The 54,140-nt window shown below is 35.7% G+C and carries 43 protein-coding genes, 1 pseudogene and 2 riboswitches; of the genes and pseudogenes, 6 read left to right on the forward strand and 38 right to left on the reverse strand.

Annotated features, from left to right (window positions below):
- The first annotated feature begins 247 nt into the window (after positions 1 to 247).
- The 3 genes and pseudogenes from A3SG_RS23045 (at position 248) to A3SG_RS0103445 (ending at position 4,259) form a co-directional block, all read left to right on the forward strand.
- Positions 248 to 1,776 (forward strand): annotated as a pseudogene (locus tag A3SG_RS23045) (helicase HerA-like domain-containing protein).
- Positions 1,777 to 2,120: 344 nt separating this feature from the next.
- A complete protein-coding gene (locus A3SG_RS0103440; protein WP_016988609.1) occupies positions 2,121 to 3,542 on the forward strand; it encodes a carbon starvation protein A in 1,422 nt (473 codons plus the stop codon).
- Positions 3,543 to 3,899: 357 nt separating this feature from the next.
- Positions 3,900 to 4,259: a cupin domain-containing protein gene (locus A3SG_RS0103445; RefSeq protein WP_016988610.1), complete on the forward strand. Its 360-nt coding sequence runs from the start codon at positions 3,900 to 3,902 to the stop codon at positions 4,257 to 4,259.
- Positions 4,260 to 4,286: 27 nt separating this feature from the next.
- Here A3SG_RS0103445 and A3SG_RS0103450 read toward each other — a convergent pair whose 3' ends face one another.
- The 3 genes from A3SG_RS0103450 to A3SG_RS0103460 form a co-directional block, all read right to left on the reverse strand.
- Complete coding sequence (locus A3SG_RS0103450; RefSeq protein WP_016988611.1) at positions 4,287 to 5,645, reverse strand: FAD-dependent oxidoreductase; 1,359 nt, start codon at positions 5,643 to 5,645, stop codon at positions 4,287 to 4,289.
- A 62-nt stretch (positions 5,646 to 5,707) separates the two neighbouring features.
- A complete protein-coding gene (locus A3SG_RS0103455) occupies positions 5,708 to 8,095 on the reverse strand; it encodes a penicillin acylase family protein (protein ID WP_016988612.1) in 2,388 nt (795 codons plus the stop codon).
- A 164-nt stretch (positions 8,096 to 8,259) separates the two neighbouring features.
- Entirely contained in the window at positions 8,260 to 8,670 is a 411-nt protein-coding gene (locus A3SG_RS0103460) for a YMGG-like glycine zipper-containing protein (RefSeq protein ID WP_016988613.1), read from the reverse strand.
- A 352-nt stretch (positions 8,671 to 9,022) separates the two neighbouring features.
- Between A3SG_RS0103460 and A3SG_RS0103465 the strand changes: the two genes are divergently transcribed.
- Positions 9,023 to 9,661: a flavin reductase family protein gene (locus tag A3SG_RS0103465; protein ID WP_016988614.1), complete on the forward strand. Its 639-nt coding sequence runs from the start codon at positions 9,023 to 9,025 to the stop codon at positions 9,659 to 9,661.
- 118 nt (positions 9,662 to 9,779) lie between these two features.
- Here the strand turns inward: A3SG_RS0103465 and kynU are convergent, their stop codons facing one another.
- The 16 genes from kynU to A3SG_RS0103540 all read right to left on the reverse strand — a co-directional run bounded on the left by kynU (position 9,780) and on the right by A3SG_RS0103540 (position 28,310).
- Entirely contained in the window at positions 9,780 to 11,063 is a 1,284-nt protein-coding gene (gene kynU / locus A3SG_RS0103470; RefSeq protein ID WP_016988615.1) for a kynureninase, read from the reverse strand.
- A 520-nt stretch (positions 11,064 to 11,583) separates the two neighbouring features.
- Complete coding sequence (queA, locus tag A3SG_RS0103475; RefSeq protein ID WP_016988616.1) at positions 11,584 to 12,633, reverse strand: tRNA preQ1(34) S-adenosylmethionine ribosyltransferase-isomerase QueA; 1,050 nt, start codon at positions 12,631 to 12,633, stop codon at positions 11,584 to 11,586.
- Between the two features lie 184 nt (positions 12,634 to 12,817).
- Positions 12,818 to 14,047, reverse strand: coding sequence for a 3-phosphoshikimate 1-carboxyvinyltransferase (gene aroA / locus A3SG_RS0103480; RefSeq protein ID WP_029596587.1), 1,230 nt, complete (start codon positions 14,045 to 14,047; stop codon positions 12,818 to 12,820).
- A 99-nt stretch (positions 14,048 to 14,146) separates the two neighbouring features.
- Entirely contained in the window at positions 14,147 to 14,473 is a 327-nt protein-coding gene (locus A3SG_RS0103485; protein ID WP_016988618.1) for a nucleotide pyrophosphohydrolase, read from the reverse strand.
- 121 nt (positions 14,474 to 14,594) lie between these two features.
- On the reverse strand, positions 14,595 to 16,553 hold the full coding sequence (locus A3SG_RS0103490; protein ID WP_232226267.1) for a DUF3857 domain-containing protein: 1,959 nt from the start codon (positions 16,551 to 16,553) through the stop codon (positions 14,595 to 14,597).
- Positions 16,554 to 16,600: 47 nt separating this feature from the next.
- On the reverse strand, positions 16,601 to 16,939 hold the full coding sequence (locus tag A3SG_RS22870; RefSeq protein WP_016988620.1) for a hypothetical protein: 339 nt from the start codon (positions 16,937 to 16,939) through the stop codon (positions 16,601 to 16,603).
- 30 nt (positions 16,940 to 16,969) lie between these two features.
- Complete coding sequence (locus tag A3SG_RS19010; RefSeq protein WP_016988621.1) at positions 16,970 to 18,613, reverse strand: DUF3857 domain-containing protein; 1,644 nt, start codon at positions 18,611 to 18,613, stop codon at positions 16,970 to 16,972.
- 4 nt (positions 18,614 to 18,617) lie between these two features.
- Positions 18,618 to 18,968, reverse strand: a complete 351-nt coding sequence (locus A3SG_RS22180; protein ID WP_232226268.1) for a DUF3858 domain-containing protein — start codon at positions 18,966 to 18,968, stop codon at positions 18,618 to 18,620.
- A 91-nt stretch (positions 18,969 to 19,059) separates the two neighbouring features.
- The gene (locus tag A3SG_RS19015) at positions 19,060 to 20,529 is read right to left on the reverse strand and encodes a DUF3857 domain-containing protein (RefSeq protein WP_232226269.1); all 1,470 of its coding nucleotides are present in this window, start codon (positions 20,527 to 20,529) and stop codon (positions 19,060 to 19,062) included.
- Positions 20,530 to 20,661: 132 nt separating this feature from the next.
- On the reverse strand, positions 20,662 to 21,114 hold the full coding sequence (gene dtd, locus A3SG_RS0103505) for a D-aminoacyl-tRNA deacylase (protein ID WP_016988622.1): 453 nt from the start codon (positions 21,112 to 21,114) through the stop codon (positions 20,662 to 20,664).
- Positions 21,115 to 21,228: 114 nt separating this feature from the next.
- Complete coding sequence (gene rsgA, locus A3SG_RS0103515) at positions 21,229 to 22,206, reverse strand: ribosome small subunit-dependent GTPase A (RefSeq protein WP_016988624.1); 978 nt, start codon at positions 22,204 to 22,206, stop codon at positions 21,229 to 21,231.
- Positions 22,207 to 22,395: 189 nt separating this feature from the next.
- Entirely contained in the window at positions 22,396 to 23,478 is a 1,083-nt protein-coding gene (locus tag A3SG_RS0103520; RefSeq protein ID WP_016988625.1) for a bifunctional 3-deoxy-7-phosphoheptulonate synthase/chorismate mutase type II, read from the reverse strand.
- Between the two features lie 76 nt (positions 23,479 to 23,554).
- Positions 23,555 to 24,412, reverse strand: coding sequence for a prephenate dehydrogenase (locus tag A3SG_RS0103525; protein ID WP_016988626.1), 858 nt, complete (start codon positions 24,410 to 24,412; stop codon positions 23,555 to 23,557).
- 235 nt (positions 24,413 to 24,647) lie between these two features.
- On the reverse strand, positions 24,648 to 25,790 hold the full coding sequence (locus A3SG_RS0103530; protein WP_016988627.1) for a pyridoxal phosphate-dependent aminotransferase: 1,143 nt from the start codon (positions 25,788 to 25,790) through the stop codon (positions 24,648 to 24,650).
- Positions 25,791 to 25,851: 61 nt separating this feature from the next.
- Positions 25,852 to 26,679: a prephenate dehydratase gene (locus A3SG_RS0103535; RefSeq protein ID WP_016988628.1), complete on the reverse strand. Its 828-nt coding sequence runs from the start codon at positions 26,677 to 26,679 to the stop codon at positions 25,852 to 25,854.
- A gap of 377 nt (positions 26,680 to 27,056) precedes the next feature.
- Complete coding sequence (locus A3SG_RS0103540; protein WP_016988629.1) at positions 27,057 to 28,310, reverse strand: dicarboxylate/amino acid:cation symporter; 1,254 nt, start codon at positions 28,308 to 28,310, stop codon at positions 27,057 to 27,059.
- A 352-nt stretch (positions 28,311 to 28,662) separates the two neighbouring features.
- Here A3SG_RS0103540 and gldA point away from each other — a divergent pair, with 352 nt between their 5' ends.
- Positions 28,663 to 29,562: a gliding motility-associated ABC transporter ATP-binding subunit GldA gene (gldA, locus tag A3SG_RS0103545; RefSeq protein WP_016988630.1), complete on the forward strand. Its 900-nt coding sequence runs from the start codon at positions 28,663 to 28,665 to the stop codon at positions 29,560 to 29,562.
- 174 nt (positions 29,563 to 29,736) lie between these two features.
- Here gldA and A3SG_RS20670 read toward each other — a convergent pair whose 3' ends face one another.
- The 13 genes from A3SG_RS20670 to A3SG_RS0103610 all read right to left on the reverse strand — a co-directional run bounded on the left by A3SG_RS20670 (position 29,737) and on the right by A3SG_RS0103610 (position 44,988).
- Positions 29,737 to 30,177: a hypothetical protein gene (locus A3SG_RS20670; RefSeq protein ID WP_016988631.1), complete on the reverse strand. Its 441-nt coding sequence runs from the start codon at positions 30,175 to 30,177 to the stop codon at positions 29,737 to 29,739.
- A gap of 125 nt (positions 30,178 to 30,302) precedes the next feature.
- Positions 30,303 to 31,259: a methylenetetrahydrofolate reductase [NAD(P)H] gene (metF, locus tag A3SG_RS0103555; protein ID WP_016988632.1), complete on the reverse strand. Its 957-nt coding sequence runs from the start codon at positions 31,257 to 31,259 to the stop codon at positions 30,303 to 30,305.
- Positions 31,260 to 31,356: 97 nt separating this feature from the next.
- Positions 31,357 to 34,047, reverse strand: a complete 2,691-nt coding sequence (gene metH / locus A3SG_RS19025) for a methionine synthase (protein ID WP_016988633.1) — start codon at positions 34,045 to 34,047, stop codon at positions 31,357 to 31,359.
- Between the two features lie 410 nt (positions 34,048 to 34,457).
- Entirely contained in the window at positions 34,458 to 34,643 is a 186-nt protein-coding gene (locus A3SG_RS0103565; protein ID WP_016988634.1) for a hypothetical protein, read from the reverse strand.
- A gap of 221 nt (positions 34,644 to 34,864) precedes the next feature.
- On the reverse strand, positions 34,865 to 35,902 hold the full coding sequence (locus A3SG_RS0103570; RefSeq protein WP_016988635.1) for a homocysteine S-methyltransferase family protein: 1,038 nt from the start codon (positions 35,900 to 35,902) through the stop codon (positions 34,865 to 34,867).
- Positions 35,903 to 36,143: 241 nt separating this feature from the next.
- A riboswitch (SAM riboswitch) is annotated at positions 36,144 to 36,262 on the reverse strand.
- 93 nt (positions 36,263 to 36,355) lie between these two features.
- Positions 36,356 to 37,408 carry an NAD(P)/FAD-dependent oxidoreductase gene (locus A3SG_RS0103575; protein ID WP_029596588.1) on the reverse strand — a complete coding sequence of 351 codons (1,053 nt, stop codon included), beginning with the start codon at positions 37,406 to 37,408 and terminating at the stop codon, positions 36,356 to 36,358.
- A 108-nt stretch (positions 37,409 to 37,516) separates the two neighbouring features.
- Positions 37,517 to 38,098 (reverse strand): bifunctional precorrin-2 dehydrogenase/sirohydrochlorin ferrochelatase, encoded by a 582-nt coding sequence (locus A3SG_RS0103580; RefSeq protein WP_016988637.1) that lies wholly within the window; start codon positions 38,096 to 38,098, stop codon positions 37,517 to 37,519.
- Positions 38,085 to 38,879 carry a uroporphyrinogen-III C-methyltransferase gene (cobA, locus tag A3SG_RS0103585; RefSeq protein ID WP_016988638.1) on the reverse strand — a complete coding sequence of 265 codons (795 nt, stop codon included), beginning with the start codon at positions 38,877 to 38,879 and terminating at the stop codon, positions 38,085 to 38,087. Before cobA ends, A3SG_RS0103580 begins: the two co-directional genes overlap by 14 nt.
- The gene (locus A3SG_RS0103590; RefSeq protein ID WP_016988639.1) at positions 38,869 to 40,962 is read right to left on the reverse strand and encodes a HEPN domain-containing protein; all 2,094 of its coding nucleotides are present in this window, start codon (positions 40,960 to 40,962) and stop codon (positions 38,869 to 38,871) included. The genes cobA and A3SG_RS0103590 overlap by 11 nt, the downstream gene beginning before the upstream one ends.
- A 198-nt stretch (positions 40,963 to 41,160) precedes the next feature.
- Positions 41,161 to 42,405, reverse strand: a complete 1,245-nt coding sequence (locus tag A3SG_RS0103595) for a sulfate adenylyltransferase subunit 1 (RefSeq protein ID WP_016988640.1) — start codon at positions 42,403 to 42,405, stop codon at positions 41,161 to 41,163.
- A gap of 117 nt (positions 42,406 to 42,522) precedes the next feature.
- Positions 42,523 to 43,254, reverse strand: a complete 732-nt coding sequence (locus A3SG_RS0103600; RefSeq protein WP_016988641.1) for a DUF2490 domain-containing protein — start codon at positions 43,252 to 43,254, stop codon at positions 42,523 to 42,525.
- A gap of 1 nt (position 43,255) precedes the next feature.
- Positions 43,256 to 44,155, reverse strand: a complete 900-nt coding sequence (cysD, locus tag A3SG_RS0103605; protein WP_016988642.1) for a sulfate adenylyltransferase subunit CysD — start codon at positions 44,153 to 44,155, stop codon at positions 43,256 to 43,258.
- Between the two features lie 110 nt (positions 44,156 to 44,265).
- The gene (locus A3SG_RS0103610) at positions 44,266 to 44,988 is read right to left on the reverse strand and encodes a phosphoadenylyl-sulfate reductase (RefSeq protein ID WP_016988643.1); all 723 of its coding nucleotides are present in this window, start codon (positions 44,986 to 44,988) and stop codon (positions 44,266 to 44,268) included.
- A 326-nt stretch (positions 44,989 to 45,314) separates the two neighbouring features.
- Here A3SG_RS0103610 and A3SG_RS0103615 point away from each other — a divergent pair, with 326 nt between their 5' ends.
- Positions 45,315 to 46,097 (forward strand): sulfite exporter TauE/SafE family protein, encoded by a 783-nt coding sequence (locus A3SG_RS0103615; RefSeq protein ID WP_016988644.1) that lies wholly within the window; start codon positions 45,315 to 45,317, stop codon positions 46,095 to 46,097.
- Between the two features lie 76 nt (positions 46,098 to 46,173).
- Here the strand turns inward: A3SG_RS0103615 and A3SG_RS0103620 are convergent, their stop codons facing one another.
- The 6 genes from A3SG_RS0103620 to A3SG_RS0103645 all read right to left on the reverse strand — a co-directional run bounded on the left by A3SG_RS0103620 (position 46,174) and on the right by A3SG_RS0103645 (position 53,880).
- Positions 46,174 to 46,584 (reverse strand): RrF2 family transcriptional regulator, encoded by a 411-nt coding sequence (locus tag A3SG_RS0103620; RefSeq protein WP_016988645.1) that lies wholly within the window; start codon positions 46,582 to 46,584, stop codon positions 46,174 to 46,176.
- Positions 46,585 to 46,723: 139 nt separating this feature from the next.
- Positions 46,724 to 47,896 (reverse strand): trans-sulfuration enzyme family protein, encoded by a 1,173-nt coding sequence (locus A3SG_RS0103625; RefSeq protein ID WP_016988646.1) that lies wholly within the window; start codon positions 47,894 to 47,896, stop codon positions 46,724 to 46,726.
- A gap of 114 nt (positions 47,897 to 48,010) precedes the next feature.
- Entirely contained in the window at positions 48,011 to 48,445 is a 435-nt protein-coding gene (locus A3SG_RS0103630; RefSeq protein ID WP_029596589.1) for an OsmC family protein, read from the reverse strand.
- 116 nt (positions 48,446 to 48,561) lie between these two features.
- Positions 48,562 to 51,948, reverse strand: a complete 3,387-nt coding sequence (thrA, locus tag A3SG_RS0103635) for a bifunctional aspartate kinase/homoserine dehydrogenase I (protein WP_016988648.1) — start codon at positions 51,946 to 51,948, stop codon at positions 48,562 to 48,564.
- 80 nt (positions 51,949 to 52,028) lie between these two features.
- Positions 52,029 to 52,136, reverse strand: a riboswitch (SAM riboswitch).
- 171 nt (positions 52,137 to 52,307) lie between these two features.
- Positions 52,308 to 52,511 carry a hypothetical protein gene (locus tag A3SG_RS21500; RefSeq protein WP_157485293.1) on the reverse strand — a complete coding sequence of 68 codons (204 nt, stop codon included), beginning with the start codon at positions 52,509 to 52,511 and terminating at the stop codon, positions 52,308 to 52,310.
- Between the two features lie 91 nt (positions 52,512 to 52,602).
- On the reverse strand, positions 52,603 to 53,880 hold the full coding sequence (locus A3SG_RS0103645; protein ID WP_016988650.1) for an O-acetylhomoserine aminocarboxypropyltransferase/cysteine synthase family protein: 1,278 nt from the start codon (positions 53,878 to 53,880) through the stop codon (positions 52,603 to 52,605).
- Between the last annotated feature and the right edge of the window lie 260 nt (positions 53,881 to 54,140).

Below are 54,140 nucleotides of genomic sequence, written 5' to 3' on the forward strand. Positions count from 1 at the left end.
ACCTATGTTTTTAATATGTGAGTTTTAATCAATATCATTGACCAAATTTACTATTTTTTGACATATAAAATATAGTTTTGTGATATAATAGAACAATATATCAATAAAAAGAATTTAATCACCTACAATAAGTTTTTCCACTATTATCAATAAAAAAGGGATAAAACGGCAGTAAATCCCACGATTACATGATTTAAAATACGACCGATAATAATATCTTGCATCTAAATCAAACACTATCAACGTTATGAATACAAAAGAAGAATTTATAAAGCATATTACTCAAGGCTACAATTCGAAAGGAGAAAGTATTACTCTGGGACGGGCCTTACTTGATGGCGCGCCGATTGTCGGTAACCCATGTACAAATCCCACTAAAAAACACTTAATAGGCAAGGATTGATCGCTGGAGCCGCTAGAACCGGAAAAACTAAAACCATTCAAGTTTTATCAGATCAGCTGTTGTCATTTGGAATTCCCGCAGTAATGATGGACATCGAAGGTGATTTTAGCGGCATCGCAAAAGAGGGAGAAGAGAAAACATTTATAGCCAAACGGCACACCAAAATAAATATTCCATAAACTATAACTAAATTCCCGTCGAGCTATTAACGTTATCCAAACAAGACGGAGTACGACTGCGCGCCACGGTTTCCGAATTCGAGCCGGTACTATTTTCGAGAATTTTGGACTTGAATGATACCCAGTCTGGTGTAATGTCAGTACTCTTTAAATATTGCAATGATAATAAAATGCCTTTATTAGACTTTAAAGACCTTAAAAAGGTAATAAACTACATAACCGAGGAAGGAAAAAATGAAATAACAGAAAACTATGGAAGGATTTCTACTTGTACTACGGGAATCATTCTTAGAAAGATAATCGAACTAGAACAGCAAGGAGCTGAGTTGTTTTTTGGCAAAATGTCTTTTGACATCGACGATTTAATGCGAATTGATGAAAATGGAAAAGGCTACATCAACATCATTCGATTAACAGACATTCAAGACAAACCAAAATTATTTTGTACTTACATGCTTAGTCTCCTTACTTAGATATACCAACAAATTCCAGAAAAAGGGGATTCAGAACACCCGGAATTAGTGATTTTAATTGACGAAGCTCATTTAATTTTTAGCGAGACCAGTAAAGCATTACTAGAACAAATTGAGATCATCGTAAAACTGATTCGCTCAAAAGGAATTGGAATTTACTTTATAACCCAAAACCCAATGGATGTTCCAAGCGGCGTATTGGCTCAGTTAGGACTACAAATACAACATGCTTTGAGAGCCTTTACCGCTAAAGATCGCCAATCTATTAAACAAACTGCCAACGATTACCTCTCTTCTGATTATTACATCACAAGTGAAGTATTAACCAATTTAGGAATTGGCGAAGCATTGGTTACCGCCTTCAATGAATAAGAAATCCCTACCCCCTCTTGTGTCCACGATGATGCGGGCACCGATGAGCCGTATGGATGTTTTAACCGAAAGTGAAGTTCAGGAAATCAATCATAAATCTAAATTAGTTAAAAAATACAGTGAACTTATCGATCGCGAGAGTGCTTATGAAATGCTGAATAAAAAAATAGCTGTAACAAATGAAGAAGCCGCTAAACAAGAAATGCAGAAAGAAGAAGCCAAGGTACCTAAACAGCAACAAGGGCAAACCACTGCAGACGCAGTAAGCAAATCTGTTTTAAAAGTTTTGACTAGTGCTACTTTTATAAGAGGTGCATTGGTAATTTTGAATAAAATAATAAAAAAATGAAACCTGTAAATAACGAGTAAGACCGCCTGCATCCTGAAACTGGTTAAACTCAACAATTCTCCTCGTCACATATTAATAAGCTGAATTCAACTTGAGATATACTTCTAATGAAAAGCCTTTAATTGTAAAGCTCTACTAAAAAATACAACTGTTTTTCAAAATATTACTATAAATTAGGTTCATATTGAGTTTAATATCCGCCTAGATGTTATTCCTGATCTTATAATCTCTAAAAAACCATTTTATTTTTAAAAATTATAATATACACATTAAAGCCGGTTGTTTCTTGATAATAGTATTAACTTGGGAGCCTTTAAGAGTGTTAATTAACTGAGTACAACATTATGATTACATTTATTACGGCCGTCATTTTATTAGTGTTGGGGTATATCTTTTACGGTAAATTTGTTGAAAGCATCTTTAAACCTGACGCCAATAGAGCTACTCCAGCCTACACGCATGCAGACGGCGTAGACTTTGTTCCAATGGACAGCAATAGGAACTCTTTAATTCAAGTTTTAAATATTGCAGGAGTAGGCCCCATTTTTGGCCCTATATTAGGAGCACTTTATGGACCAGTGGCTTTTCTTTGGATAGTTCTCGGCTGTGTTTTTGCCGGGGCCGTACACGATTACTTAACGGGAATGATCTCCGTTAGATATGGCGGTGCTCACTTACCCGCTTTAGCGTCTAAATTTTTAGGTAAGTCCTTTAGTCATGTAGTTAATTTCTTCACCGTATTGTTGCTTCTTTTAGTAGGAACTGTTTTTATTTCAGCACCAGCAAGTATGATCGATGATTTAATAGGTAAAGATCTAAATATGTTTACCATAATCGTGCTTGCGATATTTGCATATTATATTATCGCCACTGTTTTACCTATCGATAAAATTATCGGGAAAATCTACCCTATTCTTGGGCTTTTATTATTGTTGAGTGCCGTAGGTGTAGCATTTGGCATGTTTATGTACGGCAATCCAATTCCGGAACTGACTCTGACCAACATGCATCCTAAAGATCTTCCCTATTATCCTGTAATATTTCTAACAATCTCCTGTGGTGCTTTATCTGGATTTCACGCAACCCAGTCTCCAATAATCGCCAGAACAATCAGAAACGAGAAGGATGGACGAAAAATATTTTACGGAATGATGATTGTTGAAGGCGTTATTGCTATGATTTGGGCAGCAGCTGCAATGAGCCTCATGAACGGAGAAGACCTTAGTATTTTACTTGCTAATGAAGGACTCCCGGGAATAGTTCATAAAATCGCTACAGTATTTTTGGGAACTATTGGTGGAACAATTGCCGTTTTAGGTGTTATCGTTTTACCAATAACGTCTGGGGATACTTCCTTTAGAGCGGCGCGAATGATTATTGCAGATTACTTAAAAATTGACCAGAAAGCGCTTAGAAACCGATTCATGATTGCAATACCCCTTTTTGTAATTGCCTTTATTCTTACTAAAATAGATTTTCAACTTCTATGGAGATATTTTTCTTGGGCAAATCAGAGCATATCCGCCATTGCCCTTTGGATTGGAACCGTATATTTATACCAAAGAAAAACCCATTATATTATTGCATTAGTACCTGCGTTTTTCATAACATCAGTGTTAGGGTCCTTTCTTTTTTACGACCCTACAATAGGTTTTGGATTCGACATAGTTGCCTCGGATATTATTGGAATTGTGATTGCTGTTTTAATAACAATTTTATTCTTTGTGATTATGAGAAGAAACAAGGAACTACCTGAAAGCGCATAATTCGCAAAGCCAAAAATAAGATTTAAAAATAGCTTCCGTATCGAGAAATGATGTAGAATAATATTATCAATAGGCAGATTCGAATTTGGCAACTAACAGGGAACACAGTACTTGAATTATTGGAAAATAATAGTTTAAACTACAGTTCTAAGCCAAGAAAGACACAAGGCTAATCCCATCAAATAGATTCCTAATTACATTCAGGATTTAAAGCTTGCGGATACGGGATAATATACTTAACTTCTTGATCCCTATTAAACTAAAGCGATAATCTCAAGAAGTTTTTTTACATTATATCACAAGACACAACACAACCTAGAAATAAAACTCGAATTACTATTTAAATAAAAACTTAAAATGAAAAAATATTTTATCCAAAACGCCCCATTTATCGTCCCCACCACGGATGGAAAATTGATCGAAGAACACCACGGTTTGGCAACAACAAATAATCCTGATATATCAATTGCCCATATGATTGCACCTCCCAAATGGAACGAGCCCTTTCAAACTCCAGAATTTGAAGAATACACTTATATCATAAAAGGAAAAAAGCAGTTTATCATTGAAGACGACACCATTATTCTTGAAGCCGGACAATCCATAAAAATAGAAAAGAATACCAGAGTTCAATACTCCAACCCGTTTGATGAACCCTGCGAGTATATCGCCATATGCACGCCAGCATTCGATTTCACTAAAGTGCATCGCGAATAATACGTACAACAGTCAAGAATTAAATGTCTAATTCTTGACTGTTTCTTTCTCATCTAAAAGGGCTAAAATCATATTTTCAATCTCTTTACTATCCCAAACAGCCTCTATGTTTTCAGTTTTTAAAACTTCCTCCATAATTGCATTTTGATCATCTCCAATCGCTAAAGCCTCAGCATAAGGACGATCACTAAATGTAACCCTACTGTAAAGAGGAATCCACCTATCAGGGTGCTTGTCTGAAAACGATTTTTCAATTTTCTTTTGCAAGAGGAATTTGTCATCTGCTGTTTTAGAACTCATTTCCATAAAATTACGATAGGAGAGTTCTGCAATAGCATCAGCATTAGGCTTACGTGATTTTTGATATTCAGAAAAAACCATCTCCCAATCATCCCCGTATTTTTCCATCATTTCATTAAGAATCGAAATATCTTCAAAACCGGAATTCATCCCTTGCCCATAAAAAGGTACAATCGCATGGGATGAATCCCCCACTAAAGCAATTTTATCTTCATAAGTCCAGGGATAACATTTCATTGTTACCATAGTACTCGTTGGGTTTTTGAAAAAATCTTCGGTCAAATTTGGAATAACTTCGATAGAGTCCGGAAAGTTCTTTTCAAAAAACAGCGCTACATCCCTTCTGTCTTCCAACGACGCAAAAGAATTCTCTCCTTCAAATGGCATGAATAAAGTACACGTAAAACTACCGTCTAAATTAGGTAATGCAATCAACATGTACTCACCGCGAGGCCAAATATGAAATGAATTTTTATCTAGTTTATGAGAGCCATCTGGATTTGCAGGAATATTTAGTTCCTTATAACCAATATTTAAAAACTCCTGCGAATAGTCAAACATACTTTGGCGTTGCATGCGGTGGCGTATTCTAGAGAAAGCACCATCAGCACCAAAAACGATATCGTATTTCTTTTCTTCCCAGGCTCCCCTTTCCGTTTCTCCGATGTGCAAAGTGGCGTCAGCCAAAGTAACGTCCCATATTTTCTGCTCGAAGAAAAATTCGGCTCCGGCCTGTTCGGCCAAATCAATCATTCTTTTATTCAGCGCTCCTCTGGAAATAGAATAAATACTTTCACCCTCTTGACCATAATTTTGAAAGTTAAGCTTATCCACCAAGTGAATGGCGCGTTTGTCCATGGGTATTGCGATTTCATGAACCGAATCTGATACCCCAACACCATCGAGCGCTTTCCAGCCTCTATTTGACATTGCCAAATTTATTGAACGTCCGGAGAACTGAATTTGCCTGATATCGGGACTTCTATCGTATAAGTGAACGGTATGGCCAGCTTTGCGTAAGTAAATAGCTAATAAAGATCCCACCAAGCCAGAACCTACAACTGCTATTTTTTTTGGAGTTTGCATTGTTTTTATGATATTTGAACAAAAATAATGATTTATTATTTTAAGTGCTTTAAAAACCGCTACTATTTAGCGGGAATAAAAACCAATTTAGTTGAAGTTTTAATAATTTCCTCTTTATTGATTTTCATTTTCCGAAAATTACCTGCATTGTATATTTTTGCCTGGTCGTTGTAATGCGCGCTTAACGGGTTCCCTGATTGTCCCGTAGGCAGAATATTCCAACTGTTTTCAATATCCGAGAAATCAATAACTCTTCGAGAGGAAGGCCCTCCTTTCACTACATATTTAGACTCATTTGTATAATCAAACATCTGGTTGTTGATTACCTCGTTAGAACCCGAAACTTCAAATGGACCTACATTAAATATTTTTCTCAGCATAGCCACTTTACCCAGTGGGTGCTCATACTCGACTACATGCACCTTATTCCAAGTCCATGCAGGGACTGACTTCCCTAATTGTGTTTCTAATGATGCGATTGCTTCTTTAAAAGATTTCGAAAGAATTTCGGTTCTTGATTCCTTTCTATTTTTAGTTTCAATATTATCCCACCAAAGAGACTTCTCATTAGCGATTTGCGTAGCGATTAGTTGTTTCATTATGTGTGTTGCTAAAAACTGCTTGAATCCTTCTTCCCCTAACTCATCTTTATAAGTGTTTTTCAGATACATATAAATCAGCTTATTGTAAATAGTAGGCGCTACATCCTCTGTGTTATTTGTTCCTTTCCAACATTTTAAAATCGCAACCGCTTCTTTTTCATTTTTCGAAAGTGAATTGGCCTCTATCCCAGAAATTAAATTCTTAACCACATTTGGAGCTACTGATGAAGTATTATCATTAAGCATTTTACCAACAGATTCTTTATCCCAATTGGACTTTGGCTCTAATAACTGCGCAATTCTTTTCGCTCTGTCTTCTGGAAGATAATATCCCGGATATACAAACCCATCAACTGCTTCAGCCTGATTGTTAGCTGAATATACAAAGCCCCATTCTGGGTTTACTGCCGAAGGATTCTTGGAGAAATCCATATATTCCGTAATGTCCTCTTTTCCTGAGGAACCATCCAAAATAAAATGAGTATCGACTCCACCGTTATGTTTGTATAATTTACCCGTTGCCCACCAGGCAACATTTCCTTTGGCATCGCCATACATCACGTTTAATCCCGGAGCTGAAATAAGCGCTACCCCTTTTTGAAAATCTGTTTTGTTTTTTGCATGCGAAAGGATGTAAACCGCATCGAGAATACGAATGGGTTGCTGGGTATAAATCCAAGACATTGCTACCGGCTTGTTATCATCTAAACCCGTTATCAAGCCGTTCATAACGGGACCGTGCCGACTTACTTTCACATTGAGCACTACATCGGTAGTATCTTTTACTTTTATAATTTCCTTTCTAATTGTGTAGTCACTAAAACCTGTAGGAGCTTTATATTTATTGGCATTATCAGGACTATTCTCTTCTTGATAGAAATCAATATCATCATTTTCAAACATGGTCAAGCCGTACGCATACTCCCTATTGTGTCCCAATAAAGGAAAGGGTGTTCCTGCCAAATAGCAACCGTATAATTCAAAATCAGGTGTTACTATATGTGCTTCATACCATGTTCCCGGCTGCGAAAATCCAATGTGCGGATCATTTGCGAAGATCACTTTACCATTTTTAGTTTTCTTTGGAGCAATAACCCAGCTATTACTTCCTATAAAAGGAGGAATCGGTGAATTGTCTAATAAAGCCGTGACTGATTTTGAGATAGCTAAAAACTCTTCTGGTTTTTCCTTTGCACTTTTAATTAATGTAGTATTCAACTCTCCATCAAGTCCAAAGTCCTTAAGGTACTCCATTCCATATTTATTGCGTATGTCCGTCATTAACGGATCTGTTTTATGTGCCATAGCAAAACTAAAAGACATGTATCCAAAAATATTATACACATCTGTAATGGTAAATTTCTCTTTCTCAACACCAACCAACTGAAACTCGATTGGGGTAACCCCTTCGTTCATATATTGATTAATACCCTCTAGATAAGCCACTGTCAATTTATAACTTTCACTAGCTTTATCTAAATCAGTAATCGCTTTTTCAGAGGCTTCTGCAATACCCAGACCAGCGAAAAATGTATCATTCTTTAAAGCGACTTTTCCGAAAATTTCAGACAAACGGCCCGGTGCTATACGTCGCATTAATTCCATTTGCCACAAACGATCTTGCGCATGAACATATCCTAAAGCAGTCATTGCGTCTATAGAATTATTGGCATATATATGAGGCACCCCAAAATCATCAAAATACACCGTTGTTTCTTCGTGAATGCTTTCTAGCTGTACTTTACCTTCGTACTTCGGCTTTAGATAAAAACCATACAGCGCCAATCCAACGATTAGGATTGCGATTAATGATACTACAACTAAAAGAATTATTTTGACTATTTTCATTTTACTACTTTATGATAAACAAATATAAATAATTCCGAATATATTTGCACGAATTGTATTTCATTCTTATGCCTTAATTGCTAAACCTCCCTTAATTTAAAAATAAAAAGAGTGTTTAGATTCCAATTGGAACTTAAACACTCTTATATCAAAAATAAATCGTGTTACTTTTGGCTTCCGTCAATAATAGCACCAGTCCCAGCTCCAATTCCAGCTCCAGCAACACCACCAATTATTGCTCCTTGTACTTTTTTCTTACTGATAATCGCTCCGGTAGCTGCACCAACTCCTGCACCAATTACAGCTCCTTTTGCTGTACTACTCCAACCTTTCTTTTTTACTGTGGTGGTTGTAGTGGTACTTGTATTTGTTCCTGGCTGATTAACTATAATTGTTTCCTTTTGCATTTCTACTTTTGTCATCTCCATCTGCATGGAGTCAATCACTTTTTGCTTTTCCATTGCAACTTCCATAGAATCAATAGTTGCTTTCTTGGCAGCCTCTAAATCCTTTTTTCCTTGATTTTGACAAGAAATAATAAACAGAGACAGTGCTACAACATATAATGCTTTCATAATTTTCTATTTTAAAATTAATAGTGCTCAAAGAAACATCTAAAAAGCGAAATACCACTTCTATTATTTAAAGTATTTCTTATATAATTCAGACTATTCCAGACAACTAAAGTTCTATCACTTCCATGTAATTGCAAATTTAATTTATTTTAAAACCTTTTTTTTTAGAATCTAACCATCATACCTGACTCTATAAGAATAATACCATGGCACTTTTACAAATCGTGATTAGGCCGTTTGACTTAAAAAGTCCTAGAAAACTATCCTATTCTTAAATCAAAATTGCATTCTGCCTGCAATCTTGTTTATTATTATTGTATTTTTGTTAAACAAAATAAATAAACAAACTACTATGACTGCACTTTCCCAAGAAGATCTTTCTAAACTTGAAAAAGTAGAACGATTAAATTTAATAAATTCCTGCACGGGTTACAAATCAGCCAATTTAATTGCCACAAAATCACTGGATGGATCAGTCAACGTTGCTATATTTAGTAGTATAACGCATTTAGGGAGTAACCCTGCCTTGATAGGCTTTATTGTACGCCCCACGATAGTTCCTCGTAATACCTACAAAAACATAAAAGCTACGGGGTATTTTACCGTAAATCATATTACTGAAGAAATGATTGCTGATGCACATCATACATCAGCTAATTATGAAAGCGGCGTATCCGAGTTTAGCAAAACCAATCTGGAAGAAGAATACAAAGAAGGTATCGCGTTTCCTTTTACAAAAGGTAGCCCCGTTCAATTATACTGCAAGTATGTTAATGAATATTACATTAAGGAAAATGATACGGTACACATTATTGCCTCTATAGAAAACTTGTTTTTTGATGAAAACCTGAGACATAAAGATGGCTGGCTACAAATTGAAAAAGGAAATGTAGTCGCTATAAATGGCCTTGATGGCTATTGTTTACCCAAGCTACTTGATCGTTTTGAATACGCAAGGAAAGATACTCCTACGAAGTCATTTTTTAAATAAAATAGCTTCCATTTGTAGACTAAGACCGTCTTTTTCACTTTCCATCAATAGACAATTCTCACCGCAATGAAAAAACCCATTGACGAATAAATCTCTAATTCGTCAATGGGTTTTACTATTATTCGCTTACTTCTTTGATACCGCTTTTTAATATTTGTCCAAAGTTATACATGTCTTCAAACGAACAATATAGAGGTGCTGGAGCAAAACGAATTACATTAGGTTCACGCCAGTCTGTAATCACCCCATTTTTCATTAAATAGTCAAACAAACTGCGTCCTTGTCCATGCAGAAAGACAGACAATTGACATCCTCTCTCGTTTGGATTCGTTGGAGTTATTATTTCAAAACCTCCTTTAACCTCCTTATCAATTTCGTGAAGAATATATTCTAAATAAGACGTTATCTTATCTCTTTTCTCCATTATTGCCTCCATCCCTATTTCGTCAAACATTTCTAAAGAGGCCAGGTAAGGCGCTAAAGAAAGTATTGGTATATTACTGATTTGCCAACCTTCGGCTCCTGGCGCAGGATCAAAAAGCTGTTCCATTTTGAAACGGCGTTCTTTATTGTGACCCCACCATCCTGCAAATCGGGGTAAATCAGGGTTGTTGTGGTGTTTTTCATGCACAAAACATCCAGAGGCATTCCCTGGCCCTGAATTCATATACTTGTAACTACACCATGAAGCAAAATCAATATTCCAATCGTGTAATTCTAATTTCACATTTCCGGCAGCGTGAGCTAGATCCCAACCTACAATAGCCCCGGCTTCGTGACCAGCAGCAGTTATCGTTTTCATATCAAAAACCTGACCCGTATAGTAATTCACTCCGCCTATTAAAACCAAAGCCAGTTCATCTCCTACTTCCTTAATTTTGGCCAAAACATCCTCTGTACGGATATTGTGTTCCCCATCACGTCGTTTAATTTCTACAAGAGCATCATCTGCATTGTAGCCATGGAAATTGACTTGACTTTGAAACATGTATTGATCAGAAGGAAATGCTTTTTCCTCACAAATAATCTTGTATCTCTTTTTTGTAGGTCTGTAAAATGACACCATCATCAAATGAAGATTGACCGTTAATGTGTTCATTACAGTAATTTCAGAGGGTATTGCCCCCATAATTTTACCTAATGGCTTAACTAAACGCTCGTGATAATCCCACCAAGGCTTTTCAGCATAAAAATGTCCTTGGACCGCTAAGTTTGCCCAATCATCCATTACTTCATCGACATAAGCCCTTGTTCTTTTGGGCTGCAAGCCCAATGAATTTCCCGTAAAATAAATTACCTTTTTATCATTCACTTTTGGAAAAATGAATTCATCTCTGTATTTATTTAATTTGTCTTCTGAATCGAGTTGTTTGGCAAATTGTTTAGTGTTTTCGAAAATCATGGCTATTATTTAGTTTTGTAAAAATAACTAATATTTCTTCCTCCTCAAAATGTAACTCCTTTATTTTATAAGTTTAATAAATCCCTATCCATCCATAAGGCGATATTAGCGAAGATTTCTGTTCAGCTCCTATCTTTACTTAACAGTAGCACTTATATATTTATACCGATTGTATATTCAACATAGGGCAATTATATTGTACTATTTTCATATGACATCGACATTATACCACAACACATTACAATAAGATATAAATTGGTTTGGTATTACACTCCGCTTACAATAAAATTAACTTCTTGAGTTGACTCATTTTGGCGTTTTTTGGTTTGCCAAAAACGTTAGTACAGACCCAGCATCGCGTGAAGGATTGCTTCGCCAGTTTGCTATCGCTCGTGTGAAGTGGAAATCCTCCCGTTTTTAGGGAGATTGCAACGGATAGCCCGGTCCTTTTGGGACACGCCCAAAAAAAATCTCGCCATTACTGACGAGATTTATATAGAGAACCTGAAATGAGTTCAAATTAAATAATCAACATTGCATCACCGTAAGAATAAAACTTATACTCTTCTTTGATTGCTTCTTCATACGCTCTTTTCATTAAATCGTGTCCACAAAATGCAGATACCATCATTAACAAAGTAGATTTTGGTGTATGAAAGTTTGTAATCATGCAAGTAGGAATTGTAAATTCATGAGGAGGAAAAACAAATTTGTTTGTCCAACCATCAAAAGGATTTAACGTTCCATGTGAAGAAACCGAACTTTCTACAGCACGCATAGAAGTTGTTCCTACGGTACAAATACGTTTTTTCTTGGTTTTTGCATCGTTAACAATATCACAGGCTCCTTGAGTAATCTTTAATTCCTCAGAGTCCATTTTATGTTTTGACAAATCTTCCACCTCAACAGGATTAAATGTTCCCAAACCAACGTGTAATGTAACTTCGGCAAATTTGATTCCTTTGATTTCTAGTTTTTTCAATAAATGCTTAGAGAAGTGCAATCCTGCAGTAGGTGCTGCTACAGCGCCTTCTTCTTTAGCATATATAGTTTGGTAACGCTCAGCATCTTCTGGAGTAACATCTCTGCTTATATATTTTGGTATTGGAGTCTCTCCAAGTTCCGTCAATTTCTTTCTGAATTCTTCATAAGAACCATCGTACAGGAAACGCAATGTTCTTCCACGAGAAGTAGTATTATCAATAACCTCAGCTACTAATGAATCATCGTCACCGAAATACAATTTGTTTCCGATTCTAATTTTACGTGCTGGATCTACTAAAACATCCCAAAGACGTTGCTCTGCATTTAATTCTCTAAGTAAAAAAACTTCGATTCTCGCTCCTGTTTTTTCTTTATTTCCGTATAAACGTGCTGGGAAAACTTTAGTATTATTCAGAATTAAGACATCGCCATCGTCAAAATAATCAATAACATCTTTGAACGTTTTATGTTCGATAGTTTGTTTCTTGCGATCAATAACCATTAAGCGCGCTTCATCTCTGTGTTCAGACGGAAATTCTGCCAACAATTCCTTAGGTAAATCAAATTGAAAATGTGATAATTTCATCTTTATATTTTTGTTTAAAAGTTTACCATATAAGACATACTTATTTAGTCCTCTAGTAAAACTTATTTAAGAATGCAAATATACGACTGTGAGATAGGCGTTGTCAAGTGTTTTGCTATTTAATTTAAATACTAAATTGCAAAGTAACAAAGCGATAAGTGTTTACCCCCGTAAACATTGATAATTACACTGTCAGTTCAGCAATATTAAAACCTAAACTTTTCAAATCTTTCCAGAAATCAGGGTACGATTTAGAAACAACTTCGGCATTTTCGATTATTATTGGCACTTTTAATGCTAAAGGAGCAAATGCCATTGCCATTCTATGATCATTATAAGTCGCAATTTTAATATTTGGGTTTATCGTATTTGAAGCCACAAGCGTTAAACTATCGTTTGTTACAGAAATATTTGCTCCCAGTTTTGTCAGCTCAATTCTAAGTGCTTCTAGTCTATCTGTTTCTTTAATTTTTAATGTATGAAGTCCTGTAAGATGACAGCCAATGCTTAGACCAAGACAAGTGACCACAATTGTTTGTGCAATATCTGGTGTGTTATTGAGTTCGAAGTCTACGTTTCCTAATTTAAAATCAGGCACTTTAACCAAAGTCATTTTATCCCCATCGAAATGAGTTTCAACTCCCATTTGCTTATAGATTTCCATCAAAGCAGAATCTCCTTGCAAACTTGTTTCTTTATAACTACTCAAAGTGATTGAAGCCGTTTCTGACAAAGCCACTAAACTAAAAAAGTAAGAAGCAGAACTCCAGTCGGATTCCACTGTCATTTCTTTTGTTTGCACTTCTGCCTTTGGATATACTTTGATGACATTTCCGTCAAACTTTGTTTTAATATCTAGATCATTTAGCAAAGCTAATGTCATTTTGATGTAGGGTACGGAAGTTATTTCACCCTCCAATGTCAATTCTAAGCCTTTTTCTAATTTAGAAGCAATCAGCAGCAAAGCTGAAATGTATTGGCTGCTTACATTTGCAGGAATACTTACCTTCGAGGCTGTTATTTTTTGTCCCTTTATTCGAATAGGCGGAAAACCCGCTTCTTTATCATAAGAAATTATTGCTCCCAATTGTTCTAATGCTTCTACCAACACTTTGATAGGACGCTCCGTCATTCGTTGCGAACCGGTCAAAACTACTTCGTGGCCTTCATTTACTGCAAAAAATGCGGTAAGAAACCGCATGGCAGTTCCAGCATGGTGAATATCTACAAGCTCATCATTTCCTTTTAATGCTTTTTGCATCACTTCGCTATCATCAGAATTAGATGTGTTTACTAGCGTGATCTTAGGAAACAAAGCCTGCAACAACAGCAAACGGTTGGTTTCACTTTTTGAGCCGGTTACAGCAATTCGGGCTTTTAAATTAGAATGGGTAGTTTGTAACAGTAAATTCATGTTGTAATTATGAGTGATGAGTACTGAATTATGATCTGAATAATTCATGCGCGCAATTTACCATTCCTCGGCAGAAATTCATAATTTATCGTCCACAAATTATTTTAGCTTTTCATTGTTTTTATGACGATCCTTATCCCGCACCGATTTAAAATCCATTTTCTTATCGAATGCTGCTTGTAAATCAATACCAGTTTGATTGGCGAGACACAAAACCACAAAAACAACATCAGCTAGTTCTTCACCAAGATCTTTGTTTTTATCGCTTTCTTTCTCTGATTGTTCCCCGTAACGACGGGCAATAATGCGCGCCACTTCGCCTACTTCTTCAGTAAGTTGTGCCATATTGGTCAGTTCGTTGAAATACCGAACGCCGTGTTCCTTAATCCAGTTGTCTACGTCTAATTGGGAATCTTTTAAGTTCATATTGTTGTTGTTGTTTTATGGATAAACACAAAGGTAAGTGAAAGTAATAAAAAAAGTTACACATCAAAGAACACCAGTAGACTAAAAAAACCCCACAAATACAGCTCTTCCAATTCTGTGATTACACTTTGATTAAAACTATTTTTTCATTTTGCTTGTTAATCATTTGCTGAAAGAAGTCTTTTAACACCTCATAAAAATCAGAAGAAACGAGTGTTTCGTCTATTTCTTCTATAAAAGAGATTTGTATTCTCTTTCCCTCTGGAAGAATGTCAAAGATAAATAGTCCTACGTTTTGTCCAGTGGCAATCTTAATCGGCTCCGGTACAGATTCGACCATATAACCTTCAGGAATATTTATAGTAATCTGATGTTTTTGCTGTTTGGGATACCCAAAATAAACAGGCATTTCTCTAGCCTCCTTAACAAAAGGGTTTTTGCTGTTTGTGAAAAATAACTTGGGGTTGACAAATATTTTATCGCCTATTATCTCACAATGATTAGCAGTTGAAAATGTGAAAGATTCTATAATTGGTTTTTCTAAATTAGATAGATTTTCTATTTTATAATCACTTATTTGTATTCCGTTTAAAGTATTTTCTAATTTTTCGAGATAGCTGTCCGTATTAATTGCTTTGTTATTTTCTCTAAAACGAAGTGCTAGATAATCGCTTTTTTGAATGCGACATTTCCCAGCAATTTTTCCATATTCATCAACTGACACAAATAAAGCAATATTTTCATTAGAGGTCGTTTTTGGCATAAGATCTATTTCCTCTGACGACCCATCTTTTCTTATCAATCTCCCGAATCTGTTTAATGTATTAAAAGGAATAATATTAGGTATCGTATATTTATTTGTAGCATCTAATAGTATTTGTTTGCCATCAATTTGTACTCCTGCAATTACATAATTGAAAATTGTTCGGTTAGGAAAAGCAGGAATACCATGTTCGATAGTACTTAACAAAACTGGATTAACATTAATACCTGCCAACTTTAACATCCCAATTAATATAAAATTAATTTCGGCTACATTTCCTGTTTTCTCAACATATGCTTTTTCAACTCCTTTATCAACAAAATACCCAAACTGATTATTCCAATTCATCTTTTGTTGTACAAATTTAAAAATGATGCTAAGCTTTTCTAATTGTGACAAATCCGCCTTATCTGAACCTCCAATAATAAATCTCAAATCATCAATTAGATACGACTGCTCATCTAACGCAATACCAAAGTCTTTATTTTCAAAAATAGTTCTAGAAACGCCCTCCCAAGTGATTGAGTAATCTTTTATTTCTTGATTAGGAAAACGTGTTCTTTCTAGTTCATATCGAATAGAAGACTTATAGTTTTTGATATTATCAACATAATCTTCCTCTTTCAATGCGGGCACATCATTGGCAATATGTAAAGTATTAATTTGCTTGTAGTTCATACTACCTGTCTCCCTGTATTTCTTTTCAAAGTTTTGAAACCCATTTGCAATTTTAGCTTCTGTCTTTACTTTTACGCTGCCGGTTAGAATAGGTTTATAAATATAAAACTCAGGTATTTCCGTTTTGTATTCTGCATAATTCAAAGGGATATCGTATTGAATATCAAAAAACGGAAATTTAACAACATTCTCTGATTTCAAACTATATCTAAATTCAATAATTGAACCTACTTTTACATTGGGCATCGTGATACTTGCCTCGTTCCAGTATTCATTTATATTTTTTTTAAAACTGCCTTCGCTATTTAATTTAGTTTTAACAATATCAAGACCTTCGAGGTTATAAGTAATGGCGTCAGAAAACCTTACAACATCATCGCTCATATTTTCATAACCCACATAATAGGGCACTTCAAAATTTGCCCAACGTAGCCCTTCTTTTTTATAAATCTTGATTCTTATCTGACATTCGTGTATCGCGTAAAACCCCTTTTCATTTTCATATTTAAAAACTGTTTTTCCCTTTTTAAATAGTATTGCGGCCACTGCAGCGGTATCTTTTGGATGTACTCGTTGTTTTAATTCTTCAATAGAAACTTTACTTAAATCAGAATTTTGTGCATTTATTTTTGAGAACAAAAAAACAAATAAAAAAAGGAGTAGTGATTTTTTACAAAGCATTATGATTAAACTTTGGTTAAAATAATTTTTTCGTTTTCCTTATCTATCATACCTTGATAGTACTCTTTTAGCATAGAGTAATAATCCGATGGAATTATTGCCGTATTTACCTGGTTTATTATGGATATTTGAATCTGGTTTCCTACCACATTCGTAATAAAACTGAAACTCCCGAGGTTCTCTTGCATTGTAATAACTGCGGGATCGGGAACTTTTTCTATAGTATATCCTTCTGGAATATGAATATTTATCGTATTTTTTTCTATGAATGGAAATCCATAATCCACGGGATATTGACGTACTTCTTGCTGAAACGGGTTTTTTACCTCTGTAAAAAACAGCATTGGACTCACATAAATTTTGCCTCCAATTATTTAACAAAGATTAGAACCAGTGAAGGAGTACGTTTCCATAACAGCTAATTTAAGATCCTTTTCATTTTCTCTTGAATAGCCTGTCACTTCGATTTTTCTATTTTCATTCTCTAACTTTTCAAGATAGCTGTCTTCTGTAACATTATCCACTTTTTTCCTAAAAGTCATTGCATTATAATCTGTTTGTTGCTTCCTCAGTTTTCCAGAGATCATACCTCTTTCATCAATAGTGTAATTCATCATAACCGTGCTATTAGAATTCACTTTGGGCATTAAATCAACCACATCCGACGTCCCATCTTTTCTAATCAATCTCCCTATCCAGTTCAAAGCCCTAAAAGGCAGTACGTTTGGCGTTGCAAATTTATCTGACGCATCTAACAACATCATCCCACTTGGAGTTTCAACTGCAGCAATCACATAATTAAAAGCGGTCCTATTAGGAAACAATGCAATTCCATTAGATCGCGTGCTCACCAAAACTGGATTTGCATTCAATCCAGAATAGCGCAACATCGCAGTCAGCATCAGGTTGATTTCAGCTATGTTCCCGGCCTTGTCCTGATAAGCTTTTTTTACTCCATCATTACAGGAATAGCCGTAATAATCATTCCATTTTATATTAGCTTTCACAAAATTATAAATCACATCTATTTTTTCATACGGGGTTTTCAAACCGGTAATCAAGCTATTTATATCATCCTCAAAATACCCAGTCTTGTTAAGCTCTGCTCCAAAATCGTCATTCTCATAAATCTTTTTTGTAGCTGAAGGCCAATCTGTGGCATACGAATCATTAGAGCTGTCAGGAAATTTAGTCATAGCCAACTCATGCGAAATACTTGATGTATAATTATCAATATTATTGACATAATCTTCCTCTTTCATCGCTGGTAAACTCTCCGCTACGTAGGTTGTGATTGTTTCGAGGTAATCAATTTTTGTTTGAGAAAACACCGTCTTACTCACCCGGTTACCTGATCTTTCTTTACTGTTTTTAACAATAGTTTTCTTTTTCCTTTCATCAGTAACCTTTAGAAAAACATATCCTTTTTGATTCGGGCGATAAACAAAATATTCTGGTATATGAGTTATGAATTCCGAATAATTAACTGGAATGCTACTCTGAAAGCTCCAATCGACTAGTTCGCTTAACCGCGGAGATTTAATGGTATATTCGAATTCAATAACCGAACCTTCTTTTACATTAGGCATTGTTATCTTCTTGCTCCCCCAATACTTATTAATTTCTTCATTAAATTCCCCATCATTTTTTAATTTGTCCTTTTCTATTTTATCTCCTACTAGATTATAGGTGACCGCATCTGAGATATAAATTTTTTCTTCGCCATTACTTCCCAAGTAATAACGTACCGCTTGGTTTGCCCAATCATATCCTTCTTTTTTATAAATTTTAATACGGGTTTGCACAACGGTAATTATTTTAAACCCTTCATCTTCAATATACTCAAATCGAACCTCCCCTTTTTTATATAATATGGCTGCCACTGCAGCAGAATCTCTAGGATGAACTTTCTCTTGAAGTTCGGCAACGGAAACTTTTCCTAATTTAAAGTCTTGCGCATTTAAATTTGAAAAAAATGTTGCAATTAATAAAAAGAAGGCTAATTGACTTAATTTCATCGGTTTAGATTTTGGTTAATATAATTTTGGCGTTATCGTTTCTTGAAACTTGTTCTATAAAAAGTCGGTATTCATCGTAATCCGTGTTCGAGTACATTCCTTTTGTTATGAATAGACTTCGTTCGTAAATAAGACTACCGTCTTCCTTTTTTATATATTTTGTTTTATATTCTCCAAACTTACTTTTTAATTCATAATTGTTTGGTAAAAATTCGACAGCGAATTCGTGGGGTAATACAATTGCAATTTCATCGGAATCAGAAAATCCTCTTTGAATTTCGAATGGATTTTTACGATTTCTAATTCTTTTTACGCTACCCGTATACTGATTGTAAGCATTGAGGGCAAACATCATTTTACCTCCAGAAATATTACCATAATTCCCCGCGTTAATTTCTGTTTTTTCAGTTAATCGAACATTCTCTTTATCATTAAAAAAAGCGGTGTTAGTAATTTTTAAATTTCCTGATATTACCCCAATACCGTTTATAATGTGCTTCTTTTTCCGTCGGAGGAAGATTGACTAAGAGCGCTTTTTGATTGTATTGCGATCCTTCAGATATTATTGTGATTTTCCCTACTAAATCTCCCTCTTTCGATAAAAAATAGCTGCCGGAACTGCTTTGAGTATTGTCCTTGTCTTTGTATAGTTTCGTTCTGACAATTTCACCTCCTTCCGGCTTTATAACTAAAACATTTCTGTCATCGGTAAAAGTACCTTGGTAACCAAAAGGATCATCCTGACTTGTACACTCTAACCAAATGTAATTATCCTCATTAGGAATCGCTAAAATCATATGATTCCCTTGCATCGATACAAAGTCAGATTCAATATCTTTCTTGTAGCTGTCGCCATATAAAATTGTATTGTAGGAAGGCACACCTACTACCTCCAAAAGAGCCTTTGTATAATTTGTCAACGCTTTACAATCTCCATACCCTAATCTATCAACATCACTAGCATCCATCGGCTTCCATCCACCTATCCCAACCTGTATGCTGACATATCTTGATTTTTGCTGAACGTAGTCGTAAATCAATTTTGCTTTCACTATTGGATTCATTTCGTCTCCAATAAGGGCTCTCATTTTAGCTTTTGTTTCTTCTGGTAATATCGTTGTGCCCGTTAATATTTCACGAGAGTACCACTGCCCAAATTCTTTCCAGCTTTTAGCAGATCCATCAACGTCCTCCAGGTGAAAAAGTTCTAGTCCCATCATTACTTTTGGTAAAACTACACTAAATGACGGACTGTATTCCTCTTGCTTTTGAGCTGATATATTACTTGCCATATAGGAGAGTTGCGTTGCCGTATCTGATGTTTTTTGGATATTAAAATTTTCAAAATTAAACTCCATTTTTTTAAACCCTAAGTTTTCAGGACAGTCGACATTTAAAACACTTTTTTCTACACTAACAAAAAAGTTAGACACCGGATACCATTGTGGAATAAAAGCAGTGTTTGAAGTTTCGAGCTTGCTTTCATAAACTACCGTAAAAGGATATTGTGTAGGGGTGTAGTCCAAATAAAGATACCTGCTTTCAGAAAAAAGAGTGCTCGAGCCGACTGCGCTTTGGTCCTTAAAATCTTTTCTCTTTACTCTTTTTATTTCGTTGCCAAACCTATCATAAACATAAGCTTCAATCTCTCTAACAGTAATTTTCTTATTATAGTTCTCTATGGCATCTATGGCGGAAAGTCCTTTTTCGTTTAAAACCGTAATAACTCTTTTAGTATGGATAATCATGCTTCTTTGAGAAGAAATAGTAATGTCAATTTGGTTCAAACGTACAATGGCGTTTGCATTTTCTTTTAAGCTATCAGCAATGGTTACTGTAGAATATTCATTCTTCTGCGCTCTTAATGTGGAGCTGAAACCAACAAAAATTGTTAGTAATACTATTTTAATTTTCATGTTTTTGAAAGTATAAATAATTCCGAATACGAAAATTTTACAAAGTAACATCTGTCGAAAACAGGCACTTTGGTTTCAGTTTAATTATTTGTTACTTCCAAAAATAGAATAAATCTTACAATAAACAAGCGATTACTCTTTATTTTTACTATCCATAATTATAGTCACCGGTCCGTCATTTACCAAACTAACTTTCATATCTGCACCAAAAACTCCCGTTAGCACTTTCTTCCCAAATACTAATTCAAGGGACTTTACGAAATTTTCATAAAGCGGAATGGCATTATCCGGTTTTGCTGCTTTAATGTAAGACGGACGATTGCCTTTTTTGGTAGCGGCATGAAGCGTAAACTGGCTAACTACGATTATCTCGCCGTCGATATCCTGAATAGACAAGTTCATCACTTGATTTTCATCATCAAAAATGCGAATTTTAGTGATTTTACCTACTAACCAGTCAATGTCTTCCTGACGGTCCGTATCTACTATTCCAACTAATATCAATAGTCCTTTTTGAATATCGGCCACTACTCTATTGTCGATGGTTACAGATCCCGAGGAAACTCTTTGGAGAACAATTTTCATAGCCCCCTGTCCCCCGAAGAGGGAACATTGTACAGTTGAAAAACAAAAGCTGAATTCATACTAAGAAAAATTTTATTTGTATTTTTGAAAACTCCCCATTCGATAGTTGGGAGGCTATTTTCTATTTTCATCACTTTCTATTCTATCTTCATTATGAATATCTATACGATAGTTTTCGTCATCACCTTCAAGAATTTTTAGGTAACTTCTATAACGGGACCAGGCTATTTCATCTTTTTCTAATGCTTCTTTCACAGCACACTTTGGTTCCTCTTTATGCAAGCAGTTATTGAATTTGCACTGCTCTTTCAATTTAAAAAATTCAGGAAAATAGCCGCTGATTTCTGCCGGCTCCATATCTACTACCCCAAAACCCTTAATACCTGGCGTATCAATAATTTTAGCGTCAAAAGACAAATCATACATTTCAGCAAAAGTTGTTGTGTGCTGGCCTTGCTTACTAGCTTCTGAGATTACTTTTGTTTTTAAGTGCAGTGAAGGTTCCATAGCATTCACCAAAGTTGATTTCCCTACCCCTGAATGCCCTGAAAACATACTCACTTTGCCAATCATCATTTCTTTCAGTTTTTCTATTCCTTTCATTTCAGTAGAGGAAACGCGCAGGCATTTGTATCCAATATTCTGATACACATGCTGCATGTACAATTGTTCATCCAAGGTAGCTTCATCAAAAGTATCTATTTTATTAAATACTAATATAGTTTCTATTCCATAAGCCTCAGCAGTTACTAAAAACCGATCAATAAAATTAAAAGTTGTGGGCGGGTTGTTGATCGTAACCAAAAGGAAAACGCGATCAATATTAGAGGCAATAATATGCATCTGATGGGATAAATTCACTGATTTTCGAACGATATAATTCTTTCTATCGTGAATATTGTGGATAGTACCCGTTACAGTATCCGAAGATTCTTCGAGCTCATAATCCACAATATCCCCTACAGCTATAGGATTGGTACTTTTAATTCCTTTGATTCGGAATTTCCCTTTCATACGGCATTCAATAAAATCGCCTTGTTCTGATTTTACGGTGTACCAACTTCCTGTAGATTTATATACGAGTCCTGTCATTTTTATTATTTACGATATTCGGCGTTCAATGTGCCTTTTTGTACACATGATATGCTTTGCAAAGATAATTGTTTGTTGCGCGTTTAAAGTATGAAGTGTAAAGTTTTTGATTGCTGTAAAATTATAGATAAAAAAATCCCCACAATTTTTTAAAAAAGTGGGGATTCATTCAATAAGATTATATACTAATTATGCATTAATCACTTTGTCTTGATGACCTATACTTTCTTGGTGGATTGCTTTGAACATTCTAAGAACAAACTCTTCAGTCAATCCTTTTTTCTCCCCTTCAAGAATCATTTTTCCTAAAATTTCATTCCAACGTTTGTTTTGCAGTACTGCCACGTTAGCTTCTTTTTTAACCAGACCAATTTCATCAGCCACTTTCATTCTTTTGCCTAACAAATCCAATAGACTAGCATCTAAAACATCAATGTTTGCTCTAAGCTTGGTCATTTTTTGTGTAAATTCAGTAGACTTGTCATCTTCTTTTCTTACTTTCAAATCTACAAAAATTTGTTTCAGGGCAGTTGGTGTTACTTGCTGTGCAGCGTCACTCCAAGCGTTATCTGGATCTGTATGTGTTTCAATGATCATTCCGTCATAATTCAAATCTAGAGCTTCTTGCGTCACCTCAAGTATCATTTCGCGATTTCCTGTGATATGAGATGGATCTATAATTAAAGGTAAATCAGGAAATTTATTTTGTAATTCAATAGCAATTTGCCATTCTGGAATGTTTCTGTATTTTGTTTTTTCGTAAGTAGAAAAACCTCTATGAATTACTCCTAAATTTTTAATTCCTGCATTATACAATCGCTCTACTCCTCCAAGCCATAAAGCCATATCTGGATTTACCGGATTTTTGATCAAAACAATTTTATCAGTTCCTTTTAATGTATCTGCAATTTCTTGAACTGCAAATGGGTTTGCTGTTGTACGAGCACCAACCCATAATACATCAATATCATGCTCCAAAGCTAATATACAGTGTGCCCTAGTTGCCACCTCAGTCCCCATCAATAAACCGGTTTCAGCTTTTGCTTTTTGCAACCATTTCAATCCTATTTCTCCAACACCTTCAAATCCTCCTGGACGTGTTCTTGGCTTCCATATTCCTGCTCTAAAAACACTTACATCAGAATCTTTCAATTCATGTGCTATTTTCAATACTTGTTCTTCTGTTTCAGCACTACAAGGTCCCGCGATCACAAATGGGTGAGTTAAATTGAAATCATTCAACCATGTTCTCATTTCTTTCTTGTTTTCCATCTTTTCTAATTATTTTTTTTATTGTTTTTTTGTGTTGTTCTTCTTTTGTTAATTTTAAACTTCGCTTGAATATTCACTACTTTTTTATATTCATACCATTCAAAATTTCTTTGATTCTATTCACGCTTTCCATTTCTTCAAAAATTGCATTATAGTCTTCTTTTATCAGCAAATCTTTGAACTGGGTAAGATTTGAAATAAACTCTTCTAACGTTTCTATTACCTGTACCTTATTTTGTTTAAAAATAGGCGTCCACATGGCTGGTGAACTTTTGGCTAGTCGAACGGTACTTTCAAATCCCGAACCTGCCATATCAAATATATCCTGTTCGTGTTTTTCTTTATTTATCACCGTTTTACCCAGCATAAAAGCGCTAATGTGAGATAAATGAGAGACATAAGCGATATGTTTGTCATGCGCTTTTGGATCCATGTATCGAATACGCATTCCCATCGCTTTAAAAAGTTCCAATGCCTTTTCCTGTAATTTAAAAGCGGTGCGTTCCACTTCGCAGATAATATTGGTTTTACCCTCATACAGCCCTTTTATTGCTGCCGAAGGTCCTGAAAACTCGGTACCTGCAATAGGGTGTGTCGCAATAAAATTCCTCCTTTTAGGATGATTTGTTACCGCTTCACAAATAGGTGCTTTTGTCGAACCTACCTCAAAAACAATGCTATTCTCATCGATCACATCTAAAACTTTTGGCAGCACAGTCAGCGCAACATCTACCGGAACCGAAAGAATTACGAAATCTGCATCTAAAAGGTTTTCTATTGAAGCAGCCGCATCTACCACTCCCAAGCGCAATGCCTCCTGTAAATGATCTTCATCAGTATCTACACCGTAAACAGTAGCCTCAGGGTACAATCCTTTAATGTCTAATGCCATCGACCCACCAATCAAACCAATTCCTATTATATAAACTTTCATTTTATCTTTTTAACTATTATCCTAAAATTTATTAGGAGCTATTTCCTGCTATCCGTTTCAATCTTTAATGCCTAACTCCGACATTAAAGGATTTCCACTGCTATCAGGGCTAGGGTTTTTTGTTTACAAGTACACCTTTGTCATTGACCACTATAATTCAGACACGATAAATCCCAATATTTCACAAGCACAAGCACATCATCTCCCCCTCCTTCGGATGGGGCTGGGGGGAGGACTAAAATCGATCAATTGCTTCCTGTACTTTTTCTTCTTTCACGCATAGTGCAAATCGGATGTATCCTTCTCCATTGCTTCCAAAGATAGTTCCCGGTGCAATAAAAATAGACTTCTCTTGTAAAATCTGATCAATAAACTCTTCAGCAGAAACACTTCCTTCTGGTAATTTAGCCCAAACAAATAAGCCAACTCCTTCTTTATACACTTTACAACCTAATTTCTCCGCTAATTTCTCCGTCAAAACGCGACGTTTTTCATAAATTACGTTCATCGAGTCAAACCACGATTTATCGCTATTCAGCGCAGCAATCGCCCCTTTTTGAATTCCGAAAAACATACCACTATCCATATTGCTTTTCACTTTCAATATAGCGTCAATCGCGGCAGCATTTCCTAGTACCATTCCCACTCTCCATCCTGCCATGTTAAAGGTTTTGCTCAAAGAGTTAAGTTCTAACGACACCTCTTTGGCCCCGGTAACCTGCAACAAACTCATCGGATTGTCATTCAAAACAAAACTATACGGATTGTCATTGATCAGCAATATTTGATGTTTTTTGGCGAAAGCCACTAATTTTTCAAACAAGCCTAGATTTCCCCTTGCTCCTGTTGGCATATGCGGATATCCAATCCACATCATTTTCACTTTCGACAAATCTAATTTTTCTAAAGCTTCAAAATCAGGTTCCCAATCCGTACTCTCTTTTAAATCATAATAAACAGGTATAGCCCCTACTAAGTTTGTTACTGAAGTATATGTAGGATACCCCGGGTTCGGAATCAAAACTTCATCTCCTTCATTTAAAAAAGCTAGTGAAATATGCATTATGCCTTCTTTAGAACCCATTAGAGGCAAAATTTCTGTATTGGGATTCAAGGCTACCTCATAATTATTCAAATAAAAATCAGCCATACTTTTACGCAATTCCGGTAATCCCTGATAACTCTGATACTGATGTGCATTTTCATCTTCTAGCGCTAGTTTCACAGCATCAATAACCGACTGTGATGGTCGCAAGTCTGGACTTCCAATTCCCATATTGATAATCGGTTTTCCTTCTAAAGCCAATTGTCGTACTTCTCTCAATTTAGAAGAGAAATAATATTCTTCAATTATGTCTAAACGTCTTGCAGTTTTCATTCAATCTTACTTTTATATAATTAACCTTAGTCTCAATTCCCTGTTCGAAGGCTAGGGTGCCTTATGGTTTCGTGTTTTTATATTCCCCTAACACTTTAAAGTATTCTGCCATAATTTCTAACAGCGCTTTTGTTTTAGCATAATCAGCATACTTTTCGAAAGTCACATCCACAAAAAAGGAATATTTCCATGGCGTTTCTATCTTTGGCAGCGATTGAATTTTTGTTAAATTCATTTTGCAATCACTCATTACATTTAGTACTGCTGCCAGACTGCCTCGTTTATGATCTAATTCAAATTTCAAAGAAGCTCTATTGATATCTTCTTCAGCCAGAAATGAATTCTCTTTTTTAATAATTACAAAACGGGTCATGTTGTTTTTTATGGTCTGAATTTCTGGTGCCAAAATTTCCAAATCATACATTTCAGAAGCCGTTACACTAGCAATTGCTGCAATCCCTTTCAATTGTTCGTCCTGAATTCTACGAGCGGTTTCGGCAGTATCTTTATCCTCAACTAATTTTATTTTTGGATACTTTTTAAAGAAATCCATACATTGTAACAACGCCATCGGATGAGAATGGACTTCTACAATATCTTCTATTGTTTGTCCTTTAAGCGCCATCAAATTTTGATGAATCCTAAGATAATGTTCTCCTATTATATGTAAGTTATGCTTGTCTATTAAGGCATAATTTGGAATGATAGGTCCTGCAATTGAATTTTCTATGGCCATAACTGCCTGCTCTGCTACGCCTGACAGCAAGCTGTCTACTACTTCTTCAAACGACAAACACTCGTCTACTACTACACTATGTTCATAATATTCCTGTGCTACCTGATGATGAAAGGAGCCTTTAATACCTTGTATCGCGATTTTTGCATTCATATAACAAACTTTTAAGCAAACAAAAAAAAATCCCGTATTTGCAGTCGGGATTGTATATTTATAATTATAAATTTAATTTTTTAATTAAATAACCATAGCACAATCCCCACCTTCTTTCCAGAAGAAATAATAAGTATTGCTAAAATAAAATCGGTTGTTTAACATTGTGTGCGTTATGTATTAATTTTATGCTAAATTATAAATTATTTTGAGTCCAACAAACAAAAATTCAAGTTTTACCAAACAAAAAAGGAATTCTCCGCAAAACTAGTTTTTAATTACATAATAGTTAAAAAAATCGACCTAAAATAGTATTTAAGCAACTGCCTACAAACACGTTCCGTAAACAAAAAAAGTAGGTTTTGTTACAAAATCGATTATGCCTTCACTGCATTTGAAAGCCATTTTTTTCCTTCTGAAATTCGGGTAATCAACATCGCCGAAACTACGTCTCCATTCGCATTTAACAATGTTGCCATCGGATCCACTAAAGTTCCTACAATCATGGCTGCCGGCAAAGCCTGTTCCATTGGAAAACCATAAATAGTGATTGCCAGAATCTCCCCTATGTATCCTCCATTTGGAATTCCGCCCTCGACCACTGAAACTATTATTGTAATCCCTAACGCAATCAGCAAAGTATGCGGATCCGTAAAGTCCTTTCCGAACATAGCAAATATGACAGCAATCTTGATAATAGAAGACATACTCGAACCATCTTTGTGTAAAGGCGCTCCCAGCGGTATAGCGATGTTCCTAATATGTGCTGGTACATGCATTTTCTCTGTTGCTTCCAGATTAGCTGGGATGGTGGCAATACTACTGCAAGTTCCCAGAGCGGTTAGAGCGGGTGTTATATTATTACTCCAAAACACTTTCAGTCCATTTCTCCCTCCCGCGATAAACGCATACAAACTAAAGAATACTACAAAGTAAAAAGCACAAACTCCATAATAAAGACCCAATGGCTTCGCATATGCACCAAATAATTGCGGTCCAAAAATACCCACTTGGTAAGCGAAATAAGCACCTAATCCTATTGGAGCCGTTTTCATGATTAAATGCAGCAATTGTTTCATCACCTCATCCCCTGAGCTTAAGAAACTTTTAAAGGAAGCGCCCTTTTCTCCAGAACGCAAACTGGCAAACCCGATTAAGAAAGAAAAAATAATTAAAGCTAACATTTTTTCTCTCGAAAGTAATTTGTAAAAATCATTGGCGGTGAGCAACTCTGTGATTTGAGAACCTGGACTAACGCTCTGCATGCTTTCCAATGGAATAATAGAAATAATAATATCCTGATGGATGGGAAAAAGTAGGACTCCAATCATCATCAATACTGCCGAAATAACTACTGTACTTAAAAAAACACCAATGACCACAACAAATAATTTTCCTAACTTTTCTGATTTCTCCAGACTCGCAATAGAGGAAGCAATGGTGAAGAAAATTAATGGTATAATTGCCGTAAAAAGTAAATTCAAAAATATATCTCCTAAAGGTTTTATAACCTCAACATCGTTACCAAAAACTAAGCCTAATATACTACCCGCCGTAATCCCACAAAGAAGCCAAATGATACTACTGTAGGTTTTAAATAAACTACCCGACTCACTAGTTACTTTGCTCATATCCTCTACTTTTTTTTTCGTAAATATATTAATCTAATTGGGAAAACGATACTATTTATTATCTAATTCGGTTGAATAGAATACCCGATAAAAAAACCTCATTTATTTTAAATACTATTCTCGTTCCGTGCGGAACTGTCTGTCTGTAGCAATAAAATATGTTATTAATGGAAGTATTTATTTGTTCTGTTTTGTTGAGTCCCTTCAGGACAAAATTGCAAAGATTAATACTTCTAAGAACAAGATAAAGTCCTTATTCGGACAAAAAACCACGATAAATTCATTCTCAAATGTATTCAAAAAACAACAAATCAACCCTTTTTCTGTTTACTTTTGCAACAAATACTATATCATGTCAATAGAAGTAAATAATATATCTAAAAGTTATGGTGCTCAAAAGGCATTAGACAACATTTCATTTTCTGTAAAAAAAGGGGAAATCGTTGGTTTCCTTGGTCCGAATGGAGCTGGAAAATCTACTTTAATGAAAATACTGACCACTTATATTGCTGCCGATGAAGGCACTGCCCTGGTAAACGGACATGATGTGAACTCGGATCAAAAAGCCGTACAGCTTTCTATCGGTTATTTACCAGAGCACAATCCGTTGTATTTGGATTTATATGTGCGTGAATATTTGGATTTTAATGCTGATATCTATAAAGTTGCCAAATCTCGTATCGAGAAAGTATTGCAAATGACTGGCTTAACTGCCGAAAGCCATAAGAAAATACGACAACTGTCTAAAGGATATCGCCAACGAGTAGGTCTTGCCAATGCTTTACTGCACAATCCTGATGTTTTGATTCTCGACGAACCGACGACCGGTTTAGATCCAAATCAATTAATCGAAATACGTAATGTCATCAAAAATGCAGGCAAAGATAAAACTGTTTTTCTTTCCACGCACATCATGCAGGAAGTGGAAGCAATCTGCGACCGCGTCATCATCATCAATAACGGGAAAATAGTAGCTGATAAAAAACTAGATCATTTAATATCTGCTGATAAAGAACAAGTAATAGAGGTAGAATTTGATTATAAAATAGAAGAACAGGCTATAGCCAAAATAGAAAACCTTACTTCGTATAAAAATACGCATGACATGATTTGGGAATTGACTTTCCTCGCTGATAAGGACATGCGCCCTGCCGTTTTTGATTTTGCCACAGCAAATGGTTTAAAAACATTGCAACTCAATCAAAAGAATAAAAACTTGGAAACTGTGTTTAGGGAGCTCACTAAGAAGTAGTGCTAAGTAAACCGTTTTTAGTATTCAGTACATAGCTTTTACCATATCTTTCACATAAAAAAAGCTCGTTTAAATCCCAAAGTGGCAGAATTTGAACGAGCTTTTTTATTTATGTTGTACCAAACAAATTTATGTTTTGGTCCAAATTGTTGTCATATAATGACCATGTAACAACTACTTACTATCTAAAGGTGCACCCACTGCAATATCACATCTGTGATTTGTTTGTCCATGTGGCGGATTCATCCCTTCAGTTGTAGGTGTTACTTCTGACGAGGCTGATGCATTGTTTACTGTATAAGTGGTAGCAGGAGCACTTTGAGGCTGACTATTAGCCGCAGCTGGAACCGATGAGTTTAGTGGAGCACCGACAGCGATATCACAACGATGACCTACCTGACCGTGTTGCGGATTCATTCCTTTTGCAACAGTGGCAGCAGCTGGTGTTCCCAGTTGATTAACCGCTGGAACGGCCGCTGGATCAGTAACCGGAGTAACATTTTGATAAAAAGGCACAACGTTTCTTGAATTAGCATCAACCTGGTTTATGCTTTCATCCTTACAAGAGGTCAATGCAAGTAAAAAAAGGAAGAGGAAGGAAAAATATGTTTTCATGGCAGCGTGTTTACACTTGTTTCTAATCAAATATAAGCCTTTAAAAATCTTCTTCAAAATAAAATTTCATTCTAACGCGCTTACTCGATTAAATAGTAATAGAATAAATGCATTTTAAGCATCACTTAAAAAACTTTGCTGGCGATATGTTTAATATTTTCTGATTTTCCCATCGAATAATAATGTAGAACTGGAACTCCTGCTGCTTTAAGCTCTAATGATTGTTGGATAGCCCACTCAATACCTACCTGTTTTATGTCAGCGTTTGTTTTACATCCCTCTACCGCCTGAATTAAATCTTCGGGCAAATCAATCCTAAAAATCTGCGGCAATATCTGTAGGTGTCTTTGAACTGCTAATGGCTTAATACCTGGAATAATAGGAATCATGATTCCCATTTCGCGTGCTTTGGCAACAAACTCAAAGTATTTGATATTATCAAAAAACATTTGTGTCACCACATAATCGGCGCCTGCATCAACTTTTGCCTTTAGCCTTTTTAAATCTGAAAGTAGCGATGGTGATTCTAAATGTTTCTCCGGATAACCCGCTACACCAATACAAAAATCAGCTTTATTATCAACATGCATTACATCATGCATATATTTCCCCTCATTTAGCAGCTTTATTTGTTGAACTAAGTCTACTGCAAAGTTGTTACCTCCTATTTTTGGAACAAAAGATTGTTCGTCTTTCATCGCGTCACCACGTAAGGCCATCACATTATTGATTCCTAAATAATGACAATCTACCAATAAATATTCGGTTTCTTCTTTTGTAAAGCCACCGCAAAGAACATGAGGTACGGTATCTACATCATATTTATGTTTTATAGACGCACAAATTCCTAATGTCCCTGGGCGCATTCTAGTTAATTTTTTATCTAGTAAACCATTTCCCTTATCTACATAAATAAATTCTTCTCTCGAAGTAGTCACATCAATAAATGGTGGTTTAAACTCCATCAACGGATCAATATTATCGTACAGGTCCTGGATGCTTTTTCCTTTTTGTGGTGGAATAATTTCAAATGAGAATAATGTTTCTCCTTTGGCGTCTTCTATGTGATTTGTTACTTTCATAATTCAGCCCCCTAACTCCGCCGTAGCGCAAGAATTCCTGAAAGGGGTTGTCAGGATTATTGTTAATCATTACCTTTTTTAGTTCCCCACAGGGTCTCTAATCTGCTATATTTGGATTTAACCATTTCATGGCTACTTCAGTTGGCACACTTCTGCGTTTTGCATAATCAATCACTTGATCTTCCTTTATCTTACCAAGTCCGAAATATTTACTTTCTGGATTCCCAAAATAATAGCCTGATACTGATGACGCGGGCCACATTGCCATACTTTCTGTCAATGTCACCCCAATTTCTTCTTCAACATTTAGTAATTTCCAAATAGTTGGTTTTTCCAGATGATCAGGACATGCAGGATAACCAGGAGCAGGTCTAATACCTTTGTAAGTTTCTGCAATCATATCGTCAGTACTTAATACCTCATCCGCCGCGTAACCCCAGATTTCCTTTCTTATTTTTTCGTGTAAGTATTCGGCAAAAGCTTCCGCAAAACGGTCTGCCAATGCTTTAACCATTATCGAATTATAATCATCCAAATCCTTTTCAAATTCTGCTGCCCATTCATCAACACCAAAGCCAGTAGTTACGCAAAAGGCACCCATATAATCCGTCTTTCCAGAATCTTTTGGAGCTATAAAATCAGACAAAGCGATATTTGGTGCTCCCTTTGTCTTTTGCGATTGTTGTCTTAAAGTCAGGAAGACCTGCTTTGAAGCAACTCCCCCTGCGGGGGCTGGAGGGGTCAACTCAATATCATCATCGTTGATTTGATTCGCCGGAAAAATACCATAGATTCCTTTGGCTGTCAGTTTCTTTTCTTTCAAAATAACTTTCAACATTTCCTGCGCATCTGCAAAAACGGAAGTCGCTTGTTCGCCAACAACATCATCACTGAGAATAGCAGGATATTTACCAAACAATTGCCATGTTCTAAAAAATGGCGTCCAATCGATATAAGGAGTTAGTACTTCTAAGTCTACTTCGATTGTTTTTTGTCCAATAAAATTGGGTGTCATAGGAGTATACTTCTCCCAATCTAATTGTAATTTATTTTTGCGCGCCTGCTCAATTGACAAGAAATTTTTGTCTCTCGAACGGTTCAAAAAAGTCTCTCTAAAGGCGTCATATTCTTCCCGAATTGAGGCTGCATATATTTTTTTATCACTATTTAATAAGCTACCTGCGACCGTTACGGCTCTAGAAGCATCATTTACGTGAATGACTGTCTGTCTGTATTGCGGGGCAATTTTCACAGCGGTATGCGCGCGCGAGGTTGTCGCACCACCAATCATGATTGGAATTTTTATATTTTGTTTGTCTAGTTCTTTGGCCAAATACACCATTTCGTCCAATGAGGGCGTGATTAACCCACTTAAACCAATAATATCTACATTGTGTTCTATTGCAGCTGCTATAATACGCTCTGGAGTTACCATCACTCCCAAATCGACAATCTCATAATTATTACAAGCTAAAACGACAGCTACAATGTTTTTCCCAATATCATGGACATCCCCCTTCACGGTCGCCATAAGAATTTTTCCATTCCCTCTTTTGTCGCCAGCTTCCTTAGACGCTTCAATAAATGGTAATAAATAAGCTACTGCTTTTTTCATTACCCTTGCTGATTTCACTACTTGAGGCAGAAACATTTTTCCGCTTCCAAATAGATCTCCTACAACATTCATACCGGTCATCAAGTTGATCTCGATTACCTCAATTGGTTTTGAAGCTGCTAACCTCGCCTCTTCAATATCCAAAAGTATAAATTCATCCACCCCCCTTACCAAAGAATGAGTGAGTCTTTCCTGTATTGTTCCTGAGCGCCATTCTTGAATCGCTTTCTCGGTACTTCTTACATCTCCTTTTACATTTTCAGCAAAATCCAATAACCGTTCTGTAGCATCATCGCGTCGGTTTAGAATCACGTCTTCCACATGCTCTAAAAGATCTTTTGGGATCTCGTCATAAATAGAAAGCATTTCTGGATTTACGATTCCCATCGTCATTCCGTTTTGAATCGCATGATACAAGAAAACAGAATGCATCGCTTCCCGCACCGTATCATTTCCTCTAAATGAAAAAGAAACATTACTCACCCCTCCACTTACATTTGCATAGGGAAGGTTCTCTCTAATCCATTTAGTCGCTCTGAAAAAATCCAGCGCATTTAATTTATGTTCGTCCATCCCAGTTGCAACCGGAAAAATATTGGGATCAAAAATAATATCTTCAGCAGGGAAGCCCACTACGTCTACTAATATATCATAGGAACGTTTACAAATTTCGATACGTCTTTCGTAATTATCTGCTTGACCTGTTTCATCAAATGCCATTATAATCACAGCGGCACCATAGCGTTTTACTAATTTCGCTTGACGAATAAAGTTCTCTTCGCCCTCCTTTAAAGAAATAGAGTTTACGATACTCTTACCTTGGGCTACTTTTAATCCCGCTTCGATAATTTCCCATTTAGAACTATCAATCATCAAAGGCACCCGAGAAATGTCTGGTTCAGATGCAATTAAGTTTAAAAAAGTAGTCATGGCATAAACACCATCTAATAGCCCTTCATCCATATTGATATCGATGATTTGGGCGCCACCTTCTACCTGGTCTCTAGCTACAGCTAGAGCTTCAGCATATTTTTCTTCTTTAATAAGACGCAAAAATTTTCTAGAGCCAGTAACATTAGTTCGCTCTCCAACATTTACAAAATTACTTTCTGGAGTAATGATTAAGGGTTCTAAACCTGATAATTTTAAGTACTTCGTTTCTGCTGCTGCCATTTTTTATTTTTATTTGTCCTTCAAGGTTAATAAACCAGGTAGGTTTAGCTTTTTTGTTTTTGCTCTAAAGCCATTTTTTTATTTGGACGTGCCCCAAAAGGGTCGGGCTATTCGTTCCCACCCTTTTTCTTGAATTGTCTCGGGTTTAAACCCGACGCAATTCAAGAAAAAGGAGCTCCACTACTATCCCTCACGCGGATTTATGCATTCTATGTCATTTCCATTCATTTTTGCCATTGCGAGGAACGAAGCAATCGCATACAGCATTTAACACAATCCATTTCCTCACTTTTGTCGTTCCAACGAAGGAGGAATCTCCATTACAGAAGCAACTTGATTAGATTCTTCGTTCCTCAGAATGACAAAATTAGCGCTCATCATTTGTGATGGCAGAGTGTTAAACTCTACTCTTATTTCTCGTCCAGTCCCAAACTTTGTAAAATTGCTTTAATAGACATTTCATCTAATTCAATTCTTTTTAAAATTTCAATAATTTTTTTAATGTTGTTTTCTTTAACTGCATTATCAAAATCATTACTTAATCCACTCACATATAACCTTTCATTCACAGTCATTCCAGAGTATTTATTTGCCATAATTTAATTTTAAAATTCCATATACTGTATGGTCTTGGAAACCACTAAATCAGATTACTTCGTAGGTAGAACAAAGTTAACTTGCCTTAACCTCACCATTTTTACTTATTGTTATTCTCTCTTCTTTGTCATTCTGAGGGACGAAGAATCTTTGTTATGTGAGCAACTTGTAGAGATTCTTCCTTCGTCAGAATGACAAAATAGTATAGTTCTACTCCGTCTTACATCACCGCCGTAGAAACTCTTGGTTTATAATCCTTTGCAATATCTGCGATCAACTTGATGTGCTCTGGTGTTGTCCCGCAGCATCCCCCAATTATATTCACTAGATTATCGTCTAAGTACTCTTTAATAAAAACCTGCATTTGCTCCGGTGTTTCGTCGTATTCTCCAAAAGCATTTGGTAATCCTGCATTAGGATGTACCGAAATATTAAAGGAGGTATTGTGTGCCAATTCTTTTAGATATGGTTTCAATTGATCTGCACCTAAGGCACAATTAAAACCAACGCTTAACAAAGGAATGTGTGAAATCGAAATCAGGAAAGCCTCTACGGTTTGCCCTGAAAGTGTTCTTCCCGATGCATCCGTGATGGTTCCTGAAACCATGATTGGAATATCGATATTGCGTTCATCTTTTACTTCTTCAATCGCAAAAAGTGCCGCTTTAGCGTTTAAAGTGTCGAAAATCGTTTCTACTAATAGTAAATCACTACCGCCATCGATTAAAGCTTCGACTTGTTGTTTGTATGCGATGCGTAAATCATCAAAACTTACGGCTCTGTATCCAGGATCATTTACGTCTGGCGACATGCTCGCTGTTCTGTTTGTTGGTCCTATGGAACCAGCAACAAAACGCGGCTTATCTGGGTTTTTTGCTGTAAATGAATCTGCTACTTCACGAGCTATTTTAGCCGATTCATAGTTTAATTCATATACAATATCTTCTAAATGATAATCAGCCATACCGATGGTAGTACTTGAAAAAGTATTCGTTTCGACAATATCTGCTCCTGCTTCAAAATATTTGGCATGGACATCACGGATGGCTTGGGGTTGTGTTATGGACAATAGATCATTGTTCCCTTTTAGAGAATAGGAAAAGTCTTTAAAACGTTCCCCACGGAAATCTTGTTCAGAAAAATTATAACGCTGTAACATCGTTCCCATTGCTCCATCGAGTACGAGTATTCTTTCTAAAAGAGCCTCCCTAATCGCTGGAGAAGAAGTTCCTATTGATTCTTTTATAGTATTTGACATGACTTATAATAATTTGGAATTTAGAGATTTTCTAAATTTAACTTTTGATTAATAATTACAAAAGCTCACTATACAAATTCTTTAGCCCTGATGGAAGCGGTAACCTATTGCGCCGGGGTTCGGTGCAATAGATATAGCGTACAGCAGGAAGGATATTGGCAAAAAACACCAATCATTCGCTCTAAAAATATATTAAAATGTTGTCAAGAAAAGGTTTGAGAAATACTGTGGAAGTATTCTTGTGTTATCTATCTTGAATACTGAATAGTTCAGCATAAAGTAGAATGTAGCACCTTCTTTATAAGATAAAGGGTTGCTAAGGTTTCGTTGGGTCTTTCCCTCCGCCTTTCGTGATAACGATCAATAAATATAGGAACACTGCAAAGTAAAGATATAGCGTTAACACTTGCAAGTATTAACGCTATATTTTTTTATTGCTTTTTATTCAAATTGTTAAACAATAGCCTTAACCACTGCTTTTGGTGCTTCTTTACGAGTTCCGTCAAATCCGTCAACTCCTGCAACGGTGGTGTATTTTAGTACATATTTCTTGCCTGGATTGATAATTTGATAAGCGGCCTGACACATAAGTGTCGCCTCGTGAAAACCACAAAGGATTAATTTTAATTTACCTGGATAGGTGTTCACGTCCCCAATGGCAAAAATACCTGGAATATTAGTCTGGTAATCCAAAGAATTATCAACTTTAATAGCGTTTTTCTCAATTTCTAGTCCCCAGTTTCCAATTGGCCCTAGCTTTGGCGTAAGACCAAAAAGAGGAATAAAGTAGTCTGTAGCAATTGTTCTTTCTGCCTCATTTTCATTAAGAACGATTGATTCAATATGTTCTGCACCGTTCAAGCCTATAACTTCGGCCGGAGTGATCAGTCTTATTTTTCCTAAATCTTTCAATTCTTGTACTTTTTCTACAGAATCCAATGCTCCTCTAAACTCATTTCTTCTGTGAATTAAGGTTACCTCAGCAGCAATATCTGCAAGGAAAATACTCCAGTCTAGAGCAGAGTCTCCACCGCCCGCAATAACCACTCTTTTATCTCTAAATTCTTCAGGGTCTTTGATGAAGTACTTTACTCCTTTATCTTCATAAAAATTGATCCCATCTATAAGCGGTTTTCTTGGCTCAAAACTTCCCAAACCTCCTGCAATTGCAACAACCGAAGCGTGAATTAGAGTTCCTTTATTAGAGGTAACAATAAAACTCCCATCCTCTTGTTTTTCGATAGTTTCAGCACGTTCGCCAAGGGTAAATCCTGGCTCGAATTGCTTTATTTGTTCCATCAAATTATCCACTAAATCCCCCGCTAACACTTCTGGAAATCCAGGAATGTCGTAGATTGGTTTTTTAGGATATAGTTCTGAAAGTTGACCGCCCACTTGTGGTAACGCGTCTAATATGTGACATTTTAATTTTAGTAAACCCGCCTCAAAAACGGCAAATAAACCAGTTGGACCGGCTCCTATAATTAGGATATCTGTTTTAATCATTTCTATACTCTTCATGTACTTTCTATTATGCTACTAATTTATTACAAATTTACGATTGATTCTTACTTAACCAAGGGATCAATATCATTCGCTTGTTTTTCCCTCTATTTATTCTTTGTTTTTTAACGCTGCTGTAACCTCATTCATTCTCTGGACTTTCTCTTCAAAATCACCTTTAAGTGTCTTGCGGTATTCATTCAGGTTCAAAACCATTTGACTAATGTCCTCCGGGATTATTTCTTCGAAAAACTCTCGTAATCTTTTAGCCGTTGTGGGTGATTTTCCATTTGTTGATATTGCAATTTTTACATTTCCCTTAGTCACTATACCCCCCAAATAATAATCGCACAATTCTGGCGTATCAGCAATATTACAGATGAGGTATCGTTCTCTACACAATTCAAAAATTCTTTTATTCACTGCAAGATCGTCCGTACAAGCAATAACCATATGCCTTTTCTTGAGCATTTTTTTCTTAAATTTTTTCATTGTCAGTTTTACCGAATCATGCTTATTGACTAGGTCAACTAATTCAGGTAAAAACCTAGGAGCAACAACCTCAACATTTGCATTGGGACTCGATTTTAACAAAAATGATAATTTTTCTAAGCCTACATTTCCTCCTCCTACGATAAGCATATTGACTTGCTGCATTTTTAAAAATATCGGATACAATTCATTCCTTTCCATACACCAGTATCGTATTGTGGTTTGATTTTAATTCTTTATAAAAACCTGCTCTTTTCTTGCTGTCCCCAACTACTTCTCCAATTACAATTATGGCTGGCGAACTTAATTTATTCACTGCCACAGTTTCCTGAATTGTATCAATAGTTCCAATTCCTACTTTTTCCTCTGGCGTGGTCCCGCTTTGAATAATGGCAACGGGCATGTCTCCTTTAGATTCGTTTTGAAATAGAGCAACAATCTCATCCAGCTTACTCATCCCCATCAAGATAACAACTGTTGCCGTAGATTTTGCTGCCAAGGCTACATCCGTTGACAACTTTCTTGATGAAGTTGTTCCCGTAATCACCCAAAAGCTTTCTGAAACTCCTCTTTTCGTCAAAGAAATTCCTTGACTTGCTGGCACTGCAATAGACGATGAAATGCCTGGAACTACAAAGGTAGGAATTCCAAAGCTTTCTACGAATTCTATTTCTTCACTTCCTCTCCCAAAAATAAATGGATCTCCGCCTTTTAATCGCACCACGTTACCGTAAGTAAGCGCGTTATCTACTATTAATTGGTTAATTTCCTCTTGAGAATACGCATGACATCCTTTTCTTTTCCCAACAAATATCTTTAATGCTTTTTTAGGAGCAAAAGACAACAACTCTTCATTAGCCAAAGCATCATACAAAACAACATTCGCTTCAGCCAATGCTTTTGCCCCTTTGATGGTCAGTAAATCTGGATCTCCCGGACCTGCGCCTACCAAGGTTACTTGAGGTTCTATATTATTTTTCATCGCTTAAATCTTTAAGTCTGAATGCCTCAATCGTATCAAAAAAAGCAATTGCTTCTTGAATATATTTTTGTGCAAATTCTTCAGATGGTTCCGTCTTATTGATTTGGAATACTAAGTCCTTTAATGTCGATTGTAACTCGATTTTATTTGTTTCAACAAAAACAGTGTCAAACAAGTTTATGATTCCGGCTTGATGATTTGTTTTCTCGTTTTCTGATAGCAGCAATGCTTTAGCGCCGTTTACGAAACCGGCATAGGCATGATAAATGGCATCTGCCCAATTTTTATCTTCAAACGCTTCTTGTGCAAAAGTCAATTTATCTTTGGCTTCCAATAATAATGTAGCCACAAGGTCAATTACAACGCCCGCACATTCTCCTACTCCAACTGCTTTTACGTAGTTATCTGCATTTCCCCAATCAATAAAATCAGCCTCAACTAAATTTGTAGTGTCTGCCAATGGTTTTAATAATTCGTAGAAATACTTTTCACCTTGTGTAATGTAATAGTCTAAAAATAATTTTCCATTCGCATTAGCTTCAAAATCATTTAAAATATAACGCAAAGCATCTGGACCTCTTCTACTTGGAACTTTGATTACTTTATCTGAAAAACGTCCTGAACCGTTGCCTAAATTCCCACCACCCAAGAGTACTTGAAGTGCTGGGGCCACTAGTTTTCCGGCTTTAATGGACATCCCCTGAAAACCAATTGCCGACATGTTGTGCTGTCCACAAGCATTCATACAACCACTGATTTTTATAGTGATTTCTCTGTTCTCTTGATATTGTGGGAATTCTAATTTTAATACTCTTTCTAATTCCTGGGCAATTCCAGTACTGCTTGCGATTCCTAAATTACAAGTATCAGTTCCTGGACATGCGGTGATATCGTTAATAGTATCATAACCTAAAGTTGCGAAGTCTAATTTAACTAATTCCAGATAGAAGAAAGCTAAATTTTCTTCTTTTATATTTCGAACAACAATGTTTTGTTTTAATGAAAAGCGCAATTCATTAGCACCGTAGTTTTTAATCAAATCAGCTAATAATGTTGCCTTATCAGTATAAAAATCTCCTAAAAGTACTTTTATTCCTATGGCGTAATATCCTGCTTGTTTTTGAGCTATAACATTTGATTTTTTCCAAGTTTCAAAAGCTACCGTGTCTTCAATAGTTACTTTCGGTACTTCTAATAAAGTCTCTGGAATGGCAACATCAAAATCAGTGGTGTCAATTTCTATACTTTGATAAGACAAGGCTGCTTTTTCCTCATCAACCAATCGCATAAATTCATCTCGTCCTATATCTTTAATTAAAAACTTCATACGTGCTTTTAAACGCTTCGCTCTTTCTCCATAGCGATCAAATATCCTCAATACCCCTTCTGTGGTTGGAATGATTTGGTTTGCTGGAATAAATTCCGAAAGTAATTCGGCATGTGCAGGCTGAGAACCTAATCCTCCTCCTAGCATTACTTTAAATCCACGCTCACCGTTAACAATTTTTGGAATAAATCCAAGATCATGCAAATAACTCAATGCGGTATCTTTATCTGATGACGAGAATGATATTTTGAACTTACGTCCCATTTCTTGACAAATAGGATTTCTCAAGAAAAACTGAAACATCGCATGTGCATAAGGCGACACGTCAAAAGGTTCGTCTACATCAACACCTGCGAGTTCACTTGCTGTAATATTTCTTACGGTATTCCCACAAGCCTCGCGAAGAGTAATATCATCGATTGCTAATTGTGCCCAGAGCTCAGGGGTTCTATCTAAACTTACATAGTGGATTTGTATATCCTGGCGTGTGGTGATATGCAAACGTCCTGTTGAATACTCATCTGAGACCTTAGTGATACGCTCTAACTGTTCGCTGGTTACTCTTCCAAATGGTAATTTAATACGAATCATTTGAACGCCTTCTTGGCGCTGTCCGTAAACACCACGTGCCAAACGGAGGCTACGAAAACGCTCATCATCAATCTTGCCTTCTTTAAATAATGCAATTTTTCTTTCTAAATCAACGATCTCTTTTTGAACAATCGGATCTTCTATTTCGGTTCTAAAACTTTCCATATGTATTTATTTTTGTCCTCCCCCCGACTCCCTCCGAAATAGGGGGAGCCATTGAGGAGCTTGATTGTGTTATGTTCTGATTTTAAATTTACTCACCTGAATGAAACTCAGCCTTTTTTATTTCCTAAATAATAAACTTCCTATCCACAAAGTTCATCAACAATCTCTCCCTCAACTTCGGAGACGGCTAGGTGGAAATTATCTAATAAAACCAACTCCTGCAGTCGTATTGGTTGCTGCATCAATTAAGATAAAAGCACCATTCGATTTATTGTCGTTATAAGAGTCAAAATAGATTGCTTTACTTAACTTGATATTTACTTCCCCAATTTCGTTAATCGCTAATTGACTAGCTTCTTTTGTACCAGAAAAATCTGTTGCAATTACATTTTTCACACTATCAATTTTAGCCAAAACTCTGTTTGTATTGTGTTGCACAAAATATTTTGCTCCTGGAACAAGCTTTTTACTATCCATCCAACACACTGTTGTATTGATGTCTTTTTCTACTTGAGGTAATTCAGAGGACTTAACAATCATATCACCTCTGGTAACATTGATATCATTTTCTAATTCTATGGTGATTGAAGAACCTACTACAGCTTCATCAAATTGTTTATCAAAAAAGTGAATATTAGAGACCTTAGACTCCGTTAAAGAAGGTAATACGGTAACAGCATCTCCTACTTTAATACTATTGCCGTACAATTTACCTGCATATCCTCTAAAATCATGGTATACTTCTGTTTTTGGTCGAATTACTGTTTGTACAGGAAAACGCGCTTGTCCTTTTTCATAAACATCGGCTGGCTCTATAGCTTCAAGATGTTCTAATATCGTGTGTCCCGTATACCATGGCATAGCGCCTGCTTTCTCAACGACATTATCTCCAGTTAACGCACTTAGTGGAATGTAACTTACGTTTTGCTCCTTAAAAGTACTTTTTGCGTTCAATGCTTCAAAGTCAGCTTTGATTTTGTTATACACTTCTTCCGAATAATCAACTAAATCCATCTTATTAACAGCAACAATCACCTCTTTCACACGTAATAAATTATTGATAAAAAAGTGACGGTACGTTTGTTCAATTACTCCTTTACGCGCATCAATCAAGATAATAGAAACTTGAGAAGTCGAAGCTCCAGTAACCATGTTACGAGTGTATTCCACGTGTCCTGGGGCATCGGCAATGATGTAACTTTTCTTAGCCGTAGAGAAGTAAATATGTGCTACATCAATGGTGATTCCTTGTTCCCTCTCTGCAACTAATCCATCGGTGGCCAAAGAAAAGTCTAAATAATCGTATCCTTTTTGCTTGCTGCTTTTTTCTATTGCTTGTAACTTATCTGTAGTCAAAGATTGTGTATCGTATAATAACCTTCCTATTAACGTACTCTTTCCGTCGTCTACACTACCTGCTGTTGCTATTTTTAAAACTTCCATTTTATTTTTTGTTTAAAGTTTAAAAGTTTAAGGTTTCAAGTTTCCTTGGTTGCCTTTTTACAAACCTTTAAATCTGAATGTTTTTATTTTTATTTTGTAGACAGATTTTAACCTGTATTATATTTTAATCTTATGAATGAAACTGAACCTAATGATATCTCTATTAAAATAATCAACTCCGTTTGACCTTTCTTGAAAACTATTCAAATATCCCAACTCAAATGCAACCGATGGAGTGATTCCTACTTGCACTGCCGCATAAACTCTATTTTGATCGAATGTGTTTTTAATAATTTTGTTTCCACCATTAATCATTATTTCATCGTAAATAATTCCTTTTAGATACTTGCTTGCTTTTTTCCAAAAAGTATAATCCCCTTGAATCCGGTATCGAAACCTTAGGTAAAACGTAGTTCCCTCTTCTGACGCTAATTTACTGGCATTGCGAACAAAACGCTCTTCTAATAAATACCGGTGCGTTAAATTCACTTTACCTAAAACTTGCTTCACAGTTACATCTTGCTGTACTCGATACTCTGGAATATGAAAACCATTTTTAACTTCAGGATCTTGCGTTGCCAAGGAGAAATAAGCTAAACCTGCTCCTAAATCAAACTTATCCGTCACTTTATCTCTAAGTTGAATGCGGCTTACAAATGTATTTTGCATCACTGGATTTATAAAAATCCTGTTATCAATCTCAGTATGAACAGACCATTTATCATTTAACTCCAACTGATTGTAATACCGTGTCCAGAGTAAAGTTTGTTTATCGACGTTTTTCTCTGTTTGCGCTTTTACTCCAACACTAAAAAGAACTATCCCTACAACTATATTCAAGAATTTCATTCTAAAAGTACCCCTGTTGTTTTCTTTTCTCCATTGCTGCCTCAGAACGTTTATCATCAATCCTTGCACCGCGCTCAGAAATTGTAGAAGACCTAATTTCACCCACCACTTCTGATATTGTTGCTGCATAGGAGTCAACGGCAGCAGTGCAACTCATATCTCCCACTGTTCTAAAACGAACGATTCTTTCTTCAATTTGCTCGTCTTCTTCTTGGTAAACAAAAGGAGAGTGTGACCAAATCATTCCGTCTCTTAAGAAGACCTTGCGTTTGTGCGAAAAGTAAATTGATGGAATTTCTATTTGCTCTTGCTGTATATAACTCCATACATCTAATTCTGTCCAGTTTGAAATAGGAAAAACACGCACGTTTTGTCCGTTTTCAATTCTCCCGTTCAATAAATCAAATAACTCTGGCCGTTGGTTTTTTTCATCCCATTGACCAAAATCATCGCGAACAGAAAAAATACGCTCTTTAGCTCTTGCTTTTTCTTCATCTCTGCGCGCACCACCGATACAAGCATCAAACTTAAATTCTTCGATAGCGTCAAGAAGCGTGGTCGTTTGCAAACTATTTCTACTGGAATACTTCCCCATTTCTTCTATTACTTTTCCTTCATCAATAGCATCTTGTACATGGCGAACAATTAGCTCCAGTCCTAATTCTTTGACTAATCGATCTCTAAATTCAATTGTTTCAGGAAAATTATGTCCTGTATCCACATGTAATAATGGAAAAGGAATTTTAGCTGGAAAGAATGCTTTTTGTGCTAAACGAACCAAAGTAATAGAATCTTTTCCTCCGGAAAAAAGCAATACTGGCTTGTCAAATTGAGCAATCACTTCTCTAAATATATATATAGCTTCGCTTTCTAAGGCATTTGTTTTTACTATCGTATTCATTGTTTTTTTATTTGTTTACTCCCCACAGCTCTCTCCGACGTCGGGGAAAGCATACGGAGTTATATTCTTATTTTTTTGCTTTTTACTGCTTCCTAATTTTAACTTCAAACCTAGTTCCCTCCTTTGGCAGCTAGAGGGCTATGCAATCCGCACTCTTTCTGACTCGATTCCCACCACCATCGTCCGGCTCTGATATCCTCTCCTTCCGCAATTGCTCTAGTACATGGCGCACAACCTATACTCACAAATCCCTGTTTGTGTAAAGCATTTTGAGGCACATTATTTTTTTCTAAATAATCTTCCACTTCTTTTAGGGTCCACTTCAACAACGGATTGAATTTGATTATTTCAAACTTTTCATCGTATTCAAAAAGATGCAAATCATTTCTGTTTTCTGATTGTTCTGCTCTCAAACCCGTAATCCAAACTGAATTCCCTTTTAAAGCTTTTGTTAGTGGGGCTACTTTTCGAATAAAACAACACTCTTTTCTATTTTCTACCGACTCGTAAAAACTGTTGGGTCCTTTTTCATTCAATAGGTTCTGAACATCCGCTGTTTCTGGAAAACACACTTTAATAGGTGTTTTATACTTTTTTAATGTCTTGTGAAAAACATCATATGTTTCCTGAAACAACCGCCCAGTATCTAAGGTGAAAATGTTAATCGGTAATTTATCATTAGCAATCAATGCTGTTATTACTTGGTCCTCTTGGCCAAATGAGGTCGAAAAAACTACTTTGTCTTTGAATTCATTGGCTAAAAAGGAAAGCGTTTCCTCTATGGAGAAATATTTTGTTTTTTCACTTACTATTTGTGCTATTGCTGAACTCATTTTGTTGTTATTTATTAAAAAATCTATTACCCTATAGGTTAGGTAGATTAATAGGCAAAAGTAATACTTATTCCGAAATTACAAAACAAAATTCAGGTTTTTTATTTTAAAAATAAAGTGCCTGATAGACTCAACAGAAGCATATTGAGCACATTTGCTCTACTAATTGTTAAATTATTGAACAATCGTACTTTCCCTACTATTATTGCTAAATAAAACAGTACTTTTTCAATTAATATTCACTTTTTCCAAAATATCTTACATAGTCTACCATTCCTATAGGATAATTGTAAATTAGTTATTATTTTTGTCGAAAATTTACTTTTATGGATTTCCAAATAGGATTGGTAATTGCGGGTTTAACTGTTGGTTTCATCGTAGGCATCACAGGCGTAGGAGGCGGTTCCTTAATGACTCCCATTCTATTGTGGTTTGGCATTCCACCAACAACTGCTGTTGGAACAGACTTATTGTATGCTGCTTTTACTAAAATGGGCGGTGTCTTTGTTCATCATAAAAAAAAGAATATTAACTGGACGATCACGGGTTGGCTTTCTTTGGGCAGTGTCCCAGCGGCGCTACTGACCTTATGGATACTACACAGCATAAAAACAGATATTACCGCTTTAAATTCAATCATAAAATACAGTTTGGGTTGGGCGCTACTATTAACATCGATAGCCGTTTTGTTTAAAAAGAAACTATTAAATCTTTCTCAAAAACATGCTGGCGACAAATTTCACGGTGAAAGTAAAACTCGAAATGTATTAACTTTAGCTATTGGTGTATTGCTGGGAGCAACGGTGACCCTTACTTCGATAGGTGCAGGTGCTTTAGGCACGGTTACGTTATTTTTTCTCTACCCTCTTTTGGCAACTCCACGATTAGTTGGAACGGAGATTGCTCACGCTGTACCATTAACCCTAGTAGCTGGTTTAGGACATGCTTCAATGGGAAATTTAGATTTGGGCCTACTGGGACAATTATTAATAGGATCTCTTCCTGGAATTTATATTGGAAGTATGTTGAGTGGAAAAGTTCCTGATTTAATCCTTAGAAATGCCATTGCGATCATGCTATTTTTCGTGGGATACAAATTGGTTTTTTAGAAATAACAAAATGACCTTACATTTGATAAACAAATGAAACGGTCTTTTATTATATGAATAATTTAGAACAAATCGCTTAAAAAGCTATGTCGGCTAATGAATTATTTTCAAGTATGATCAAAGTATTATCGCGTACTTCAGTCATTAATTTACGAACAGCACAACTGGTTTCATCCGTACAATCTGCACATTTTTCATAGAAATTATGACTGGCACAGGGTAATAACGCTACAGGTCCTTCTAGAATACGATAGACGTGAGCCATATTGATTTCTTTAGGATCTTTAATTAAGTAATAGCCTCCGCCTTTTCCTTTTTTGGCACCCAAAAAACCAGAATGACGCAATAGCAATAAAATACTTTCTAAAAACTTAACCGAAATATTTTCGCTTTTTGCAATATCAGCAATCGCAACTGGTATTTGATTTTCTTGGCGCGCCAAAAATGTCAATGCCTTTATTCCGTATTTTGTTTTCTTTGAAAGCATTTGTAACGATTTTTGATTATTGAATGAGGAGTACCGATTTAAGTTTTTTTAAAAAATCACTATAGTATTTTTTACTTTCACAATTTTTAGTACCAACACCAAATCTACAATCAAAAATCGTTAATCACAAATCTAAAATCTAACCCAAAGCCTGCTCTAAATCGGCGATGACATCTTTTACCGTTTCTAAACCTACAGAAACACGCACTAATCCATCCGTAATACTTACCGCTAATCTTTCCTCAACAGATAACTTACTATGTGTAGTAGAAGCGGGATGTGTAACTATTGTTCTGGTGTCTCCTAAATTTGGCGATAGCGAGCATAGTTTTATTTTATCTAAAAAGCTACGTCCTGCTTCAATTCCGCCTTTTATTTCAAAAGCGACAACGTTACCACCCGCTTTCATTTGTTTTTGGGCAATTTCATATTGTGGATGCGATTTTAAGAACGGATATTTTACGCGATTAACCTTTGGATGCTGTTCTAAAAACTCAGCGACTTTCAACGCATTTTCGCAATGTCTATCTAAACGAATTGCTAAGGTCTCTAAACTTTTTGATAAAACCCAAGCATTAAACGGCGATAAAGAAGGTCCCGTAAGTCGGGAGAATAGATATATTTTTTTAATCAATTCAAGATCTCCAACGGTTACTCCTCCTAAAACTCGTCCTTGACCGTCCATTAGCTTTGTAGCAGAATGCACCACCAAATGCGCTCCCCATTTTATAGGTTGCTGTAAATAAGGAGTTGCAAAACAGTTGTCGATTATTAAAATCAGATTGTGCTTTTTAGCAATCTTGCCTAATAATTCCAAATCTATAATATCTACCGCAGGATTCGTTGGCGATTCAGCAAAAAGAATTTTTGTATGCGGTGTAATGAAACTTTCAATCGTTTCTGGCTTGTTAATATCAAAATAGGAAGTTTGTATATTCCATTTTGGAAAATAATTAATAAACAAGGAATGTGTTGCTCCAAAAACACTACTGGAAGATACAATGTGATCGCCAGAATTTAATAAAGCAGCCATAGTTGAATATACCGCAGCCATTCCAGAAGCAAAGGCAAAACCAGCAGTGGCTCCTTCCATCTTGCACACTTTTTCCACAAACTCGTTCGTATTCGGGTTGCTGTAACGGCTATAAATATTTCTATCTTTCTCTTCGGCAAATGAAGCGCGCATGTCTTCAGCATCTTCAAATACGAAACTAGAGGTTAAGTATAATGGTACTGAGTGCTCTAAATATTGGGTGCGTTCTAATTGGGTGCGGATGGCTTCGGTTTCAAAACCAAATTCTTCTTCGTTCATTATTTTTTGTTTTAAAAAAGTGTTTCGCAGAGATTCACAAAGGAAACTCAGAGAATCACAAAATATTTTTGTGTTTATTATTAACTTTTAAAATAATTTATAAACCTGTATGAATTAAATCTTAGCTAATTCAACACCATTTAAAACTACTTTGTAATGTATTGTTGCTGTTGGCTCTAATGTTTTAGAAACCGAACAATACTTTTCAAAAGAAAGTTGAGCTGCTTTTGCCGCTTTATCTTCTTTAATTTCTCCTTCTAAATAAAATACCACATGAATATCTTTAAAAGGTTGGGCTTCTCCTACTTGTACTCGTTCGCCTTCTACCTCAGCCTTAAAAGACGTGATTTCCTGTCGTTGCTTTTTTAATATCCCAATCATGTCTATCGCACTACAAGCTGCGACACCCATTAAGACCAATTCCATAGGACTTGCTCCTTTGTCATCTCCGCCAAATTCAGGGCGGCTGTCTACGTTTACCATATGTCCACGTTCGTTTTTTAATTCAAAGTGGAAGTTCTCATTTACTCTGTTTAATGTAATTTTCATATTATATTTTTTGAATGTTGCTCACTTTTTTTTTGAACGCGAATGACGCGGATTTAAAAACGATTACAACTGATTTTTTATTTATTTTTCTGAATACTCTGCAACTGAACACTTTTCTATCCCTTATCAGACAGTCTCAAAATATCTCCAAAAACGCCTCTAGCAGTAACTGCAGATCCGGCTCCGGCTCCTTGTATAACAATAGGTCTATCACCATACGATTCTGTGTATATTTCGAAGAAAGAATCAGAACCTTTCAACCCACCTAAAGCAGTGTCCAAAGGTACGGAAACTAATTTTACTTCTAAAATTCCTTTGTCATGTTGCAAGTCTCCTGACAACTCCCCAATGTAACGCAACACGTGATTTGGTTTTTGCTCGCTTTTTATTTTATCATAAATAGGATCAAATTCCTTTAATTTAGTCAAGAAGTCAGCAGCACTTCCTTCTCGTAAATGTTCTGGAATTAAATTCTCAATGTCTATTTCATCAAATTCATTTTGCAAATCCAACTCTCTAGCTAAAATCAATAATTTTCTACCCACGTCATTCCCACATAAATCTTCTCTTGGATCCGGCTCTGTGAATCCACTATCAATTGCTTCTTTTAATATTTCGCTAAACGGAACATCTTTAGACGAAAAATTATTAAATAAATAACTCAATGTCCCTGAGAAAACTCCTTTAATTTTGGTGATATTCTCACCAGAAAGATGTAGTAATTTAATCGTATCAATCAATGGTAATCCTGCACCTACATTGGTTTCGTATAAATAATTCTTTTGATTTTTTTCTAAAACATTTCTTAGTTCTTTATAAAAACCATAACTCAAGGTGTTAGCCACTTTATTGGACGAAATTAAATCAAAACTACTGTCAACAAGCGGAATGTAATTTTCTACAAAAGTGGATGATGCCGTATTATCTATGGCAATCAAATTCTCTAAATGATGTTCCGTTGCATAGTCGATAATATCATTTAATGTGTAAACAACTCCATCTGTTTCTAACTCTTTTTTCCAGTTCGAATTAATTCCATTTTTATTAAGCAGGACTTTTTTAGAATTGGCAATAGCAAAAACATTGAGTTTAATATCTTTTCGTTTTTCAATTGCAGCAGCCGACTCTAGTATTTGATTGATCAAAGTACCTCCTACTAATCCATGTCCAAAAATGGCAATATTTATTTTCTTGGCTACACCAAAGATCTCCCCGTGAATAACATTTAAGGCTTTATTTAGTTCTGATTTTTTGACAACTAAACTTACATTTTGACCCGTTACTGTGTTGTTGAAAAGAATAGGAATAATTTTATTTTTTATCAAAGCCGTATAAGGCTTATGAAACGTACTCAAATCCTGACCAATAATCGAAATCACAGATACATTGTCTACAACTGTAATCTTAGTGACATCCTTAGAATAGAAATCATTTTCAAATTCCTTTTCTAATTCGATCATTGCTTTTGTCGCCTTCTCAGAAGCAACTACAAGTCCAATTCCTCTTTCTGAAGACCCTTGTGATATAATGCTTACGCTAATATCATTATCTCCCATCACCCTGAAAATTCTGGCATCAACCCCTGTTTTACCAAGTAATCCTCTTCCTTCTAGATTCACTAACGATACGTTTTCTAAAACCGACAATGTTTTTATACCTGATGCATTAGAATTTGATGTAATTAATGTCCCATTATTTTGATGGTTGAACGTATTCAGAATTCGAAGTGGAATATTCTTTTCTAAAAGTGGAATAATTGTTTTAGCATTTAGTATCGTTGCTCCAAAATTAGCCATTTCATTCGCTTCGCTATAAGACAAAGATTCAATCTTTTTAGCATCTAAAACCAATTCCGGATTAGCAGTATAAATTCCATCTACATGAGTGAAATTTTGTAATTCTTCGGCATTGATATAATTAGCCACCAATGATGCGGTATAATTACTTCCGTTTCTACCTAAAGTTGTGGTTTCGTGTTTATCATTAGAACCAATAAAACCAGTAATCACCAGAACAGAATCTTTATTCTCATTAAAAATTTGAATAATATTCTTTTTAGAAATAGCGTCTAATGGTTGTGCATCACCAAAATTAGAATCGGTAATAAGTAGTTCTCTGGTATCTGCTAATTTTGCAGGAATGCCTTTTTGATTCAATAAAAACACTAATAATTTAGCCGAAAGTACTTCGCCTTGTGCTAAAATTTGATCTTGGATCTTCACACTATAATCCCCAATCAAGCTAACGCCTTCAAAAAGCTTATCTAATTTATCAAATTCTGTCGAAAAATTAACCGCATCGAAACCTCCTTTTTGATAGGCTTTAAAACTTTCTAAAAGCGGTTTATAATTTCCGTTTTTGGCTGCAATAGTAAGAATATCGTCCAACTCATCTGTTGCTTTCCCTCTTGCCGAAACTACGATAGCAATTTTTTCTTCTTGCTTTATTTTATCCTCAATAATATCCAAAACTTTATTGATACCATACCCGTTTGCCAAAGATTTACCACCAAATTTTACTATTTTCATATGCTTTTTATTTTTAAAAACAACTTCTAATAAATTGTCTAATTGTTCGTATTCAATCAAAAAGGCATCGTGCCCGTGCTGTGAGTCAATCTCACTGTAGAATACATTATTTTTAAATTTTCTAATCTCGTTGTAGGTTTCTCTATTCTCCTTTGCAGTAAAAAATAAATCCGAATTGATTCCTATAATGTATATATTGGCGTCCACCTTTGAGATAACTGATTCTAAAGACTCTTGATTCCGAGTAATATCAATCGTTTTTAAAAGTTGGTTCATCATTTTATAAGCTGAAAGTTGGAACCTTTTTTCTAATTTTTCTCCATGGTAATTCAACCAACTCTCCACTTGGAAGGTTTCTAATTGTACATTGACATCTCTATTAAATTTCACCTTGAAAGACTCTGGCGTTCTATAGCACAACATGGCGTGGACGCGAGCATCTTCAATAGGCCTTTTAGAATTATTAAGAATTTGCTCCTGCAAATAACAATTAGCAATCAACCAGTCAGTCGCTTTCCAATCTGTAGCAATAGGAATAAAATTTTGAGTTAGTTTAGGCTCCAAGGCCAAAATTTCCCAAGCAATTCCCCCACCAACGGAACCACCGATAAGAGCAAATAAAGCATCAACCTTTAAGACACGTAGCCCTTTAATAAAAATTCTTGCGATATCTCTTGCTATAAAATCTCTATAATTTTCAATGGTAGCAGAATTAAAGCCATTCCCAGGCACATCAAAAGAAACAATTGTATATTTTCTAGTATCAATGGTTTTGTCTACTCCCACGATATCATTCCACCATCCAGATTCACCAATTACTTGCGAGTTTCCGGTCAAGGCGTGATTGATTAAAATAATTGGGGCTGTATGCAAAGGCGCACCAAAAACCTGAAAACTTAGGTTTAGGGTCGCATAAAAAGCACCATTATGTGTGGTGAAATCTTGTAGGGTAATAACTGTTGGTTTATTTTCCAATTTCAAATCTTTTATGATTTTTGACTTGTATCTGGAAATATTAGAAAGAAAAAACTAGACTTAAACTGGTTTTATTCTTGTTGTTATCTTCCCACGTTTGGCGTGGTAGAATGCAGCACCTTCTTCGATAAATCGAAGGGTTGCTAAGGCTTCATTGGGTCTAATCCCTCGTCCTTTCTTTATAACATTTCAATACGTATGCGAACTTATTATTGCAAATTAACCACATATTTCTATAACAACCAAACTTTTACTATTCTGATTATTAGCGGAAAATATATTTAACAAAAAAACGCAAGAAATCGCTGAATCAAACAATTCAACAATTCCTTGCGTGTAAGAAGCTATTTTGAATAACTTTAAATGAAAAGCATGTCATTTTCTTTTGAATACATTAGAAAAAGCAATGATTTTGACACTTCTGCTTTTGCCAAATCACATTTAGGTGTTATTAAAAACCGTAGATCAGTCAATTCATTTTCGATCACGTATTTATTACTATTTATATTTTTTAAATCTGCTAGAAACTGAATTGTTTTCGTAAAATATTTTGATGTGCTCACGATATAAATTTTTAGTTGTTATTTAAACACTTTGCTACTACAGCTTGTTTTTCACAAATTAAACTCCGTCTCCTTATATTCAATTTGTTTGTTATTGTAGTTTTTCAAATACCGCGTGTAAATCGGCTTTCAAGTCTTCAATGTCCTCAATTCCAACAGACAGTCTTATTAAATCTTTAGTAACTCCTGTAGCAGCTTGCTGTTCAACTGATAATTGTTGATGTGTTGTACTCGCCGGATGAATAATCAATGATTTTGTGTCTCCTATATTAGCCAAAAGCGAAAATATTTTCGTTTCATCGGCAACAGTCTTAGCCGCCTCAAAACCTCCCTTTAGTCCAAAAGTGATAATTCCGTTTTGTCCTTTTGGCAAATATTCTTTCGCTAAATCATAATACTTGCTCGATTTCAAACCGGGATAATTCACCCATGCCACCTGATCTTGCGCTTCTAACCACTCGGCTAAAGCCAACCCATTTTCACTGTGTTTCTGGACACGAATTGGTAATGTCTCTAACCCTTGAATAATCTGAAAAGCATTAAATGGACTTAAGGCGGCTCCATAATCTCTTAACCCTTCGATTCTAACTTTAGCAATAAAAGCGGCATTCCCCAGCGCTTCGTGATAAACTAATCCATGGTAGCCTGCTGATGGCTCTGTAAACTCAGGGAATTTTCCACTGCTCCAATCAAAATTTCCTCCATCAACGATGACACCTCCTAACGAAGTTCCATTTCCTGCGATATATTTCGTCAACGAATGAATCACAATATTAGCACCGTATTCAATTGGGTTCAGTAAATATGGTGATGCAACTGTATTGTCAACTATAAAAGGAACTTTCAGTTTCTTGGCCTCCGCCGAAATGGATTTCAGATCTAGCACGTCTAATTTTGGATTTCCTAAACTCTCTGCAAAAAAGACCTTTGTGTTTTCTTTTACCGCTTTCGCAAAATTAGAAACGTCAGACGAATCAACAAACGAAGTGGTAATTCCTAATCGTGGTAAAGTCACATTCAGTAAATTATAAGTCCCTCCATATAAACTGCTAGAAGCTACAATATGATCACCTGTTTTTAATAAAACTAATAAAGTTGTAGCAATTGCTGCGGTTCCAGATGCGGTTACTACAGCAGCAATTCCGCCTTCAAGTGCTGCCAAACGTTGTTCCAGAATATCATTTGTTGGATTATTTAACCGGGTATAAATAAATCCTGGTTCAGAAAGGCTAAATAAATTTGACGCATGCTCTGAGTTATTGAAAACATAGGAACTAGTTTGATAAATAGGCACTGCTCTTGTTCCAGCAGTTTTAGTAACATCATGTCCAGCATGTAAAGCATTTGTTGCGAATTTTTGAGTACTCATAATTTTAGTTTTTTGATTTTATTATTTTATATCAAATGAAAAACCCTTTTAGATACATATCCAAAAGGGGTTTAAGTTGTATTGTAAACTTATACTTTTGGATTACCTGAAACGAACACACATCATGGATTTTGTACAAATCATAGATTTGACAATAGACTGATTGATTTGTTTCAAATTTAGATTGATCATTTTAAGTTATTATTTATGTTGAAAAAATATTTACACAGTTTCCCAAAAAAAACTTCCCTTTTTAAGGG

It is taken from the genome of Flavobacterium sp. ACAM 123, from assembly GCF_000264055.1.
Lineage (GTDB): Bacteria > Bacteroidota > Bacteroidia > Flavobacteriales > Flavobacteriaceae > Flavobacterium.

What these genes read in the sequence shown, in the direction of transcription:
- A3SG_RS0103455 (WP_016988612.1), bottom strand. Translation starts at nt 8,095, where the DNA reads ATGAAAATAGTCAAAATAATTCTTTTAGTTGTAGTATCATTAATCGCA.
- A3SG_RS0103575 (WP_029596588.1), bottom strand. Translation starts at nt 37,408, where the DNA reads ATGATTAAAACAGATATCCTAATTATAGGAGCCGGTCCAACTGGTTTA.
- A3SG_RS0103535 (WP_016988628.1), bottom strand. Translation starts at nt 26,679, where the DNA reads ATGAATGCAAAAATCGCGATACAAGGTATTAAAGGCTCCTTTCATCAT.
- A3SG_RS0103645 (WP_016988650.1), bottom strand. Translation starts at nt 53,880, where the DNA reads ATGAGTACTCAAAAATTCGCAACAAATGCTTTACATGCTGGACATGAT.
- A3SG_RS0103580 (WP_016988637.1), bottom strand. Translation starts at nt 38,098, where the DNA reads ATGGAAAGGAATGAATTGTATCCGATATTTTTAAAAATGCAGCAAGTC.
- metH (WP_016988633.1), bottom strand. Translation starts at nt 34,047, where the DNA reads ATGGCAGCAGCAGAAACGAAGTACTTAAAATTATCAGGTTTAGAACCC.
- A3SG_RS22180 (WP_232226268.1), bottom strand. Translation starts at nt 18,968, where the DNA reads ATGATGTTTGCCCTCAATGCTTACAATCAGTATACGGGTAGCGTAAAA.
- A3SG_RS0103460 (WP_016988613.1), bottom strand. Translation starts at nt 8,670, where the DNA reads ATGAAAGCATTATATGTTGTAGCACTGTCTCTGTTTATTATTTCTTGT.
- A3SG_RS20670 (WP_016988631.1), bottom strand. Translation starts at nt 30,177, where the DNA reads ATGAAAACATATTTTTCCTTCCTCTTCCTTTTTTTACTTGCATTGACC.
- A3SG_RS0103540 (WP_016988629.1), bottom strand. Translation starts at nt 28,310, where the DNA reads ATGAGCAAAGTAACTAGTGAGTCGGGTAGTTTATTTAAAACCTACAGT.
- A3SG_RS0103600 (WP_016988641.1), bottom strand. Translation starts at nt 43,254, where the DNA reads ATGAAATTCTTGAATATAGTTGTAGGGATAGTTCTTTTTAGTGTTGGA.
- A3SG_RS0103440 (WP_016988609.1), top strand. Translation starts at nt 2,121, where the DNA reads ATGATTACATTTATTACGGCCGTCATTTTATTAGTGTTGGGGTATATC.
- A3SG_RS0103530 (WP_016988627.1), bottom strand. Translation starts at nt 25,790, where the DNA reads ATGAAAACTGCAAGACGTTTAGACATAATTGAAGAATATTATTTCTCT.
- A3SG_RS0103485 (WP_016988618.1), bottom strand. Translation starts at nt 14,473, where the DNA reads ATGAACTTAAAAGATTCCCAATTAGACGTAGACAACTGGATTAAGGAA.
- A3SG_RS0103625 (WP_016988646.1), bottom strand. Translation starts at nt 47,896, where the DNA reads ATGAACGAAGAAGAATTTGGTTTTGAAACCGAAGCCATCCGCACCCAA.
- kynU (WP_016988615.1), bottom strand. Translation starts at nt 11,063, where the DNA reads ATGATTTTCGAAAACACTAAACAATTTGCCAAACAACTCGATTCAGAA.
- cysD (WP_016988642.1), bottom strand. Translation starts at nt 44,155, where the DNA reads ATGAATACGATAGTAAAAACAAATGCCTTAGAAAGCGAAGCTATATAT.
- A3SG_RS22870 (WP_016988620.1), bottom strand. Translation starts at nt 16,939, where the DNA reads ATGCTGTTTTTTACAGAGGTAAAAAACCCGTTTCAGCAAGAAGTACGT.
- rsgA (WP_016988624.1), bottom strand. Translation starts at nt 22,206, where the DNA reads ATGACAGGACTCGTATATAAATCTACAGGAAGTTGGTACACCGTAAAA.
- A3SG_RS0103615 (WP_016988644.1), top strand. Translation starts at nt 45,315, where the DNA reads ATGGATTTCCAAATAGGATTGGTAATTGCGGGTTTAACTGTTGGTTTC.
- A3SG_RS0103525 (WP_016988626.1), bottom strand. Translation starts at nt 24,412, where the DNA reads ATGAAAGTTTATATAATAGGAATTGGTTTGATTGGTGGGTCGATGGCA.
- A3SG_RS0103565 (WP_016988634.1), bottom strand. Translation starts at nt 34,643, where the DNA reads ATGGCAAATAAATACTCTGGAATGACTGTGAATGAAAGGTTATATGTG.
- queA (WP_016988616.1), bottom strand. Translation starts at nt 12,633, where the DNA reads ATGAAATTATCACATTTTCAATTTGATTTACCTAAGGAATTGTTGGCA.
- A3SG_RS0103465 (WP_016988614.1), top strand. Translation starts at nt 9,023, where the DNA reads ATGACTGCACTTTCCCAAGAAGATCTTTCTAAACTTGAAAAAGTAGAA.
- A3SG_RS0103445 (WP_016988610.1), top strand. Translation starts at nt 3,900, where the DNA reads ATGAAAAAATATTTTATCCAAAACGCCCCATTTATCGTCCCCACCACG.
- A3SG_RS0103590 (WP_016988639.1), bottom strand. Translation starts at nt 40,962, where the DNA reads ATGGAAAGTTTTAGAACCGAAATAGAAGATCCGATTGTTCAAAAAGAG.
- A3SG_RS0103630 (WP_029596589.1), bottom strand. Translation starts at nt 48,445, where the DNA reads ATGAAAATTACATTAAACAGAGTAAATGAGAACTTCCACTTTGAATTA.
- A3SG_RS19015 (WP_232226269.1), bottom strand. Translation starts at nt 20,529, where the DNA reads ATGAAAATTAAAATAGTATTACTAACAATTTTTGTTGGTTTCAGCTCC.
- A3SG_RS0103595 (WP_016988640.1), bottom strand. Translation starts at nt 42,405, where the DNA reads ATGGAAGTTTTAAAAATAGCAACAGCAGGTAGTGTAGACGACGGAAAG.
- A3SG_RS0103520 (WP_016988625.1), bottom strand. Translation starts at nt 23,478, where the DNA reads ATGGAAAACAAGAAAGAAATGAGAACATGGTTGAATGATTTCAATTTA.
- A3SG_RS0103570 (WP_016988635.1), bottom strand. Translation starts at nt 35,902, where the DNA reads ATGTCAAATACTATAAAAGAATCAATAGGAACTTCTTCTCCAGCGATT.
- dtd (WP_016988622.1), bottom strand. Translation starts at nt 21,114, where the DNA reads ATGAAAATTGTTCTCCAAAGAGTTTCCTCGGGATCTGTAACCATCGAC.
- A3SG_RS19010 (WP_016988621.1), bottom strand. Translation starts at nt 18,613, where the DNA reads ATGAAATTAAGTCAATTAGCCTTCTTTTTATTAATTGCAACATTTTTT.
- A3SG_RS0103450 (WP_016988611.1), bottom strand. Translation starts at nt 5,645, where the DNA reads ATGCAAACTCCAAAAAAAATAGCAGTTGTAGGTTCTGGCTTGGTGGGA.
- A3SG_RS0103610 (WP_016988643.1), bottom strand. Translation starts at nt 44,988, where the DNA reads ATGAGTTCAGCAATAGCACAAATAGTAAGTGAAAAAACAAAATATTTC.
- gldA (WP_016988630.1), top strand. Translation starts at nt 28,663, where the DNA reads ATGTCAATAGAAGTAAATAATATATCTAAAAGTTATGGTGCTCAAAAG.
- aroA (WP_029596587.1), bottom strand. Translation starts at nt 14,047, where the DNA reads ATGAATTTACTGTTACAAACTACCCATTCTAATTTAAAAGCCCGAATT.
- cobA (WP_016988638.1), bottom strand. Translation starts at nt 38,879, where the DNA reads ATGAAAAATAATATAGAACCTCAAGTAACCTTGGTAGGCGCAGGTCCG.
- metF (WP_016988632.1), bottom strand. Translation starts at nt 31,259, where the DNA reads ATGAAAGTAACAAATCACATAGAAGACGCCAAAGGAGAAACATTATTC.
- A3SG_RS0103620 (WP_016988645.1), bottom strand. Translation starts at nt 46,584, where the DNA reads ATGCTTTCAAAGAAAACAAAATACGGAATAAAGGCATTGACATTTTTG.